The sequence below is a fragment of the Polaromonas sp. P1_F2 genome, from assembly GCF_056405735.1.
Genome location: NZ_JBFUBN010000002.1, coordinates 620,440 through 670,326 on the forward strand (window position 1 = coordinate 620,440; position 49,887 = coordinate 670,326).

Below are 49,887 nucleotides of genomic sequence, written 5' to 3' on the forward strand. Positions count from 1 at the left end.
GGGCGGCTGGGCCTGGGTGTTTGTCGCGCCCGAGGCGGACCTCTTCAACCAGAAAGACGAAAAAGTCGGCACGCATGGCGCCGGCCCCAACTGGACCGCGCTGGACGGCAGCAAGACCGTGGGCACGGTCAAAGCGCGCGCCGACGGCGAGCGTCCCGCCGACATCCCCTTGCTGCTGCTGACGGCAAAATCCGCCGGCACCCCAGGCAAGATGGCCGCCGTCACCAGCGTGCAGCGCCTGAACACCGAAGGCGGCAATGCACCGGCCAGAGGCTGTGCCACGTCGGCCGACGCCGGTAAACGCGTCAAGGAAGGCTATACCGCCGACTACGTGTTTTTCACCGCCAAAAACGCCTGAAAAAGCGAGGCCCGAGATGTCTGTGCTCAAGAACCTTTTCAGCGCCAGCAAGAGTCCCAAGCACGACGCCACGGGGCCTGAAACGGGGCCGGTCAAGATGAACCTTGACGAGCGCATGGCGTTCCGGCGCGAGATGCTCTTCGAGGCCATCAAGGTCACCATGCAGGCCCACGGCATCCTGTCGGCCAGCTACAAGTTCCGCGTGGTGCGCAACGACAAGCGAGGCCACCAGTACTTCGTCCTGGTGGACCTTTCCACCGACTTCCTGGACAACCGGGAGGGCGGGCCCGCCCGGCTAGCCGAGGTGGGGGCGGCCATCGCCAAAAATGCCGCCACGCGTTACGACCTGCTGGTCAGCGGCGTGTACTGGCAGGTCAATGAACAGATCCAGGGCTTCTCGGCCAGCCGGCCGGTCCCCCTGCCCGCGGGCCAGGACGCGGGCGATTCGCGGCCGCCGGTGCGGCGCCATGAGCGCGCCACGCTGGAAGAACTCGCGGCCTTTGAGGCCGCCTGGGAGAAGGGTCGGGCGCTGCAGATCGGCGACCGGGTTTATTCGTCCGACCTGGCGCCGCTGGAGGTGGATTCCCGGAAAGACGACAGCCGAAGCTAGCGATCCTTGTCAGGGCCTGCGCCGCCGCGGCACCACCGTGAGCTGCATGACGTTTTTGGCCAGCACCGTGCCCACCGTGACCTGTTGCGGCGCGATGTCTATCAGCTGGTCGGCTTGCCAGACCTTGACCTGGGCTGTGCCCTCGGGCAGGTCTTCAAAGGCCGCGATGCCTTCGGAACTGGTTTTCGCGGCCCAGGGTGATTCGCTGGCATAGAGGTAGCCGCGCATGGAGCCGTGGATAAAGCAGCCCAGCAGGGTCGCACCCAGCACCCCGGCCTTGTCCAGCGTCACCTCGTTGGTTTTTGCGGGCTTGCCGTCCGGCTTGCCTTCGAGCCGCATTTCAAAGCCCGCGTTCGTCGCGCTGAACTGGCCCATTCCCGCGGGCGAACTGCGCACATGGTGGTCCCAGGCGTCGTTGTTGACGAACTGAACCTTGGCTCCCACGGGCACTACCGTCACCGCCGGGACGAACTGCATCTTTTCCTGGTAGATGGTGGCTTGCGCGGGCAGCGGGTTTTTAGGGAGAGCACCCTTGCCGGCCGGCGTCACCACCACCACCGCGTCCTGCACCGGCTTGCCGTCCTTGTCGAGCACCGACACCACCAGCTTGCCGGCCTGCGCCGCCGCGCTGAAGGCCAGCAGTGCGGAAAGGGCCATGCCCCGCGTGGCGGCCTTCATGGCTTGGCCCCGCTTTCCGATGGCGTGATGATGTCGCGGTTCATGGGTGCCAGCAGCGCCAGCATTTCGTTCTGCTTGCGAAACGGGATGCCCTTGGCGTCCATGCTTTGCTGCAGCACTTCGACCAGCGCATGGAAGTCGGATTTTTTGATCTCCAGGTTGGCATGCGCGCTTTTCATGTCGGCGCCCTTGTAGACGCAGGGGCCGCCGCTCAGGGCGCAGAGCTGATCGACCAGTTGCTCCTTCACGCGCTGCTGGTTGGCAGGCTTGAAGTGTGGCCCGATGCGCGGATCGGCCAGCAGGCGGACCATGAAGTCGTCCATCAGCGCGACCAGGCCGGGCTTTTCGCCGAAGGCTTTGTAGAGCTGGTCGTTTTGCGGGGGCGCGGTTTGCGCGAACGCGCTGCCCGCGACAAGCGCCAGGCAGATCAGTGTTTTTTTCATGATGATGCTCCTTGATTGATTGGCGAGGCTCAGAAAGCGACCTGGGCCGAGAGGTAGTAACCGGACTGCTTGCGGCTGGCCGTGGTCGCGGGCACGATCACGCCCAGGTCCACGTAAGCCAGCGTCAGCGAGAGGTTTTTGGTCGGCGCCCAGGCGATGAAGATGTCCTTCCAGTCTTCCGAGCGCAGGCCGTTGCCCAGGCCCGCGGCGCGGCCGGCGCCTTCCAGCTTGTTTCGCATGAAGCGGTATTCGGCGCCCACGGCAATGTTCTTGCTGACCAGGTAGGCGACCGAAAACTCCGGCTGCAGGCTGTAGCGGTTTTCATTGCCACCCAGCGTCGCGCCATAGCCCAGCAGGCCGTTCTGGTTGGCCTTGGTCGCGCGCAGCGTGGCATTGACCAGCAGGCCCTGCGCCAGGAAAAGTTTGGTGGCGCTCACATACACGTCAACACCCGAACGTTTGGCGCCCAGAGCGGCCAGTGTGCCGTCCAGCCCGGTGGAGCCCAGCGTCTTGTACTGCACGCCAACCGCCACCTGCGGCACCAGGGTGTCGCTGTCGAGCACGGCATCACCCAGCACGCGAAGCTTGGCGCCCACGATGGTCTGCTTCAGGTGCAGCCCAGGCAGGCCCAGCGCCACACCGGTGTCTCGCGTGTTGAAGTCCTGCCGCGCGATGGACAGCTCATAGCGGTCATGGATGCCCGCCGCCGCGCCGTAGATGTTCAGGCCGTAGTCGCGGGTGCCCACATGGGTCAGGTAGGCCGAGCCGCCAATCTCGTCCGCCGTGGCGTTGCTGCCGATGACGGCCCAGGGCGTCAGGCCGCCGCCGGCCGGGCCTTCTATGGTGCTGACGCCGCCGGTGAGGAGGAGTTTTCCTGTGTCGGCTTGGGCGCCGGTGCAGAGGAAGAGGGTGGCTAGTAGAGGGAGGGTTTTCATGGGGTGGGGTGTGGTTGAGGGGGCTGGTGGTATGAAGTACGGGGGGAGGGGTGGGGTGGATTCAACTTTTTTTGTTGTTGTTCTTGGGGGGGGCTTTTTGTTGAGGGTTGCTGGCCGGGGGTAGCCCGGCGGCTACTCACTTTTCTTTTGCTTCGCCAAAAGAAAAGTAAGCAAAAGAAAAGGCGACCCTGGTTGCTGCGTCCCTCCGCTTCGCTGCGGGCAACCTGCGGTGCTCGGTCCAGACGGGGTCTCGCTAAACTCGCCTTCGGCTCAAACAACGCGATCCCTGATCCGTCTGGACCTGCGCTCCTCGGCGCATCCACAAGGGGTGGGGACGAGGAATACCAAATCCAATACCGAAAACCACAAGGACTCGCCTTGGCGAGTCCTTGTTTGTATTTGTCTTCTTATCTTCTTTGTATTTTTGTCCCCGCTCCCGATTGCCCCGTCCTGGCTGGGCCGAGGAGCGCAGACGTAGGCGGATCAGGGATCGCGCTTGTCTGAGCGAAGCGAGTTTGCGCGAGACCCCGCCGTAGTCGAGCACCGCAGGTTGCCCGAAGCGAAGCGTAGGGACCCAGACTGCGGGTCGCCTTTTCTTTGGTGACTTTCTTTTGGCGAAGCAAAAGAAAGTTACTTGCTGCCGGGCAACCCCCGGCCAGCCACCCTCAGCAGCGAGCGCCCCGCCGGAGCAAGACCGGCCTCAACAAAAGCCGTTTGTCGCCTGAGGCACACAAAAACAACCCCCCAACTGCTAGCATTCCGGCGATGAACCGCCGCCACTTCCTAACCACCACAGCGTTAGCCCTGACCGGAGACTTCGCAATGGCCGACCTCCCCAAAGTAGCCTCCCTGGACGACGCCCTCCGCTGGCTGGACACGCTGGACAAGGCGGCCGGCGTCAAAACCACGGGCCAGTGGCCCATGGTTTCGGTGCTGGAGCACATGGCGCAAAGCGTGGAGATGAGCCTGGACGGTTTCCCGCAGCCCAAAAGTGCTTTCTTCCAGAACACGGCCGGCGCGGCGGCCTTTGCTTTTTTCAAGTGGCGCGGGCAGATGAGCCACAGCCTCAGCGAGCCGATTCCCGGCGCGGCGGCCCTGCATCGCGAAGGCGACTGGAGGCCCGCCTCCACGCGGCTGCGCGCCGCCATCGAGCGTTTCAACCGCCACCAGGGCCCGCTCAAACCGCACTTTGCCTACGGCGCGCTCGACAAGGCCGACTTCTCGCGGGCCCATGCCTTCCACATCGCCAACCACCAGGATGAGATCGTTGTAGTGGCGCGCTAGCTTAATTGCCACGTCTTCATCAAGGGGCGAGACTGCCGTTTCGCGCGCCGCGTTTCTTCTTTGCCTGGTTTTTCTGCCGGCTCTCGAGCAAAGCCAGCAGCCGGTGTTCGGCGGCGTAAAGGCGGCGCAGTTTTTTGCCGGACTCGAGCTGCGGCCACAGCGCCGCCATCACGGGTTCGTCGTGGGCCAGGCGGCCGCCCAGCTCCAGCACGGCCGGGTGAATATAGGATTTTTTGCAGACCGCCGGCGTGTTACCCAGCAGCCGCGCCACTTCTTGCAGAACCGCTTTGGCACTGAAGCCACCTTTGGCCGCTCCGTCTCCCTTGCCGTCCTTCCCGCCGTTTTCACCGCAAGCCAGGCGTGTGAGTTCCAGCGCCTGCACCGTACCGTGCCAAGTGCGGAAATCCTTGGCGGTGAAATGTTGCCCCCACGGTTGCTCACTGCGTGTAGCGTCCTGCCCCCCGAGGGGGCCGCTGCGCCTGCGGCCTGGCAAAGCCAGTTCCGCGGCCCCTGTTTGATGGGGAGCTTGTGTCGACGCATGTCTGCTTCTTGTGGATGGAGCCGTTATCTCTGCAAGGTAGTCGTTGACGTCGCCCGAGCCCACCGCGCGCAGTTCGCCGGCCTCATCCTCGTACTGGAACAGCAACTGCCCCGGCAATTGCTGGCAGCGCCGCACCACGGCCGCCACCTTGGGGTCGTCCACTTTCAGGTCCTGCATCACGCCGCTTTTGCCGCGAAAGCGCAGCTGCAGGGTCTTGCCGCGCACGCCGGCATGCGGGTTGCGCAACGTGGTCAGACCGTAGGAGCCGTTGTCGCGCGTGTACTCGTCGTTGCCCACGCGCACAAAGGTGGTGTCCAGCAGGCGCACCAGCGTCGCCAGCACCAGGCTTCGGCTCACGGGTGCATTGCGGCGCGGCGCCAGGTCGCGCGCCACCCGGGCACGTATGCGCGGCAAGGCCTTGCCGAAGGCCAGCAGCCTTTCGAACTTGCTGTCACCGCGCAAGGCTTGCCAGTCGGCGTGGTAGCGGTACTGCTTGCGGCCGCGCGCGTCATAGCCCGTGGCCTGCAGATGGCCGTTGGGCCGAGGGCAGATCCAGACCCGCGTGTAGGCCGGCGGGATCGCCAGCTTGTGGATGCGGCGAATTTCTTCCGGGTCCTGGATCCATCGGCCGGCGGCGTCGCGGTAGCGGAAACCGCTGCCGCGTTTGACGCGGGTGAGGCCGGGCATGTCATCACTGACATACACCAGGCCCGAGCCTTTGAGTTCGGGCGCCGCAGCGGCTTTCGCAGCGGGTGGGCTGGCGGAAGGAGAGGGTGTTGGGCCGCGGGGCATAGGCCTGCATTGTGCGAAGCGCCGCGAGGCCGGGGCTGTAGGACCCAGCCGCTTTGCGCGGCGGGCCGGAAGCGGCTTAGAACAGCTGGTCGGTGGGGTTCGCTTCTGCGCCCTCAGAGGGGCTCGCAGGCTTTTTCTCGTCGGGCAACGGCACCTCGCCCACGCGCGCCAGGGTGGCCGCGCGCACACCCAGCAGGCGCAGTTTTTTCTCGAGCGGGACGCGCTTGAGGCATTGGCCGGCCAGGCGGCGGATGGTGGCGCCGTCGTCGGTGTAGCTGTCAGCGGTCTGGTCGCGCGTGGCGATCTTGAAGTCGTCGTAGCGCAGCTTGATGCCTATGGTCTTGGCCACATAGCCCTTGCGCTGCAGGTCTTCGCCCAGCCGCACGCAGAGGTCGGTGAAGATGGCGCCCAGCTCGGCCTTGTTGCGCACCGCGTGCAGGTCGCGGTCGAAGGTGGTTTCGCGGCTCATGCTGACCGGTTCGCTCTCGGTCACCACCGGCCTGTCGTCGCGGCCCCAGGCGGCCTCGTGCATCCAGGCGCCGGTGGCCTTGCCGAAGTTGTCCACCAGCCAGCCCGGATCCTGAGCGGCCAGCTCGCCGATCGTGTGCACATGCAGCTTTGCGAGTTTTTCACCGGCCTTGGGGCCTATGCCGTTGATCTTGCGCACATGCAGCGGCCAGATCTTTTCCTGCAGGTCGGATTCGTAGACGATGGAAATCCCGTTGGGCTTGTTGAACTCGCTGGCCATCTTGGCCAGCAGCTTGTTGGGCGCCACGCCGACCGAACAGGTCAGGCCGGTCTTTTCAAAGATCGCCTTCTGGATCAGCCGCGCCAGCACGCGCCCGCCTTCGCGCTGGCCGCCCGGCACGTCGGTGAAGTCGATGTAGACCTCGTCCACGCCGCGGTCCTGCATCAGCGGCGCGATGTCGGTGATGGTGCTCTTGAAGAGCTGCGAGTATTTGCGGATTTCCGAAAAATCCACCGGCAGCACAATGGCCTGCGGGCACAGCTTGGCGGCTTTCATCATGCCCATGGCGGATCCCACGCCGAACTGCCGCGCCGCATAGGTGGCCGTGGTGATCACGCCGCGGCCGACGTAGTCTTTGAGCAGCGGAAAGCTTTCAACCGGGATGAAACGCAGCGCGCGCTCACCCTGCGCGGCCCGCAGCTCTTCGTCGACCTTGCGCCAGCCGCCGCCTATGACCACCGGCAGGCCCTTGAGCTGCGGGTAGCGCAACAACTCGACGGACGCGAAAAACGCGTCCATGTCGAGGTGGGCTATGCGGCGGATCTTGGGTGCGGGGGAAGGGGACGGGGCGCTCACCCGGCAAGCATAGCAATTCGCAACAGCCTGGGCGCGGCCGCCCCGACACGATTTGGCCCTATTTGGCCCACATTGATCCCAGGCTTCTGGATCGGCCAAAAGAGCTTCATCGCGCAGGGTGACAAGTCGCTCAGTGGTCGTGGTGCAGGTAGCGCGCCTCGCGCGGCAGGCGGAAGGCCACAAGGAAGGCCAGCACCATCATGCCGGTCACGTACCAGTAAAACACCGTTTCATGGCCCAGCGATTTGAGGCCCAGCGCCACATACTCGGCCGAGCCGCCGAAGAGGGCGTTGGCCACCGCGTAGGCCAGGCCCACGCCCAGCGCGCGCACCTCGGGCGGGAACATCTCGGCCTTGACCAGGCCGCTGATGGAGGTGTAGAAGCTCACGATGGCCAGCGCCAGGATGATCAGCAAAAAGGCGATGAAGGGCCTGTTCACGCTCTGCAGCGCCGTCAGGATGGGCACGGTGCACAACGCGCCCAGCGCGCCGAACCACAGCATGGAGGCGCGCCGGCCAATGCGGTCCGACAACATGCCGAACAGCGGCTGCATCAGCATGTAGACAAACAAGGCGCCCGTCATCACCGCGCTGGCGGTTTTCACCGACATGCCGGCCGAGTTGACGAGGTACTTCTGCATATAGGTAGTGAAGGTGTAGAAAATCAGCGAACCGCCGGCCGTGTAGCCCAGCACCGTGAAGAAGGCCGCCTTGTGGTTTTTGAACAGGCCCGCCAGGCTGCCGGCCTCCTTGCTGGCGCGGGACTGGGCGCTGGAGGTTTCCTCCAGCGAGCGGCGCAGGTAGAGCGCGATCACTGCGGCCATGGCGCCTATCACGAAAGGAATGCGCCAGCCCCAGGCGCGCAGCTCGTCCTCGCTCAGCAGGAACTGCAAAACCACCACCACCAGCACGGCCAGCAGCTGGCCGCCGATCAGCGTCACGTACTGGAAGGATGAGAAAAAGCCACGCTGGCCCTTGAGCGCAACCTCGCTCATATAGGTGGCCGTGGTGCCGTATTCCCCGCCCACCGACAGGCCCTGGAAAAGCCGCGCCAGCAGCAGCAGCGCCGGCGCCAGCGCGCCTATGCTGGCATAGGTCGGCATGCAGGCGATGGCCAGCGAGCCGGCGCACATCATGGTCACCGAGATCACCATCGAGGTCTTGCGCCCGCGCTTGTCGGCGATGCGGCCGAACAGCCAGCCGCCGATCGGCCGCATCAAAAAGCCCGCGGCGAACACGCCGGCCGTGTTCAGCAGCTGCGTGGTCGGGTCGCTGGAGGGGAAGAAAGCCGGTGCGAAATAAATCGCGCAAAACGCGTAGACATAGAAGTCGAACCATTCGACCAGGTTGCCGGACGAGGCGCCGACGATGGCAAAGATGCGCTTGCGGCGCTCTTCAGCGCTGTAGGGATGGGGAGTGGTCATGAGGTCTGCCTTGTGTTTTGCAAAGGTGCACCGGCAACGCCGGTCGGCTTGTGAGGCTGCGGGCGCGCAGCTGTGCCGATGGAGCTTGGCGGTTCTCAGGCCTCCGGGTCTTCAGGCCACCGGCCTTGAAGACACCGCCTCGCGCTGAAAACACCGGCCCGGGGCTGGCGATCCGTGCACTGGAATGCTTAGTTGGATAAGGGTTTTCCATTATGCCCATGGGTCTTTCGCCGCGCTTCCAGGCAAATATTTCCCCTGTTATTTACTTAGAGGACTTCTAGAATTTCGCCTTTGCCCAAAAACAGCGCAAGCGTGCCAATGAAGCGACCCAGCCTGCACCCCACCACAAGACGAGGAAAAGACGCGATGAAGCGATGGATCAAATGGACCGCCGGCGTGGCCGGCGCCGTGGTGTTGCTGCTTGGCGGCACGGCCGTAGTGGGCAGCCAGATGGCCGAGCGCAAAAGCCAGCGGCAGGTCAAGGTCAGCGTGCAGCCGGTGGCCATCCCGGCCACCACCCAGGCGTTGGAGCGCGGCGCCTACCTGTACAACTCGCGCGGCTGCGCCGACTGCCACGGCGCCGGCGGCGCGGGCCGTGAATTCATGAACGACGGCAAGGGCATGCGCCTGGCCGGCCCCAACATTAGCCCGGGCGAAGGCAATGTGGTGGCGCGCTACACACCTGAAGACTGGGTGCGTACCCTGCGCCACGGCGTCAAGCCCGACGCCCGCCCGGTCTTCATCATGCCCAGCGAAGACTACAACCGCCTGACCGACGAGGACCTGGGCGCGCTGGTCGCTTACGTCAAGGCCCTGCCGCCCAAAATGGGCGGCGCCGCCGTGCTGGACCTGCCCCTGCCCGTCAGGGTGCTGTACGCCTTTGATGCCATCAAGGACGCCGCGCAAAAAATCAACCACACCCTGCCGCCTGCCAAACCCATCGCCGAAGGCGTGACCGCCGCGCACGGCGCTTACGTCGCCAATATGTGCATAGGCTGCCACGGCGCGACCCTGGCCGGCGGCAAGATTCCTGGTGGCCCGCCCGACTGGGCGCCCGCCGCCAACCTGACACCTGGCCAAGGCAGCGCCATGCCGCGCTACAAGGATGCGGGAGCCTTTGTCGCAATGCTGCGCAGTGGCAAGCGTCCCGACGGCATGCCAATCACCGTGATGCCTTTCGAGTCGCTGCGCGCGCTCAGCGACGTGGACGCGCAGGCGCTGTATGTGTATTTGCAGACGGTGCCGGCAAAGCCTTTCGGGCAGCGGTAAGTACGCGTAAACGGCCGCCGGACGCCGTCGCGCTCTGGCATCATGGCCGGCTTGCCAATCCCTCTTTTCGAAAGTCAACGCCATGCCCTCCCATGCCACCGGAAGTTTTGAAGTCAATCTTGTGCCGCAATCGCTGGCGAATGCCGATGCCGGCCCGCTGATGGGCCGGCTGTCCATCAACAAGATTTTCAGCGGCGACCTGCAGGCCACCAGCCAAGGTGAGATGCTGAGCGCCGGGACGGCCGTCAAAGGCTCGGCCGGTTATGTCGCGATGGAACGCGTCACCGGCACGCTGCACGGCAAGAGCGGCAGCTTTGTGCTGCAGCACAGCGGCACCATGAACCGCGGCGCGCCACAGCTGACGGTCAGCGTGGTGCCCGATTCAGGCATCGATGAACTCACAGGCCTGAGCGGCACGCTGAGGATCCAGATTGCCGACGGCAAGCATTCGTATGCGATGGACTATGAGATTGCGCCGCAGGCTTGAGATAACGGAACAGTCGTGGTCCATCTTCGCCGGTTCTGGTTTTCTTTCGAAGGCCTTCCGCCTTTTTCCGTATTGAACGTTGGTTGCGGCGTAACCGCCTATACCTATGACGATGCGATTCAAATGCTCAAAGACCGGGTGTTCGAACAATCCTTGCCGGCTTGCTCGATGATTGAAGATATTGACATCAGCACGCTGGACGAGAACCATGTCCGGCCCAATATGGGTGTGGTGACGCAGCGCGGCGTGTGGTTTCCGCTGGGTTACTGAGCGGCCTTGGAGGCCGCCGCCCAACTGACTGCCAAACCTGGAATTACAAACAACGACGCGAATTCTCGCGTATGCAGCTAATCCTATGAAACTGGCGTTATCACTTCTGCTTGGCGTTGCAGGGCTTGTCCTGTCCATTTACTCCGTAGACAAGACATTGATCCTCCTGCGATCCAACGAAGCTCATAGCGGCCAGGTCATTCTTTTTGGATTGACTGCGGTGTTAATGGCTGTTGCGGGAGCCGCTAATCTGCTCACGGCATGGGCCTTGTCTTTTGGTCGCCTGTCATCGGTGTTTGGATCGTTGGATTCACCCGTCCTGGTCGATGCCAACGGTGTTCGCCGTCATGCCACTCGTATCAGGATAAAGAAGAATCTCGGCGAAGACCAACGCCAGGTGCCCGAAAGCAAGCAGATGGTCATATTTATATGCGGCTGGAGACCTTGGAGCTGTCTTGCATCAAATTTTCTGAAACACAATGATCAGGTCGACTCCAGTTCGTAGTTTTCTTCGGCCATCAACCTGAACTATCTCGTCAGCGTCACCTGGGGCCGCGCGGCCATACAGGTACCTGCATCGCTATCAGCAACTGAACCGGGGGATGGGCTATGAGATCGTCCCCCTTGCCCGCCTGAAACACTCCCAGCCGCGCCTCGCAAAGCACCGAGTCGCAATACTCGCGCATCTCGACAATCCTGCAGTACTCGTTGTCATAAGTTTCCCCCGCCCGGGTCGTCATGGCGCCGCGCGCCTCCACGATGACGTGGTCGCCGCCCGCGAAGATGTTCAGCGGGAGGGTCCGCGAGCCTGACTTGACGAGGCTGCGGACATAGCTGTAGAGGTCGCGCATCACGGCCTCCTGCCCGTGAAGGTACGGGACCAACTGTAGTACCCCGTGACGCGCATGACGACGTCATCGGCCAGGGTGGCTGCAAACAGCGCACCCTTGCCGGTCTCAAGCTCGGCAAAACTCGCCTCCATCAAGCGCTTGTTGGCTTCGGCCGTCACAGTCACGCCCTCAGGCTTCGTCAGCCCACGGTGATCACGGTTTCCGCGTACTCGCTGGGCACGACCAGGCCGCGGCCCTTGCCGACGTCCAGCTCATTGAGCAGCGCCAGGATGTCGCGCTCCAGCGCCGCCTGCTTGCCCGCCTCCAGCGCGCCGAAGGCCTTGTGGGTCGGGCCGTAGAAGTCGCGGAACACCTGCACGAAGTGGGCGGCCGAGCGGTAGCGGAAGGAGAACATTTTTCGCGCAACCTGGATGTTGCTGGCGCGTGGGCCGAACAGCGAGACCAGGTGCGCCTCGGTGCCCCAGAGCGCCGGCGAGCGCACACCCGCGGGCGGCGCCACGTGGCTGCCGATGATCTTGAACAGCCGGCCGATAAAACCGTCGGGCGTCCAGTTGGCCATGCCGATGCGGCCGCCCGGGCGCACCACGCGCAGCATCTCGCGCGCGGCGCTGGCATGGTCGGGCGCGAACATCACGCCGAAAGTCGACAGCGCGATGTCAAAACTGCCGGCCTCATAGGGCAGGGCTTCCGCGTCGGCGACCTCGAAGCGCACGGCCAGGCCTTCGGCGGCGGCGCGGGCGCGGCCTTTGTCCAGCAGGGCCTGCACATAGTCGGTCGAGGTCACTTCGGCAAAGCGGCGCGCCGCGGCCAGCGTGGCGTTACCATTGCCTGCCGCGACGTCCAGCACACGTTCGCCGGCGCGCACGTCGACCGCTTCGGCGAGCGTCTCTCCGACGATTTGCAGCGTGGTGCCTACGATGGTGTAGTCGCCGCTGGCCCAGGTGGCTTGCTGGCGCTGCTTGATCGCGGCATAGTCCGGTGCGGCGGCCGGTTTTTCGGGGGTGGCGGTGATGGATGTCATGTTGGATACCTTTGGATGGGATGGATGCCGGCATAGGCGTTGCCGGTGTGCCCATGGTCGAAGCCGACCCCGTTTGGCGCTTGACCCGACGTCGCCCCGTCTTGACCGAAAGTCCGCCATTCAATCCTCCATGTCGGAGGCGCCAGCGCCATGAGCCAGCTCGACCCGCTTTCCGACGTGCTGCGCAGCGTGCGGCTGCGCGGCTCCGTCTTCTTTCACGTCAGCTGCCGCGACCAGTGGTCGGCGCAGGCACCGCATTCGAGCGAAATGGCGCCGGTGCTGATGCCGGGCGCCGAGCATGTCATTGAGTACCACCTGTTCTTCAAGGGCGAAGGCTGGGTGGCCGTCGACGGCGAGCCGCCGCTGCGCATGCGCGAAGGCGACATCGTAATGCTGCCCCACGGCGACGCGCACGTGGTGTCCAGCGCGCCCGGCCTGGCGCCGGCCGAGCAGGACGACTGGCTGTTCAGGATGCGCGACGACCCCAAGCCCATCCCCATCACCTACCGCGGCGGCATGTTCGAGGCCGGCAGGGGCCTGCCCCTGGAGGACGCCAGCACCGTCATCCTGTGCGGCTTCATCGCCTGCGACCTCAAGCCTTTCAACCCGCTGATCAACGCTTTGCCAAGGCTGCTGCACCTGCCCGCCGAAGGCGTCGGCGCCTGGGTGGCGCCCATGCTGGAACAGGCGGTATCCGAATCCGTCAACCGGCGCCCCGGTGGCGCGGCGCTGCTGCAGCGGGTCAGCGAGATGGTGTTTGTCGATGGCGCGCGGCGCTACCTGGACTCGCTGCCGGAACAAGCCAGAGGCTGGCTGGGCGCGCTGCGCGACCGCCAGGTCGGCCGCGCCATCACGCTGATGCACTGCGACCCGGCCGAGCCCTGGACACTGGAGGAGCTCGGCAACCGCGTGGGGCTGTCGCGCTCGGCCTTGCACGAACGCTTCGTCACGCTGACGGGCATGGCGCCCATGCAGTACCTGACCAGCTGGCGCATGCAGTGCGGTGCCCGCCTGCTGCGCGAAGGCCGCCTGAGCGCCGCGGCGATCGCGCTGGAAGTCGGTTATGACTCGGAGGCCGCGTTCTCACGCGCTTTCAAACGCGCGACGGGGCAGCCGCCGGGGGCCTGGCGGCGCGGGCAGTTGCAATCGGGGTGAGCAAGCACTGCGCCGTGACGAGGCTCTCCTTGGCCATGGTCAGTAGGTGCCGGGCACAAAGATGCTGGTATCCACCGCCTTGATGTCGGTGCGCCCGCAAAAGGCCATGGTCAGGTCCAGCTCCTTGTGGATGATCTGCAGCGCTTTGGTCACGCCTTCTTCACCCATGGCGCCCAGACCGTAGAGGAAGGCGCGGCCTATGTAGGTGCCCTTGGCGCCCAGGGCGACGGCCTTGAGCACGTCCTGGCCGGAGCGTATGCCGCCGTCCATGTGCACCTCGATCTGGTTGCCGACGGCTGTGACGATTTCGGGCAGGCAGGAGATAGAGGACATGGCGCCGTCCAACTGGCGGCCGCCGTGGTTGGAAACGATCAGCGCATCGGCGCCTGAATTGACGGCCAGCTTTGCGTCCTCGACGTCCTGGATGCCCTTGAGGATCAGCTTGCCGCCCCAGCGTTTCTTGATCCATTCGACGTCGCCCCAGTTGAGGGCGGGGTCGAACTGCTTGGCCGTCCACTCCGAAAGCGAGCCCATGTTCTCGACGCCCTTGACGTGGCCGACGATGTTGCCGAAGCCGTGGCGTTTGGTGCCCAGCATGCCCAGGCCCCAGCGCGGTTTGGTCATCAGGTTGAGGATGGTCGAAAGCGTGGGCTTGGGTGGCGCGCTCAGGCCGTTCTTCAAGTCCTTGTGGCGCTGGCCGAGGATCTGCAGATCCAGCGTCAGCACCAGTGCCGAGCAGTTGGCCGCCTTGGCGCGGTCTATCAGGCTTTCGATAAAGGCGCGGTCCTTCATCACATAGAGCTGGAACCAGAAGGGGTGGCGGTCCGTGCCGGCCGCGACGTCTTCGATGGAGCAGATGCTCATGGTCGACAGCGTGAAGGGGATGCCGAATTTTTTGGCGGCGCGGGCACCCAGGATTTCGCCGTCGGCGTGCTGCATGCCCGTCAGGCCCGTGGGCGCGATGGCGACCGGCATAGCAACCGGCTGGCCGATCATGGTGGTCGCCGTGCTGCGGTTTTCCATGTTGACGGCGACGCGCTGGCGCAGCTTGATCTTCTGGAAGTCGCTTTCGTTGGCGCGGTAGGTGCTCTCGGTCCATGAGCCGGAATCGGCGTAGTCGTAAAACATGCGGGGCACCCGCTTTTTGGCCAGGACGCGCAGGTCTTCAATATTGGTGATCACGGGCACAGTGTTGTCTCCTCAGTCGCCCAATGCTAAGGGTTTGGGCCGGCCGGCGATTGAATAAATTTTGGCGGGTCTTAAATTATTTCAATACGGGGCGCGGGCCCCGCCCCAGGCTGGCTTCTACCAACTGCCGGAGGCGCCGCCGCCGCTGCTGGAGCCGCCCGACGAACTCCGGCTGCTGGAGCTGGAGCTCGAACTGCTGCTGCTCGACGAGCTGCCGCTCCCGCTGCTGGTGCTGACGCTGCCCGGGAAGAAGCCGAACAGCAGGGCCAGACCCGCCGCGACCCCGGTGGGCAGCCAGGACTCCCAGTCCAGAAAGAGCAAGTCCGGCTGGTTCTGGAAGGCCACATAGCCCACAATGCCGGCCACCACGGCACAGCGCACGCCGAACTCCAGCAGGCTGCGCTTCCAGGCCATGTAAGCACCCGCGCCGACCAGGCCCAGCAGCAGGCAGCCGATAGCGCCCCCTCCCGCGTAGAGCAGGCCCAAGCCGAAGGTCTTGGCGCCCACCACAACGGCGGTGCCGACCATGAGGCACACCACCATCGCAAAACCGCCGGTAACCAGACGCACCGTGCGGGAGCGGCCGCAGCCGAAACCCAGCGCGAACGCCAGCGGCACCGGGAAAGTGAGCAGGATGGCCGCGATGCCGGGACTCTTCAGCAGAACCGCCGCCACCAGGGGCATCGCGGCGAGCACGCCGACCGTCATCTGCCACTTCCAGCGGTAGAGCGCGCGGGCCACACCCACGGCGAAACCCCACAGCAATGACGCAAAAAACGCCCAGCCAAAGGGTGTCACGCCGCTGTGCCTGTCCGGGGCCTGTACATCGCCGCGCACCAGTGCGCCTATGTGGTCAATGGCCGCCGCCAGCCCGCCCGCGTAGTCTCGCTCGCGAAAACGCGGCGCCATCAGCTGGTCGATGATGCGGCCCGCCAGCACGTCGGGCACGCTGCCTTCCAGGCCCTGGCCCACCTCGAGGCGCATGCGCCTGTCCTCGGTCGCCACCAGGATCAGGATGCCATCGTCGCGTGCGGCGTCGCCGGGTTTCCATTTCTCGAACACGCGCATGGCGTATTCCTCGATGGCTTCATCGCCCGTGGTCGGCAGCATGAACACGACCACCGCCGCCTGGGTGTCCGCCTCCAGCGCCAGGATCTGTTCGTTCAAGGCCGCGACCTGGGCGGTGTTCAGCGTGCCGGTGGTGTCGAGCACGCGCGCGCTGTAAGGCGGCACCTGCACCCGCACCTGTGCGGCATCAACCGGTGCGGCTACCTGCGCGGCATCGACTGGCGCGGCGATCTGCTGGCTACGGGCCGGCGCTGCGATGGCAGGACCGGCCGCCAGCACACACAGCGCCACCCACAGCACGGCCAGGGTCCGGGAGAGGCGCCGTGTGCCGGACGACGATGTGAACGGCAGGGCAGATTGGGGATCAGGCATACGGTCGCGATGATGTCGAATAGGGGAGGGTGAAGATCAGCGTGCCGCGGCTGTGCCGCTGCGCGCACTGGCTTCGCGCACACCGGCGCCGCGCACTTCGAACTTGATCTCGTCGGCGACCTTGCCGCCGGCGTCGACCAGCTGCACCACATGCCGGCCCGGCCAGGGCAGCCACTGGGCCTGCGGCCCGCGCGCGAACTCCTTGCCGTCCATCAGCCAGCGTGTGCCCCGGCCTTCGGCGCTGAAGCTGATGCGCTGGTGTTTGGGCGGGATGTCCGGGTCCAGCGCGATGATGGTGCCCGAGGCCGGCGCGGTGATGCGGGGCGGGGCGTCGGGCTCGGCTGCGGCTTTTTTGGCGGTCCTGGAGGCCTTGGCCGGGCGGACGTCGCCGGCCGCCGAATTCGAGGCGAACACCGCTTGCTCGGTGCCCTGTATAAACCATTCGCTGCGCGCCGCCTCCAGCGGCGTGCCGCCCTGGGGGCTGAACTGCGTGCGGCTTTGCACCAGGCCGGCGGGCGGTGCGGGTGCGCGGCTGCGCTCGGTTTTATGCAGGTAATTCATCAGCGCCGCCCAGATGGGCGCCGCGCCGCTGGTGCCGCTCACGTCCCACATGGGCGCGCCGCTGGCGTTGCCCACCCACACGCCCACGGTGTAGCGCTGAGAGAAGCCCATGGCCCAGTTGTCGCGCATGTCCTTGCTGGTGCCGGTTTTCACGGCCGTCCAGAAGCGCGTGGCGAGGATGCTGTCGGTGCCGAAGGTGCGCGCGCGCGCCAGCGGGTCGGCGATGATGTCGGTCGCGATAAAGGCCGCGCGCGGGTCGAGTGCCGGCCTGAACACCGGCTTGGGGTTCTTCGCGAGCGAGGGCGCGCTGTAGCGCCCGCCGTTGGCCAGCGTGCGGTAGGCGTTGGTCAAGGCCAGCAGCGAAACCTCGCTGCTGCCCAGCGCCAGGCTGTAGCCGTAGTAGTCGCCCGATTCCTTGATCGGCAGGCCTACGGCCTTGAGCTGCTTCTGGAAGGCGTCGGGCGAGACCATGACCAGCGTGCGCACAGCCGGCACATTGAGCGAGGCGCCCAGCGCCGTGCGCGCCGACACCAGGCCCTTGAACTGCCGGTCGTAGTTTTGCGGGATGTAGAGGCCGCCGGCCGTCTGGATCTGCGAGGACGAGTCCTCAAGCAGCGAGGCCGCCGTGATGCGCCGCTCGGCCATCGCCTGCGCGTACAAAAATGGCTTGAGCGTGGAGCCCGGCTGGCGCAAGGCCGTCACGCCGTCGACCTCGGCCGCGTCGCTCAGTTCGCCCGAGGAGCCCACCCAGGCCAGCACCTCGCCCGTGGCGTTGTCCAGCACCACAATGGCGCCGTCCTCGACATGGCGGCCGCGCAGTTCGCGCAGCTGCTGGGTCAGGGTTTGCACGGCGAAGCGTTGCAGCGGGGCGCGCAGGGTGGAGGTGAGGGTCTTCCTTGAATTCGGGGAGCCTTCACCCCCGCCCTCTGCCGGGGGGAGTGGGAGCAAGGCGGATTCGCCGCGTTCAAGGCTGTTGCTTCCTTTCCCTCGGGAGGAGGATTGGGCTGAGGCCGCGCGAAGCGCCAACAGCCTGCGCGCCAGGTGCGGCGCCACCCCTTCACTCGCATCAAAGGCCTTGCGCTGCAGCGCGGCCGCCGCAAACAAATCCAGCCCCTCGCAATCGACTTTGGCCGGGGCTTGCATGATTTTCAAGACGCCGCAAGCCCGCTGTGAGACCTGCGCGGCCTTGGCATTGGGGGCGCGCACCAGCGCAGCCGCGATCGCCGCCTCACGCTCATCCAGCCCGTGCGCTGCCTTGCCGAACAGCGTGCGGCTCAGCGCGTCTATGCCCACCATCTCGCCGCGAAAAGGCACGAGGTTCAGGTAGGCCTCCAGGATCTGGTCCTTGCGCCAGCGCGCTTCCAGGATGCGGGCCGACACGGTCTGCCCGACTTTCTGTGTGAGGCTGCGCCCGCCCGCGCCGGCACGCCAGTCCTCATCCATCAGCCCGGCCAGCTGCATGCTGATGGTGGAGGCGCCGCGCGTTTTGGTGTTCCATAAATTGCCCCATGCCGCGCTGGAGACCGCGCGCCAGTCGACACCGCTGTGCTCGTAAAAACGCTTGTCCTCGCTGAGCACCAGCGCCGTGCGCAGGGCCGGCGACACATCGGGCAGCGCCACCCACTGGCCGCGCCGCACGGCGCTGTCGGTGCGCAGGCGCTGGAGGACTTCGCCGTTGCGGTCCAGCACCACGGTATCGGAGGGCTTGAAGTCGCGTTTGACTTCGTCGAAGGTGGCGACGGCCCAGGCCGAATGCATGCAAACCGCCGTTAAAACCAGGGCGGCGGCACGGCGCATGGGTGACTGGATTTTCGGGGTCATTTGCTGTTTGGTTCGAGGACAAATCGCAGGGGAATATTGACCCAGGATTCCACGGCAACACCGCCTCGCGTCGCCGGTACATAGGTGCTGTTCATCGCATGCGACACGCCGATCTCATCAAATACCTCTGCCGTGCTTTTCGTGCCCGCGGGACCGGGTATGTCGCGTGAGTTAAACCACCGCCGAGTCACCCGCGCCTCCTTCGCCTGGCCGGACGCATCGATACGAACCCTTACCAGCATCGAGCCTTCAACGCCCGCTCTTCTTGCGGCCGTCGGGTAAACGGGCGGGGTGGATGTCTTCACGCTTGGGAGAATAAAAGATCTTTCGCACTCGCGAATCAGCTCGGTCGCGGCGCTCGAATAGTCCAGATTGTTCTGCGTCAGAGGCTTCATCATTTTGATGAAAAGCTCCGAATTGGCGACCCAGAGAGCGGAGTCCAAGTGCGCGGACGAAGCAGGGGATGGAAGAAGGAAGGACGCATACTCGCCCGTCTTCGGAATACCGGAGGTTTCAAGATGCCGTCCTAAAGTCATCCGGATGAGCTCATTTCCCGCCGGACTCGCATAAAACTCCAGCAGCCCGCGCATGTCTTCCTGTGTCAGATTTTCCGCAAACAGCTTCGCCAGAGGGGCTTCGAAGGGCGACGCATCTTTGTCGCGCAGGCATTCGTACAAATTGAAGTATTGATCCTTCTTGGTGCTCAGGCCGGGATCAACAGGCCCCTCGTTCACCCGAGTCCAGAGGTGGGCGCGCGTGGAAAGCATGGCGAGTTTTTTGAACTCCGCACGTTGAACCAGCTGCAGGGCCAGCTCCTGGGACTCCGCGGATGCTTCAGCGTGGGCGGGCGCGCTGACACCAATGACGCCAAGGGCCAGAAGAAAGGCCAGTGCGAGGTTCGCGTAGACACTTTTGGGTCGGGGATTCATCGCTTGGTGCAAAGTTTCAGGTTGGTCCGGGTGGCCCGCACCACCGGCAGGTACATGTCGGCATCGGTCGGCGGGTAGTTTCCTTTGATTTCCTCATCGGACAGCGCCGCATCCGGGGAAAGGCCCTGCAAGGTCCGGATACAGCCGGCGCGATCACCCAGCTTGAACTGCGTCAGCGCCAGGTCGTTCAATACCCGGCCCGAGTCAACCCAGTGGAGGAATTGTTTGCATTGCGTGGCGACGGGTTCAATCGTGGCCAGCGCAGCGCTGTAGTTCTTGGCGACGTATTCTTCCTTGAATTTTTTCCTCGAAGCCTGAATGCCCTTGCTCGCGCAAAGAGGCGGAGGCTTGCGGTAAAGCCCTTCAAACCAGGCCCGCATGCCGCAAAAATCCCTGCATGCATCGGACTCATTGGTCGCGACGTTGACGTTCTCGCCGTCGGCTTTGAAGCTGACCTGGCATGCGGATTTCTCCAGCTTCGATTTGCCGTTGGTGATCACGCCATTCAGTTCGCAGATGTGGCCGTTGGCGCCTATGGTTTCTATCCTGAACTTCCCGCGGGGCTGAACCTGCAGCGTTCCCCACGCCCCGTCGCTGATCACATATTCACCCTCGGCGGGCGTGCTGAACTGCGCCAAAGCCAGGTTGGCGCCCAGCAGCATGAAGGCGTGGACGGCATACGCGGCAAGCTTCACTTCGCCGCCTCCACCTTCACCCGCGCATTCGGCGCCTCGCCGAACATCTCGGGCGCATACATGGCTTCCACGCGGCTAGGCGGCAAGGCGAAATCGCCGACGTTGTTCAGGCGCACGGTGTATTCCATCTTGACCACGCCCTTGGGAAGGTATTCGTAGTAGCTGCGGAAGGCCTCGAAGCTGCGCTCTTCAAACGCGGGCCAGCCTGCGCCGGTCTTCTTCTCGCCGCCGGTCGCGATCTCGGAATCGCGGCCCAGGCCGCCGCCCAGAATCGTCGCACCGCCGGGCACCGGGTCGCTGATGACGACCCAGGTCATGTCCGCGCTGGCGTTGACTTCCAGCGAAATCCGGATCACGTCGCCGCGCGTGTAGATGCCTTTGACGGCCTGCTCCACGGGGGTGATGGTCTTCTTGATCTGGTAGCCGGCGTTGAAGGGCGCCTTGAGCTGCACGGCCGCGATCGATTGCAGCGTGAGCCAGGGCTTGCCCGGGCCCTGGTGCGTCACCGTCAGCGTGTCCTTGGGGGCCGTGCCCCAGGGCAGGAACATGCTGTTGTTGCGCAGGTTGCCGGGCGCGGCCGGCGCGCCGAAGAAGGTGGTCTGGTTGGGGGCGCCGGCCGCATCGGTGGGCTTGACGCGGTCGACCTTGGCCCAGTCCACGCTCGCCACACTGGCCGCGGCGGCCGCCAGAGTCGCCTTGGTCACGCCGGCCACCGGCGTGGCTTCAAACTTTGCCGAGAACTTGTCGAGTGCCAGGCCGCCCCAGAGGTTGGCCGTGGTGGTGTGCCAGGCGCCTTTTTGCTGGCGCGCGATAAAGCCGTTGGCCAGGCGGCCCATGTCGTCCTTCCACGTCGGGTCGTCCATCACGGCCAGCATCAGGCGCGCGGTGTTGACGTCGCCGTTGGTCATCAGCCACCACCAGTAGTCGTCCTTCTCGGTGCTGAAGACCAGCTTGGTGCCCTGGAAGGACAGGCGCGAGCGCAGCACCTGATTCGCTTCGGCGATGCGCTGCTCGCGTTGCGGCACGTCGGCCACGCGCTTGAGGATGTTGAGCCAGTCGATCACCGCATGGGTGGGCCACTGGTTGGGCGCGATGGTGATGCTGCCCAGCATGCGGCCCTGGGCCTTGCCGTAGCGCGACAGCGCCTCGAGCGCGGCCAGCTTGCGCACGTCCAGGTCCTTGCGCGGGCTCCAGAACTCGCGCTGGATGCGGCCTTCGACGAACGCGATGAGGCCGCGCTCCATGGGCGCGCGCGCATCGTCGGGCAGGGCAAAGGCCGGGTTGATGCCGGATGCCTCATGCGTGGCGGCCAGCAGGTAGGCCGTCAGCGCATCGCTGCCGCGACTCGCTTCGCCGTCGCGCGGCGGGAAGTAGTTGGCCAGGCCGTCGCTGTCGAGGTAGCTGGGCAACTGCGCCAGCACGGTCTGCCAGAGCTTTGCGTCGCGCAGGCCCACCGACTTGCTGGTTTTTTGCTCCAGGCAGATGAAGGGGTACATCGCAAAATAATCGCGCACGCCGTCCATGCCTTCGGCCAGCTTGGGTTGCAGCGACATCTTCAGGCCGCCGCGGCCGGGCAGGGCGTCGGCCGGCGGGTTCACGTCCAGCGTGAAGCTGCCGTCGACCTGTACCAGCGTGGCCTGCTGCACCGTCAGCGGCACGGCCGGGATGATGCGCTGGCGTGCCTTGAGGCCGTCGCGCGCGCCGGTGATCGTGTCTTTCGCCTCGATCTCCCACAGGATGGCTTCGGCGCGCGTGAACGCCAGCTGCGCGGGCGCGGTGACCATCCAGGCCACTTCGCGCGCTTCGCCGGCGGGGATGTCCACGGTCTGCGGTTTCAAATCGAGCAGTGTGGCGCGCGGGCTCACTTCGACCTTCATCGCGGCCTTGGTGGTGTTGCGCAGGGTCAGCTGCGCGCGGAACTGGTCGTCCTCGCGCACCAACGGCGGCAGGCCGCTGATGATCTGCAGGTCTTGTGTCGCGCGGATGGAGGTCTGGCCGGTGCCGAAGAGGCCGGTGCCGGCGTCGGCCACGGCGACGATCTTGAAGGTGGTCAGCGCGTCATTGAGCGGCACCGTCACCACTGCCTGGCCCTTGGCGTCCAGCACCACATTCGGGTTCCACAGCAGCAGGGTGTCCAGCAGCTCGCGTGTATTGCTGCGCCCGCCGCCGCCGCCGGCCGCAACGGCTTTGCGGCCGTAGTGCCTGCGGCCGATGATTTCCATCTGCGCGGTCGAGGTCTCCACGCCCCAGGAGCGGCGTTGCAGCATCGCACCCAGCAGATCCCAGCTGTCGTTGGGCATCAGCTCCAGCAACGCCTGGTCCACCGCGGCCAGCGCCACTTCGGCGTTGGCGGCCGGCTGGCCGTTGGGCAGCTTGGCGGTGATGGTGACCTTGGCCTGGCCGCGCACGGCGTAGCTTTCCTTGTCGGCCTTCACGCTCACGTCGAGCTGGTGGGCCTTGGTGCCCACGCGGATTTCGGCCACGCCCAGCCGGAAGGCCGGCTTGCTCAAGTCCACCAGCGCGGTGGGCGCCACGTATTCGCGGCCTTCGTACCAGAAGGAGGTCCACCATTCACGCGGGGCCTTGTAGCCCCAGGTGAAGAAGCTGTACCACGGCACTTCGCGCAGGCGGCCGCGCAGGGCCAGCACGCTGACGTAGACGTTCGGGCCCCAGCCTTCCTTGATCTGCAGGTTGACGGTCGGGTCCTGGCCGTTGAGCTGCACCACCTGCGTCTCGATGACGCCTTCGCGTTCAATCGCGACCAGCGCGGTGGCGAAGCGGAAGGGCATGCGCACCTGGAACTTGGCCATCTCGCCGGGCTGGTAGCTCTTCTTTTCGGGCAGCACGTCCATGCGGTCATGGTCTTCGCCGCCGAACCAGAGCTCGCCCTGGCGCGTGACGTAGACATTGCTGGCGGCCTGGATGGTGTTGCCGTCCTTGTCTTTCGCGGTCACGATGAGTTCGACCTCGCCGGGCTCGCCGAGCTTGGTCTCGCATAGCAGCAGGCCGCGCGAATCGCTCTTGCCGCTGCAGACGTTGCCGAGGTCTTTGGTCTCGGTCTTGTTGTCGTAGGTGTAGAAGCCGCCCACCATGCGTTTGCGGCTGGTGGTGGTGATGCGCGCCACGGCCCTCACCTCAAGCGATACGTCCGGTGCGACCTTGCCCGTCAGGTCCAGCGCCAGCGCCTGGAACTTGATCTTCTGGCTGGAAGAAACCCAGCCTTCGGTCTTGATGCCCGCCACCACAGCGGCCGGCCAGACGGTGGAAACGCTGCGTATGGTCTGCACCTCGCCGTTGGGGTCGGCGTAGGTGGCTTCCATCAGCAGCTCCTGCGGCTGCCGGTGCGTGGGGATGTCGTTGATGGTCAGCTTGCCCGCGCCGTTGCGGTCCAGCGTCAGCGGCAGCTTGTCGGCGATCACGCGCTGGTCCTGCGAGGAGGTGGCTTCTTCATCGTCCGCCCTGGCGGCCTGGTCGCGGTTGATGCGCGGCGGCATGAAGTTGAATTCTTCGTAGTCGCTGTAGCTCAGGGACTTGGCCCGGACCAGCGCCGACACGCGCACCGGCAGGTTGACGGCGCCGCCGCCCGAGACGTAGTTGATCTGCACGTCGGTCGGCACGGACTTCACGTTGATCAGGGCTTTTTTCTCGGACGGGTTGATACGGCCTTCGAGCACCGGCAGGCGGAACTCTTCGACGCGGAACTGCCCGCTGGTGAAGCTGCGGGCGCGGTTGCCCCGGCCGTTGCCGCTGTCATTCGGGGCCTTGAGCTGCACTTCATAGACGCCGAGCTTGGCGGCCGGCGGGACGGCGAAGGTGTTCTCGGCGCTCAGGCCGCCGGTGGCCGTCTTGCGCCAGGTGATGGGCTGGGTGTACTGCTGGCCGCTGCCCACATGGGTGACGACCAGTGTGGCCGGTGTGGCCTCGGGCAGGCCGAAGCCCTTGCTGGTTTCCGTGCGCAGCAAATGCTTCATCGACACGGTTTCGCCGGCGCGCAGCAAGGTGCGGTCAAAAATCGTGTGCGCGCGCTCGTCGGGCATGGCGCTGCGGCTGGTCGGCACGTTGAAGCGCCAGGGCTCTATGCCCTTGTGCCAGTCGCTCCAGGTAAAGGCAAGGTCTTCAACGCCGGCCACCGTGCTGCGGGCGCTGACGAAGTAGGCATTGCTGGAGTCATTGCCCGGGCAGCGCGGCGGCTCGGATGAAAGACCGGCAAAGTTGGCGATACCCTGGGCGTTGGTCACGGCCTTGGCGACTTCGGTGCCGTTGCAGCCCGACACGCGCACCGTGGCGCCCGCGACCGGCATACCCTTGTCCAGCGTGGTGACCCAGGCCAGCGAGTTCTCGCGGCCCAGCTTGAAGTGCACGCCCAGGTTGGTCACCAGGGCCGAAGTGCGCACATACATGGTCCGGCTTGCGCCGTGGCGCTCGTCCAGCAGCGAGGAGCCGAGTTTCTGCGAGGCGATTTCGACCACATGGAAGCCGGGCGCCAGCGGGATGCCGACGACCTCAAAGGGGCGCGGGTCGCCGCCCACGGGCTTGGGCAGGTCCAGCGTCTTCACGCCGGCCTGGCCGCCCAGCAGCGACAGCATGCGCGACTGCACATAGTCCTTGCCCTGAGAATCGAGCGCCTTGGGCAGCGGGCCCTTGACGTCGGCGGCGGCCGCCTTGCGCGAGACCTCGTACTCGTCGTAGCGCTGCACCTTGCGGAACCAGGCAATGATGTCGGCGTCGGTGCGCGGCTGCAGGTCGCTGACCTTGCCGGCCGGGGCGCCCGGCGCCAGGCCCTTGACTTGCAGGGCCGCTTCCACATTGCGCAGCGTGACGGGCAGCAGGGCCGGGTCGCCCGGTTTGGTATTGGGTTCGGCAAAACGTTCGACGATGCCGAAAGGCGAGGCGGCGAATTTCGCCAGCGGCGGCATCGCGCCCGTGGCCACCTTCAGCGGAAAGCTGTCGGCATTGCGCAGCGTGCGGCCCGAGGCGTCCTTGAAGTTGCTGGGCAGTTCCAATGAGAACTGGGCCTGTTCCGGAAAGATGGGCTTGAAGGTCAGGTTGGTGACCACGTTGTCGCCGTCGCTGTTGCCGTCTTCGAAAGAGGGTTTCAGCGTGTCCTTGTCGCCCTTGAGGCGAATGCCCTCGGCGATCTTGCGCGGCACCGGTGCGTTGAAGGACAGGCTCATGGGCCGCATCGGCAGGCAGGCCGACTGGGCGTTTTCGCGCTCGCAGCTGAAGGAAGCCGAGAAGGGCTCGCGCACCTGGAAGTTGTAGCGTTTTTCGACCGAATTGGGCACGCCGCTGGGCGTGCTCACGCCCTTGCCGTAGACCAGCTGCACCTTGGTGGCCGGCGTCAGGCGGCGGTTGCAGGCCAGCGTGACGTAGCGCAGCGGCTCTTTGGCCGCGGCCTTGTCCAGGCCTTGCGACTTGAGCAGCTCCTCGCGCTCCTTGCCGTCGATCAGCTTGACGGGCACACGCTCGCCCAGGCCTTCAGCGGCGCACCAGACGTTGTCGCGAATGCTTTGCAGCGTGGCTGGGCCATTGAGCTGCAGCAGGAAATACTGCTCTTCGTCGATGCGCTCATAGGTGCCGGGGCGCAGGTTCTGGACAAAGGGGCCGCCGGTGTTGAATTTGTAGGAAGCCGGGCCGGCCACGGGCTGGCTTTTGGGCGACTTGAAGGTGCCGACCACGCTCAGCGAGCAGCTCACGCCCGGCGGCAGGTCGTTCTCGAACTCAAAAGCCCATTCGCGTTCGCTGATCCAGCGGCCCGAGCCCTTGGTGGCCTGCGCGTCGCTGCAACTCAGCGACAGCGGCGCGGGCGCTTTCGGGTCGCCGAAATTGACGGCCCCCTCATCAAACTTGGCGACCACCTGCCGCACCCGCGCGATCTCGCCCTGGGGCGAAAGGCTGATGATTTGCAGGGCATGGGCATGCAGCGATACCGCCGCGATCAGTGCCAGGGCGGCTTTTTTCATTGTTTGGCTCACGGTTTCCTTCTCCTTCGGGAAGCCAGAGCGTAGCTGATTTGTATGTAACAAAATGCAGCAGTGACCGGGAAAAATGCACCCAGGCCGGAGCTTGGGTGCCGGCCGGCGCGCCGGCCCTGGAAAGCGCGCCAGCGCAAGGGATTGTTTTGGCCGCGGCTATAGTGGCCGCAAATACAACAGGGGAGGCCTCGATGCGGACACGTTCACAAATTGCAGGGCGCTGGGTGGCCGCCGGGATGGCGGTATGCGCATTTCTCGCCGCACCGGCTCGCGGCCAGATCAGGCAAACAGGCCCTGAGGCACAGCTTGCCTGCCAGGTGTTTGACCAGGCCAGCGAAATGCGGCCGGTGCTCGCATCTGCGCGGGCCGGCGACGCTGAAGCCTTTCCGAAACTCCGGCAGCACATGGACGCGCTGCGAACACTGATGGGTGGCAATCTGCCGCCGTCTCTCGACCGTCTTGCGCCTCTCGTGGGCGGTATGGAGTATTCGGCGAAAATTCTTCTTCAGAAGCCCCATGTGCTGCCGACGGTGCAGAACGGCCTGCACGACGTGATTCGCCAGTCACTGGTCCTGGTCAGCCAGGCCCAGGAGGTGGCGGCGAATGAACGCAAGGGTCGCCAGGCGACTGCGCGCGTCGCGGCAGCGCAGCAATTGCCAATACTGCTCGACAGCCTCGCCAGGAATGCCGGAAAGTTTGCCGCCACAGAAATGTCCCAGGATGCCGTTTTCGATTTCGGGCGCAACCTCAATGACATCAGGACATTGACGCATGCGCTGACAGTTGGAAACGCCGAACTCAAAATACCCGCGGTCAGCAATGCGCAGCAGCGCGTCCGGCTGCAGAAGCTCACGGAGGATTTCGCTCCGATCTGGGCAAGCGCAGGCCAAGCCCTGGGCAATTTGCAGGAGTACGTCACGGCGGACATTGCCATCAATCATCTCCAGAAGGCGTCGTCCGAGCTGGTAGCCGGTGTGCTGGGCGTTTGCTACGCGCCGGGAATTCGTGTGGAGCCGCGCGGTTAGGGGCCGCGGGAGCTGTGTTCGATTGTCTCCAACCTTTGTGAGAATTCCCATGCTTGAAGCCGCACACCCGGAAGGGATCACGAAGCCGCCAACCGCGCTTGTCATCGCAATCGCCGCGCGGGCATGGGTATAGTCCCGACAGGCTTCCTCCTTCCGGAGCTGCCGGCTGATTCTCACGAGATAGATCATGAATATCCTGCGTCATACCTTGAATACCATTGGCGGCCTGATCATGCTGGTCGCCGGTACGGCGCTTGTCGTTTTTCTGTCGACTGCACCGGGTCCCCAGACGGTGCCCGTGGCTTTCATCCTGAGCCTTGTTCTTGTTCCCGCGGTGGCGCATGTGGTCGCCGCGATGTCTGTCTGGCGCCTGGGGCGCGGCAGTTCGAACACGCAATCCGCGCTGGTGGGGCTGGTCGCCGCCACCATCGCGACCTTTGTCTGGCTGGCGTTTGTGTTGACCCTGTCGGAGCTTATAGTCCGGAGCGCTTCGGGTTTGCCAGTCTGGCAGCTCGCGGTTTCATTTCTCGTGGCCTGCGTCGTTCCGCTGGCTTCCGCACTTAATTTTCTGCAGTTGTGGCGTGTTCTCTCCTCTCACCTGAAACCCCGCGCAGCGGCTGAGTCATAAGCTGACACTGACATTGGGAGCGTAAACAAATGTCCAACATAACCCCTTCAGCAGGCCTTTCATCCCTCAAGTCCCTGTTCGCCTACAAGGCCTGGGCCAACACCGAGCTGTTCGCGGCGCTTGCCAGCGTGGATGCGGCGGCGTATCCCGCCCAGATCCACAAGGCGATCCGCATCCTGAACCACGTCTATGTGGCGGACCGGATCTTCAAGGCGCACCTCGAAGGCAGCGCCCACGGCTACACGGCGACCAATACCAAGGAGACTCCCCAACTGCAATCCCTGGCGGCGGCGGTTCAGGAACTCGATGCCTGGTATCTGGCCTACGCCAGCAAACTCTCGCCGGAAGCGTTGCAGGAGGAAGTCCGCTTTACCTTCACGGATGGTGATTCGGGCCTGATGCGGCGGGAGGAGATTCTGCTGCACATCATCACGCATGGCGGCTATCACCGGGGCGCCGCCGGCGAGGTTATCAGCAGCGCATCGGTCGCGCCTCCGCGTGACCTGTACACCCGGTTTTTGCATGCCAGTGAACCGGTGCGTCGCCAGTAAGCCGCGCCCACGGGTGATGGGCGGCACATAGACACAAGGAATCAGTGATGAAGAAACCTCATACCCTTGCCGGCGCCTGTTTGTCCCTTGTGCGCGGCGCTTGCGTGGCGTGCTTTCTGATGCCTGTGCTCTCCTGGGCCGGCGGTGCGGAATTCGCGCTGCGCTGGAGCAGCGGCGGGCCGGTTTCCGCGGAGGAGGCCGTGACCGTGATGGGCCTGGAGGGCAGCCGCAAAGTCACGGAGTATGAGGTCGAGTACTTCACGGTGCTTGCGCCTCCGGTGTCCGCAAACCCGCCGGCGATCGGCAGGCGGCGGACCCGGTCCGACGGCAAGGTCGAGCTGACACTGAAATACCGCAGTCCGCAGTCCTTCGACAGCGGCTTTGACACAAAGGCTGCCTGCGCCCTGGGAAAAGATACGAACGTCAAGGTGGAGACCGACATATCGGTGCTGCAGACGCTTCAACCCGGCCGGGCCTATTCGGTGTCCTGTGAGCGTGAAGCGAAGAAGAAGATGCTCGATTTTCCCGTGGCCATGCGTGCGACATCGATGGGATGCAAGAACCGCATGAAGCGCGTCACCGTCGGCGTGTTCAAGGTGGAGGAGTGGCAGCTTCCCCAGGGCCGGCTTCTCGAGGTGTCGATGCCTGGGAGCGACACGCCACAGGACTTGGGGCTCTTCATGGCAAAGGTCAAGCCTCTGCTCGACAAAGGCGTGGTGATCGTGGATGGCAGCAAGTCCCAAGCGGGAAGCGGCTGCGGCTAGGACCTGTCAACGCCGACGAGGTGATGGTCGGGCCCGACTACGCCTCATCACGTCCGGCCGCCCCCTAGAGCCTTCCCAGCGGCGCGCAGGTGTCGTGGTAAAGCCCATCGTGATAGGGGAAAACGCCTGGATCGCCGCCCGTGTGACCATCATCAGCGGCGTGACTGGGCCTGAGACGGCTACCATTGACCAAAAGGGCATTTCCGGGAGAACTCGATGAGACGAGAATCAGCCAATTGGGCTCGCAGGCTCCGGATGCTGTCACTAAGTTGGATTGCGCTAGTTTTTGTATTAACTGGCGTCGAATACCTAAAGGAGGACAACGGCGTCTTCGTCTATCGACGCGGGGCGATGGCCTCCCAGGGCTACCAATTTGGAATGCCCGACGGCAAAACTTACGTCATCACCCAGAAAGAGCGCGAGGAATGGGTGTCGCGTGAACGGGACATCATATTGAATGGCACTGGAACATTCTTCCGGCCAAAGTCAAGCTCCATGACGGCTCTCAACTCCATCCCTCCGTTTATGGGGTTTCATATCGAACGAATACTTGGCTTCATGCTCGCAGGTGCATTCATACTGAATTTTTTGGCTGTCCACCTGGAAGAATCACCCACTGCGGATGTCGATTCGTAGAAGGGACAAGATGCTCGTAGCTGTTTTGAGAGCCTGACAGTCAATTCATCTCGCCGTGAACCAATGCCTGGGCAAAGCAGGGTGACTTTCGTGCTGGTGCGGGCTGCGTATTGGCTGCGTAGGCACTACAACAATGCCTGAGGCCTTCCCGGCCAAGCCCTCGCGCTTCCTCACCAGCAATGCCTCCTGGTGCATGCGCCGGACGGAGTTTGCTTCTCGGCCCTTACCTCGGCCGGCTAAAGAATAATGTTGTTCTTGGGCTTCGGCAGGCCAGGCAGCTCCGTCTCCCCCAGCATCTGCTTCAACTCAATCTCCAGCAGCCGGCAGACCTGCGCCATGGGAACGTCATTGGCGCCACCCTCAAACGGGTTCTCGGTGCTTTCGCCGACCTGGTCCAGCGAGATGTACATCCAGGAAATCAGCAGACTGAAAGGGATGGCGAACCAGCCCATATTGCCCGCCAGAAAGCCGCCGACGTGCGTGTTGAGCTTGTCGAACTCGCCGACGATGCCGAAGGGCAGCAGCGCCGCGAAGCTCCAGACAAAAATCGTGTTGATGATGGCGTACTGCCGCGGATAGGGAAAGTTCTTGATGCGCTCGGCCCGGCTTTGCTGGTCGATGAAGTCCTTGAGCGTTTTCTGCATTTCAATGTGCTGGGCCACCACGACCTTCTGGCCGGCGTAGAGCGCGCGTATCGCTTCGCTTTGCTCGCCCATGAGCCGCGTGGCCTTGCCGCGCACGCTGGAAAGCCGGGCCAGTTCCTCCTCGTCGAGATATTTCCGCAACTCCTGGTCCAGCGGTATCTCCCTTTCGGGGATGGAAAAGAAGGTTTGCCGGTATTCGGCGTTCGACTGGGTGGCCGCGCTTTCCCAGACCCTTTCCGCGCGCAACTGGTAACGCAGCGCCGTCAGCCAGGCGAGGTGGCGGTAGACCAGGGATTTTGTTGTGTCGCGGTCAACCGGAAAGTCCCGGCAGATCAAACCCCAGTAGCGGCTGCTGGTCGCAATCGCCGTCCAGACCTGCTGGGCCTCCAGCGTGCGGCCGTAGGTCTGGGCGTTCTTGAAACCCACGATGAAGGAGGTGGCCGTCCCCAGCACGGCGACCACCACCCAGGGCAGGGCGATCCACTTCAGGCCCAGCGACTGGTACAGCACCACCGGCACCGCTGTGACCAGCAGCAGCACATAAATCCTGCGCCGCGTCCAGTGCAGGAATTCGGTGAGCCGGTAGGATTTTCCGATGTGCATGGAGGTCTCTGCTTGAAAAGGCGCTGGCCTGTGCGCCGGAGTGAAAGAATGGCTTTTCGGCCGAGGGAGAGCTTAACGTCAAGGGGGCGAGCGCACAACAGTCCGCCGGAACCGTGTAGCCTACGCCCATGGATTCCCTGATCAGCGCTTCCTCGCGCGCCCTGGCCGCGGGTGACGCGCTGGGCGCCCTCAAGCGGGTGGCCCTGCGCGACGACCCGCCGGCGCTGGCCTTGCGCGGCATTGCCATGGCCCAGCTGGGCGAGCACCCGCGCGCGCGTGAATTGCTGCGGCGCGCGGCCCGTGGCTTTGGCGCGCATGAAGAGCTTTCGCGGGCGCGCTGCGTGGTGGCCGAGGCCGAGGTGGCGCTGGCCATGCGCGACTTTGCCGGCTCACCGCGCGCGCTGGCGGCGGCCTCGGCCACGCTGGAGGCGCATGCCGACCATGCCAACGCGCTGCAGGCCTGGCTGATCACGGCGCGCCGGTATTTGTTGCTGGGCCGGCTCGATGAGGCCAGGGCCGCGCTGGCGCGGCTGGACGCGCGCGGCCTGCGGCCTTCGCTGAGGGCGGTGGCCGAAATGACCGCGGCCGAGCTGTCCTTGCGCTCGCTGCAGGTCGGCGAGGCGCGCATGGCGCTGGCACGCGCGCAGGCGGCGGCCGAACGTGCGCAGGTGCCTGCCCTGCAGGCCGAGGTGGCGGAGGCGCGGGCCGCGCTCGACAGGCCTGCGGCCCGGCGGCTCACGTCGGGCGGCGAGCAGGCGCTGCGCCTCGACGAGGTGTCGGCGCTGCTGGCCTCGGACGCGCTGGTGGTCGATGCCTGCCGACACGGGCTGGGCGCCGGCGGCGCGTGGCGGCCGCTGGCGCGCCGGCCTGTGCTGTTCGCGCTGGCCCGCGCGCTGGCCGAGGCCTGGCCCGGCGATGCCGACCGCGAGGCCTTGATCGCGCGCGTGTTCCGCACCCGGTACCCGGATGAAACCCACAGGGCGCGCCTCAGGGTCGAGATAGGCCGCTTGCGCGCGCTGGCCAAACCGCTTGCGGCCATCGAGGCCACCGGCCAGGGCTTTATCCTGAAGCCACTGGGCGGGCGCGACGTGGCCGTGCTGGCCCCGCCGCTGGATGGCGACCAGGCTTCGCTGCTGGCGTTGCTGTCCGACGGCGCGGCCTGGTCCACCTCGGCCCTGGCGCTGGCGCTGGGGGACAGCCAACGCACGGTGCAGCGCGCACTGGCCGAGCTGGAGGAGGAGGGTCGGGTGCGCTCCCTGGGCCGGGCGCGGGCGCAGCGATGGCTGGCACCGCCGCTGGCCGGATTCACGACGATCTTGTTACTCCCCGCTTCGCTGCCGATTGGATAGAGTTACCTCCATGGCGCCGATGGACGGTGCAACAGGAGCAACGATGACGAGCAAGACCCTCAAGCAAACCCCCGAGCCCAAGGCGCGCACCGCCGAGATCGTGCGCGAATACAGCTTCCCCGGCGTCGACGACGTCGCCGGCGTCACCCATGACGGCCAGCGCGTCTGGGCCGCCGCAGGCGCGAAACTGATCGCCTTCGACCCCGCCAGCGGTGAACAGACGCGCACGCTGGACTGCGCGGGCGACGCCGGCACCGCCTTCGACGGCAAACACCTGTACCAGATCGCCGAGTCGCGCATCGACAAGATAGACCCGGCCACCGGCAAGGTGGTGGCGACCATCCCGGCGCCCGGCAGCGGCAGCGACTCGGGCCTGACCTGGGCCGAAGGCAGCCTGTGGGTGGGCCAGTACCGCGACCGCCGTATCCACCAGGTCGACCCCAAGACCGGCGCCATCCAGCGCACGATTGAATCGAACCGCTTCGTCACCGGCGTGACCTGGGTCGACGGCGAACTCTGGCACGGCACCTGGGAAGGCGACGAGAGCGAGATCCGCCGCATAGACCCCCAGAGCGGCGCCGTGATGGAGCGGCTCCAGATGCCGCCAGGCGCGGGCGTCAGCGGGCTGGAGTCCGACGGCGCCGACCTGTTTTATGCGGGCGGCGGCAAGAGCGGCAAGGTCCGCGCCGTGCGGCGGCCCAAGAGGGCTTCGACCGCATAGGCCGCGGCCGCATTGAACGCAGCGCACAAGGCATAGGGCCGCCGCGCTGACAACTCCTTCGGTCCCTGGACCGATACCGAGCGCACCTGTTTCCAGCACGGGTCGGGCAGCGCTTTGACCCACGCAAACCAACCCTGCGAAAACGGCTCATCGAGCCAAGGAGAAAAAACCATGAAGCTGTACTACTCCCCCTCCGCCTGCTCGCTGTCGCCGCACATCGTGGCCACCGAGCTCGGCCTGCCCATTGAACTCGTGAAGGTCGACGTGGTCGCCAAGCGCACCGAACACGGTGAAGACTACCTCGCCATCAACCCCAAGGGCCTGGTGCCCGCCCTGCGGCTGGACGACGGCAGCGTGCTGACGGAAGGCCCGGCCGTCGTGCAATACCTGGCCGACCTGAAGCCCGATGCGCAGCTGGCGCCCGCCAACGGCAGCATGGCGCGCTACCGCCTGCAGGAAATGCTGGGCTACATCAATTCAGAGCTGCACCAGGCTTACATGCCGCTGTTCAACCCGGCTTGCAGCGATGAAGTCCGCACTGCACGCATGACCCATCTGCACAAACACTACGGCCTGCTGGACGCCGCGCTGGGCCGCACGCCCTTCCTGCTGGGCGAGCGTTTCATGGTGGCCGACGCCTACCTGTTTGTGGTCACGCGCTGGGCGGAATTCGTCAAGCTGGACCTGTCGGACTTTCCCCATCTGCAGGCCTTCCAGGCGCGGATGGCCGACCGGCCCTCCGTGCAGGCGGCGATGCGCCGCGAACAAGCCGCAAGCGCCTGATTGAAAACCTTCCCGCCACCTCAACCCAACTATCCAGGAGAACACCATGAACACCGCTATCACCGAACTGAACACCACCCACCACCCCGTCGTTTCCAGAGAAGCATGGCTGGCAGAGCGCAAGATGCTGCTGGCGCAGGAGAAGGAGCTCACACGCCTGCGCGACCGCATCGCCAGCGAGCGCCGCGCCTTGCCCTGGGTCCACGTCGAGAAAAACTATGTCTTCGACACACCCGAAGGCAAACGCTCGCTGGCCGACTTGTTTGAAGGCCGGCGCCAGCTCATGGTCCAGCACTTCATGTTCGGCCCCGGCTGGGAGCAGGGCTGCCCGAGCTGCTCCTTCATGGCCGACCATACCGACGGCATGAAGATCCACCTGGAGCACCGCGACATCAGCTTCGTGGCCGTCTCGCGCGCGACGCTGCCCGAGATAGCGCGCTTTCACAGTCGCATGGGCTGGAAGTTCAAGTGGGTGTCATCCAACGGCAGCGACTTCAACTACGACTTCCACGTGAGCTTCAAACCGGAGGACCGTGTCAACGGCACTGTCAACTACAACTACGGCATGGTGGAATTCCCGGCCGAGGAAGCGCCCGGCATCAGCCTGTTCTACAAGGACAGCGAAGGCCGGATTTTTCACACCTACTCGACCTATGGGCGCGGCGTGGAAGTCATGATCGGCACCTACCCCATGCTGGACCTTGCACCCAAGGGCCGCGACGAGCGCGACACCTTCTACAAGATGGAGTGGATGCGCCACCATGACCGCTACGAGACCCAGGCTGTGTTCACCCCCGCGCCTGAGGCCCATGCGTGCTGCAGCGACAAAGCCTGAGCGGCCCCAGGCAGGCGCGAGCATCATGTCAAACCTCTGGCCCTGGCTGGCGGTGGCGGGCGTCGGTGCCCTTCACGGGCTGAACCCCGCCAATGGCTGGGCCTGGGCCGCCGCCTGGGGCCTGCGCTCACGCGACCGCGCGCAGGCCTTGCGGGCCTTACTGCCGATCGCGGCCGGGCACGCCGCATCGGTCGCGCTGGTGGCCGGCACCGTGGTGTGGAGTCTGGCCATGGACCGCTTCACGCTGCAAGTGCTCGCGGGCGGCCTGCTGGCCGCCTGCGCCGTGCTTCACCTGTCGCGCCGTAGCCCCAGGGCGGCACGCGCACCCGCGGGCAAGGCCGGGCTGGCACTCGGTTCCTTCATGATGGCGAGTGCGCATGGCGCCGGCCTGATGCTGGTGCCGGCGCTGGTTCCGCTGTGTGCGGGAGATGCCTCGCTGATGGGAATGGAAGGGGCAGGGCCGTTGGCACTTGCCCTCGCGGCGGTCGGCGTTCACACCGCGGCCATGCTGACCGTCACCGGCCTGGTTGCCGCCGGGGTTTGCCGTGGTTTTGATGCAGGCGCCCGCTGGGTGGGCGGCCGCGGATGCCTAGCCGAGCAGGCGAAACAAGCCGTAGAGGGAAAGCAGGGCGGTCAACACCAGGAATCCGGTCTTGGCCCCGCGGGCCCCGACCAAGGTTCCGATGATGCTGCAGGCCAGGATGGCGCCGAAGATGTAAGTTGTTTTCATGCCCCGATGGTAAAGCCTGGGCTCACCTGAAAAAGCCCGCTGTGGTGTGAAACCTACGCGCAAAACTCAGGCGCGCGAAAGCCGCCGGGAAGGCTGCGACCCGCCGCGCGGCAGGCTGGCACTGACCAGCGCCGCGGCCAGCGTGACCAGCCACGAGTAGTAGACCCACAGCAGGAAAGCCAGCAGCGGCGCGAAGGCCCCGTAAATCGTGCGGTAGGTCGGCACATTGGCCAGGTAGATCGCGAAACCCTGCTTGCCCAGTTCAAACGCGACGCCGGCCAGCAGGCCACCCGCGATCGCATCACGCCAGCGCACCACGGTGTGTGGCACAAAGCGGAACAGGCAGGCAAATCCGGCGGCGCTCAAGGCCATGGGCCCGATGTTCAACGCATGCGGCAACCAGCCGGGCCGCGCCACCGGCAGCCCGCTGGAGGCCGCCGCAAGATAGGACGCGGCCCACAGGCTGGCGCCTATCAGCACCGGGCCGGTCAGCAGCATGCCGATATACAGTCCCAGCCGGCGCAGCAGCGGGCGCGGTTTTTTGACCTGCCATATCCGGTTCAGCGTGCCCTCCACACTCATGAGCAGCGCCAGCGCCGACACCAGCAGCAATGCAAAGCCGACCTGCGTCAGGCCGCCGGTATTACCCGCGAACTGCGCCAAATGCTTGAGCACCGTCCGCGCGATGCCATCGGGCAGCAGGCCGCGCAACAGGTGCTCACGGATCGCGTCCCCGGCCGCATGCAGAGCGGGGATGCGCGCGAACAGCGCAAAACTCAACGCCAGCAGCGGCACCATGGACATCACCATGGTGAAGGTCAACCCACCCGCCGACTGCGGGAGCCGCTCTTCGCGAGCGCGCCGCAGCAGCCGGCTGGGCAGGCTGCCCTGGTTTCGGCTGGTGCTGCTGCTGGAGGTTGTCGTCGTTGCCATGCAGGGAATATAGCGAGGCGAATGCGGTTTTACGCCGGGGTTTTGGGAAATGACCGGATTTGAGGGGGTAAACGCGGCGTCTGCGCGACAAAGTCGGGCTGGGCGTGGTGTTGCATCAAAATGCGGGCTCCATACACAGATTTAGAGAACGTCCTGACGGGCTCCGACTACATCCAACAATAGGCTTTAGAGTGACAGTTACCCCTGCCCAGCTGCATGCATTGGTCGAAAAAGAGCTTGAGGGCATTCGCGACGCGCGTGTCGTCAAACATATTCGAAGCCTGCTCGTGGAACCGCAGGTTCTTTTACGCGCATGGGACTACGGGACGGATGGTGAGGCGTATCCGTGCTGGTCTGTGCTGGACCATGCCAAGTCATCAACAGGTATCGGTTACTGTGAGTTCGGATTCGGGCCTGAATGCCCATGGGGCTTGGTTGGGCTGGCCGGCTCTGCCCATCAGTCATTGGGAATGGATTCCGGCTGGTTTTCCACGTTCGCCGAAGCATTCTTTGAATCCGCAGCCGCCACCGATCTTCCGATATGGCGCGTCTTCAAACAGGGAGCGGGCCCTTATCCGGGTGTGGCTCTTACGGCGGAGGCTGATTGGGATTCAACATGGGAGAAGGTCTACGCACTAAGAGCCGCTGATCCCGATGATCGCTACCATTGCGCTCAAGACATCCGGCACGGATGAGCTGCTCAACTCGCACCCTAGGCCGTGCAAGGAAACAACTTGGCGACAAAATCAGAAAAACTCCTTGCGGCGTACGCGCGATTCGCGCAAACAATTGTCGGCATCCCGGATGAAAAGGCATGGGAGCTGTGTCAGGTCGCAGCTGGAGTTCCGGCCTTCGTCGCCGAGGTCCGTTCACGCGACCCCAAGCAGACAAGCTCGCAGATCGTCACCGGCCTGGAGCAGGGTTTGAGGGAAATGCCCGGCCTTATCGGCGAGGTTGATATTCAGTGGCGCGGGGCGGTTTCAAAAGCGCTGCACGACGCGATGATGGCGGAGTACCCTGAATTCCTGCAACTCGAGGCGGCCCGTCTGGAGAAAGTCATGGCGCGAGGAAAAATAAGGACCGAGGCCGAGTTCCACCTGGTGAGGCACAGGATTGACGTTCTTGAGGGGGAGCCCGAGTTGCCTGAAGAGTTGAGCAATCTCTACGAATTGGTCGAGGCGTATGCAGCCCGTGCTTAGCTTGAAATGAGAGGGAGGAAATGGAAAAGGTCGAAATCTACTGCCCCAAGTGCGAATGGCGGCCCCGTGCCGAAGACCGGTGGTTTTGTGTACCCTCTTGCGGTACCGTCTGGAACACGTTCTGGACCAGGGCTGTCTGTCCCGGTTGCGGGGTCAAGTGGCCGAGCACCGCGTGCTTGGCGTGCGGCGTCTACTCGCCCCATGAAGCCTGGTACCACTACCGTGATCCGGTGGCCGGTGAAGGGGAGCCGGTGCGTGAGGAGGAGAAGCTTGTTGCATAACTGTCCAGTCAAGCCAAACGTCCAAGACGTTCTGCCGCTTCGGTGGAACTTGGCTGTTGCCAAAGGCCGATTCAAATTTGGAGACCTATGAGCATGGAAAAAACTCATGAACCCGCTGGACAATCCACAGCACGAAGCTACCGGGGCTACGGCTTGTTTGGCGGAGTCGCGGTAGGTCTCTTCGCTGGTGTCCTGATCAGTGGGCCTCATTTTGAAGAGTGGTCCGCAAGTGCATCGCTCGCGCTGGTCCTCGCTTGCGCAACCGGTGGCGCATTGATAGGCTGGCTGTTTCTTTCCATCGCCTCAGGGTCGGTGGCGGGTGGGGGCGCCTGGGGGGCGGGGGGCGGAGATGCTTCAGGTGTGGGCGGTCACGGCGGCGGTGGAGATGACGGTGGAGATGCCTGAAATGCAGCAGGTCGCCAAATCCCCAGGAACCCAAGGCTACGCCGAGCAAGCCGAGGCGCTGATTCCCCAGTACGAAGCCACTCCCTTTGTCAAACGCCACGAGGCCGAACTGCATCTTTTGCCGACGGCCCCCAGCCGCATCCTGGACATAGGCGCGGGCACTGGCGTCGATGCCGCCTGGTTCGCCGAACAGGGGCACAGCGTTCTGGCCGTGGAGCCGACCGCGGAGTTTCTGACGGCGGCCATGCGCCTTCACCCCTCGCCTTTGATCGAGTGGCTGGACGATACCCTGCCTGGATTGGAGCGTGTGCTATCGCGCGGGCAGCGCTTTGACGTCGTCATGCTGAGTGCGGTGTGGATGCACCTTGACGAGGCGGAACGCCGCATCGGCATGCCCAGGCTGGTGTCGCTGCTGGCGCCTGGCGGGCTGATCCTGCTGTCCCTCCGACATGGGCCTGTCCCCGCCGGGCGGCGGATGTTTGATGTTTCGGGCGAGGAGACGATAGAACTTGCGCGGCAGCACGGGCTTGAGGCCGTGCTGAATACGCTAACGGAGTCCTTGCAGCCGGGAAATCTTGCAGCGGACGTCACCTGGACCCGGCTCGCCTTCAGACAGGAAGGCTAGCGGCCCCGGCAACGCCAGGGGCCGCGCGCCTCACGCTTTCGCTTACCCCAGATTCACCGGCACAAAAATCTTGCTGTCACCGCGCTGTATCAGCAGGGCCACGGATTTCTCGGCCTTGGACACGGTGGCGCGTACCTGCTCGATGTTCTTCACGGGCACGCCGTTGATGGACAGCAACACGTCGCCGGGCTGCACACCGGCCAGGGCCGAGGGGCCGCTGGCCTGTTCGACGACCAGGCCGTTGTCGACGCCGGCTTCCTTCTTTTCATCGGGCTGCAGCGGGCGCAGGGCCAGGCCCAGCTTGCCGTGGTTGGGGTTGTCCTTCTTCGCCACGACCTGGCCGGGCTTTTCGTCGGCACTGCCGAGCTTGGCGGTGATCTCCTTGGACGATCCCTGGCGCCAGATGTCGAGCTTGAGGCTGTCGCCGGGGGCTGCGAGGCTGATGATGGCGGGCAGGTCGCCGGACGAGACGATGGGCTGGCCGTTGACGCTGCGGATCACGTCGCCGGTCTGCAGGCCGGCCTTCTCGGCGGGGCCGCCTTTTTCGACATTGGCGACCAGCGCGCCTTCAGGCTTGTCGAGCTTGAAGGAGTCGGCGAAGGACTGGTTGACTTCCTGCACCGCCACGCCCAGGCGCGCGTGCTCGACCTTGCCGGTGGCCACGATCTGGTTCTTGATGCGGGCCGCCACGTCGATAGGGATCGCGAAGGACACGCCCTGGTAGCCGCCGCTGCGGGTGTAGATCTGCGAGTTGATGCCGACCACCTCGCCGCGCGTGTTGAACAGCGGCCCGCCGGAGTTGCCGGGGTTGACGGCGACGTCGGTCTGGATGAAGGGCACGGCGCTGTCGTCGGGCAGCGAGCGGCCTTTGGCGCTCACGACGCCGGCGGTGACGGTGTTCTCAAAACCGAAGGGCGAACCGATGGCCAGCACCCATTCGCCGACCTTGAGTTCGCTGATCTTGCCCAGGGTGACCACGGGCAGGTTCTTGGCCTCGATGCGCAGCACGGCGACGTCGGTCTTGGGGTCGGCGCCCAGCACCTTGGCGCGGTATTCGCGGCGGTCGGTCAGCTTGACGGTGACCTCCTTGGCGTCGCGCACCACGTGGGCATTGGTCAGGATGATGCCGTCGGCGCTGACGATGAAGCCCGAGCCCTGGCCGCGCGTGGGGACTTCCTGCTGCGGGGCATTGCCGCGGGCGCCGGGGCGGCCCTGGCCCTGCTGGAAGCGCTTGAAGAACTCAAAGAAGGGGTCACCCGAAAAAGGCGAGTCATCGTCGTCGCCGTCACCCTGGGCGATTTCATTGCGGACCTTGGTGGTGCCGGTCACGCTGATGTTGACCACCGCGGGGCCGTAGCGTTCGGTGATTTGCGAGAAGTCGGGCAGGACCATGGGGACGCCGGCCGTGCTGGTGGTTGTTGCGGGCGCCGAGATCGCCGGCGTCGGGGCGGCCGTGGCGGCGGAATGCAGGATGTTGATGGCGCCGACGCCGGCGCCGCCAATGGCGCCCGCGGCCAGCAATGCGGCGACAAGCCGGGTGTTCTTCAATGCGGTGGATGACATGGCGTGCTTCCTTGGGTTGAGGTTGCGACACTCTGTGTGTCGATGCCCCAACTATGGAGACGCTGTCTTAGACGGGGCTTAAGGGGCGCTTGAAGCGGGCTCCGCCGGAAATCGGACATCGACCTTGAGCCCACCGAGGCGTTCCGAGCTTCCTAGCTGCAGCGTGGCGCCGTGCCGTCCGGCGATCGCCTTGACGATGGCCAGGCCCAGGCCGCTGCCGGTTTGCGGCGCTTCATCGGCCCGGCCTCCTTCGGCGCCCGCGCGGACGAAGCGGTCGTACACGCGCTCGCGGTCTTCGGGCGGGATGCCGGGACCGCTGTCTTCCACCGCAAGCTCGGGGTGGCCGTCCGCCAGGGCCAGCGAAACATCGACCCGGCCGCCGGGCGGCGTGTACTTGACGGCGTTGTCCAGCAGGTTGCGCAGCAGCACGCGCAGGGCGTCGGCCTGGCCCGTGACCCGCAGCGGCTGCGCCGGTGGGTTACCCGCCACCAGGCCCAGGTCTATCTGCTTGTGCAGGGCATGCGGCAGCACGTCGGCCACCGCGAGCTTGACGACTTCCTGCAGGTCGACGGGCACGGCCGCACCCGCGGCCGCGCCGGCTTCCTCGCGGGCCAGTACCAGCAGCTGCTCGACCAGGCGTATCGCGCGGTCTATGCCCTGGTTGAGCCGGGCGATGCCGGCCTCACGCTCGGCGGGCGTGTCGCCGTTGCGGCGCAGGGCCTGGGCCTGCAGCTTGAGCGCCGTCAGCGGCGAGCGCAGCTCGTGCGCCGCGTCGGCCACAAAATGTTTTTGCGCCTCAAAAGCGCCGCGCACGCGGCCGAACAGCAAGTTGAGCTCGTCGACCAGTGGACGCACTTCGTCGGGCAGCCCTTCGGCGGCCAGCGGCGACAAATCGTCGGCGCGGCGGCCCGCCACCTGGCGCCGGGCCCGTTCTATGGGCACCAGCGAGCGGCTGATGACCCACCAGACGGCCAGCATCAGCAGCGGCGTCAGCAGCACAAAAGGCATCACGGCGCGCACCGCCAGCGCGCGCGCGCGGGCCGAGCGCGCGTCCAGGTCCTGCGCGATCTGCACGGTCTGCAGCGCGGTCTGCAGGGTGTAGACGCGGTAGCGGTTGCCGTGGGCCTCCACGTCGGAAAAGCCCAGCACCGCGCGCGGCGGCAGCGCCGAACGGGTGGAGCGGAAGATCTGCGTGCCGTCCAGGCCCCAGATCTGCACATAGACCTCGAAACGGTCGTCGTCATCGGCTTCTTCAAGCGGCAGGTTCAGGGGCACGCCGCTGCGCAGCGAGCGCGCCATCTGCTGCAGGTGCTCGTCGAACATCGCATCGGCCTGCCGCAGCGCACCTTGGTAGGCGGTGCCGGCCTGTAGCACGGCTGCACCGAGGATGGCGGCGAGCACAAACCACAGCAAACGCTTTCGCAGGGAATGGGTTGCCGGCTTTGTCATTGCTTGGGCACCAGGTAGCCCAGGCCGCGCACGGTCTGAATAATGTCGTTGCCGAGTTTTTTGCGGACGCCGTGGATGTAGACCTCGACGGCGTTGCTGCTGACGTCGTCTTTCCAGCTGAAGAGTTTTTCCTCGAGCTGCGCGCGCGAGAGCACCACGCCGGGGCGCGCCAGCAGGGGCTCGAGCACCGCCCATTCGCGCGCCGACAGGGTCACGGGCTGGCCGTTGAGGCTGGCTTCGCGCGTGGCCGGGTTCAGGCTCACGCCCTTGTGTTCGAAGGCCGGTTCGGCCCGGCCGGCGCTGCGGCGTATCAGCGCGCGTATGCGGGCCAGCATCTCGTCGGTGTCATAGGGTTTGACGACGTAGTCGTCGGCGCCGGCGTCCAGGCCGGCGATGCGGTCGCCGACCGCGTCGCGCGCGGTGGCCACCAGCACCGGGGTGGTGTCGCGGCGGGCGCGCAGGGTGCGCAGCACTTCGAGGCCGTCGCGCTGCGGCAGGCCCAGGTCCAGCAGCACCAGGTCGTAGTGCTCGCTGCGCAGGGCCTCGTCGGCCATGCGGCCGTCGCGCACCCAGTCGACCGCGTAATGCTCGGCGCGCAGCACCTGCAAAACCGTCTCGCCGATCATGGTGTCGTCTTCAACCAGCAATAAACGCATTGGGGGACCCTACTCAGAAGGTACAAGTATGCATGCACTGACTTAGGTGGGGCTTAAAAACCGGCATCCAGTGTGCTTCCGGTTTTACTCCTTATCCCTCTGGGAGAAGGTTGGGATGAGGGCTGGCGGCGGTTGATGTTGCGCTGCATATTTGGAAGGCAACTGGCCCTCACCCCCTGCCCTCTCCCAAGGGGAGAGGGAGTGAATGCGGGGAGGGGGAGCGGAAGCCCTCAGCCCAGCCGCGCCCGGTGCCGCGCGATCTGCGCCTTCACCTGGGCCGGCGCGGTGCCGCCCAGGATGTTGCGGGCGTTCAGCGAGCCGCGCAGGCTTAAACAGTCGTAGACGTCTTTTTCGATGCTGGGATTGAACTCTTGCAGCACGGCCAGCGGCAGCTCGGACAGGTCGACGGCGTGCGTGGTGGCGGCTTTCACGGCGTGGGCCACGGTTTCGTGGGCGTCGCGGAAAGGCAGGCCCTTCTTGACCAGGTAGTCGGCCAGGTCGGTGGCGGTGGCATAGCCGCGCAGCGCGGCTTTTTCCATGGCCTCGGGCTTGACGGTGATGCCGGCCACCATCTCGGCAAAGATGCGCAGCGTGTCTTTCAGCGTGTCGACGGTGTCGAACAGCGGCTCCTTGTCTTCCTGGTTGTCCTTGTTGTAGGCCAGGGGCTGGCCCTTCATCAGGGTGATCAGGCCCATCAGGTGGCCGACCACGCGGCCGGTCTTGCCGCGCGCGAGTTCGGGCACGTCGGGGTTTTTCTTCTGCGGCATGATGGACGAGCCGGTGGTGAAGCGGTCGGGGATGTGGATGAAGCCGAAGTTCTGGCTCATCCACAAAATCAGTTCCTCGCTCATGCGGCTGATGTGCACCATGGCCAGCGAGGCGGCGGCCGTGAATTCGATGGCGAAGTCGCGGTCGCTCACCGCGTCCAGGCTGTTCTGGCAGACCTGCGGCTTGCCGCTTTCATCGACCATGCCCAGGGTTTTGGCCGCGCGCTCGCGGTCCAGCGGGTAGCTGGTGCCGGCCAGCGCGGCGGCGCCCAGCGGCAGGCGGTTCACGCGTTTGCGGATCTCCTGCATGCGCTCGGCGTCGCGGCTGAACATCTCGACATAGGCCAGCATGTGGTGGCCGAAGCTCACGGGCTGGGCCACCTGCAGATGAGTAAAGCCCGGCAATATGACCTCGGCGTTTTTCTCGGCGATGTCGACCAGGGCTTTTTGCAGGTCGGTCAACAGCCCGCCGATGAGGTCGATCTCGCCGCGCAGCCACAGGCGCACGTCGGTGGCGACCTGGTCGTTGCGGCTGCGGCCGGTGTGCAGGCGCTTGCCGGCATCGCCGACGAGCTGGGTCAGGCGGGCCTCGATGTTGAAGTGCACGTCTTCGAGGTCCAGCTTCCATTCAAAGGCGCCGGACTCGATTTCAGCGGTGATCTGCGCCATGCCCTTCTGGATGTCGGCATAGTCGGCCGCGGGAATGATTTTCTGCGCGGCCAGCATCTCGGCGTGGGCCAGCGAGCCGGCGATGTCGGCCTGCCACAGGCGCTTGTCGAAGAACACGCTGGACGTGTAGCGCTTGACCAGGTCGCTCATGGGCTCGGAAAACAGGGCAGACCAGGCTTGGGACTTTTTGTCGAATTGGTTCACGTCGGGCTTTCTAAGGGTAGCGGCCAGCTTGCCGGCGGTACCGGGCAGGCTGTGGATTCGGGGCGCCGGATGCGCTATTCTGGGCAAGCACGGGCCGGCGACGGCCTTGATTGTCTTTCAGGCCGCCGCCGCAGGGGGCGCGACCGGTGCAATACTCGGCATCACGGTGATTTTATCCATGTGCCCAGGAACCTGTTTCTCATCCGCCCGGGAGCCCGCTCCCGCCGTTTTGTCGATATCCAAGCACGCACGCCATGAAGCCTTCGCCTGATCCGCACAATTTCGGGGAATCCACGCTGCTGGGCAGCGTCATCTCCGGCGACGAGGAGCCCGCGCGGCGCAGCGGCGGCACGCGCGCCAGCATGTTCGACGCCTGCCAGGTCGGGGTGGTGCTGCGGGCCGTGCTGTTCGCGGAGGCGGTGGTGGGCGTGGCCGCGATGTTCGGCGCCGACACCCCCCTTCAATGGCTGCTGCGCTTTGCCCTGCTGACCGGCGGGGTGCTGCCGGCCACGCTGGCCTGGCTGATCGTGGCCTGCGCCCTCAAGTCGCGGCTGAACCGGCTCAGGAACTGGCAGCAATGGACGGCCGGGGTGCTGCTGGGCGCGGGCGCGGGCCTCTACGGCTGCGGCCTGCTGTCGGTGATGGGGTTGCTGATGCGGCCGCCCTGGCAGGCCAGCGCGGCGGCGGGCGCCCTGCTGTCGGCCGTGCTGCTGGCGGGCCTGTTCTGGCGCGCCAAGGCGCGCACGCCGGCGGCCACGGCGGCGCGCCTGGCCGAGCTGCAGTCGCGCATACGTCCCCATTTCCTGTTCAACACCCTCAACAGCGCCATCGCCCTGGTGCGCGCCGAGCCGGCCAAGGCCGAGGCCGTGCTGGAAGACCTGAGCGAATTGTTCCGCCACGCGCTGGCCGACCCGGCCGAATCCGTCACGCTGGGGCAGGAGATCCTGCTGGCCCAGCGCTACCTGGCCATCGAGCAGGTTCGCTTCGGCGAGCGCCTGCAGGTGCAGTGGAGCCTGGACGCCGACGCCGACCAGGCCAAGCTGCCGCCGCTGCTGCTGCAGCCGCTGGTGGAGAACGCCGTCAAGCACGGCGTGGAGCCCAGCGCCAGCGGCGCGCAGCTGCGGATTTCCACCCTCAAGCGCGGCAGCACCGTGGTGATCAAGGTCACCAACTCGACCCCGGCCGGCGCCGGCGAACGCGGCCACGGCCTGGCGCTGGCCAATGTGCGGGAGCGGCTCGCTTTGCTGCATGATGTCGAGGCGAAATTCAAGACAGTCTTCAAGGACGGCATATTTCAGGTACGCATGGAGATTCCGGCATGACACTCAAGGTACTGGTGGTGGACGACGAAGCGCTGGCCCGGTCCCGCCTGCGGACCCTGCTGGGCGATTGCAAGGCGCCGATGGCGGTGGCGGGTGGGGAAGCAGCCGACGCCGAACAGGCCATGAAGGCCTTGCAGCGCGAGCCTTTCGATGCGGTGCTGCTCGACATTCGCATGCCGGGCCCCGACGGCATCGCGCTGGCCCAGATGATCGCGGCGATGCCGCGGCGGCCGGCCGTGGTCTTCGTCACCGCGCATTCCGAGCATGCGGTGCAGGCCTTTGAACTCGAGGCCGTCGACTACCTGACCAAACCGGTGCGCCTGGAGCGCCTGCAGCAGGCGCTGCAGAAAGTCGAACGCCTGGCCCAGGCCGCGCGGCCCGCCCCCTCCCAGGCCGCCGCGGAAATGCTCATCATCCAGGACCGGGGCCGCACCGAGCGCGTGCCGCTGGCCGAGGTGATCTATTTCAAGGCCGAACTCAAGTACATCACCGTGCGCACGGCCAGCCGGAGCTACATCCTGGACGGCTCGCTGAGCGAGCTCGAGGAGCGCCACGCCCAGCGCTTCATGCGCATACACCGCAATGCGCTGATCGCGCGGCATGCGGTGCGCGCGCTTGAAAAACATTTCGACCCCGAAGAGGGCGAGGGCTGGGCGGTGCGGCTCAACGGCATCGACGAGCTGCTGGCGGTGTCGCGGCGCCAGCTCAGCGCGGTGCGCGAGGCCATCACGGCCTGAGGCCGGCTTCCCCGGCCCCGAAGTTCTTTTTTTGTTCCCGTTTCCCCACTCACACATGTCCCAATACGTCGACTTTACCCAGCGCCACGTGCACCGCTTCAGCAACCAGCCTGCCGTCGAGCAGCAGCTGGTGCGCGAATTTTTTGACGGCAAGCCCGGGTTTTATGTGGACGTGGGCGCGAACGATCCCGTGCTCGATTCGCAGTCCCAGCACCTGGAGGCCTTGGGCTGGACGGGCCTGCTGGTCGAGCCCGACCCGGATTGCTGCGCGCTGCTGCGCCAGAGCCGCAAGGGCACGGTGATCGAGATGGCCTGCTCCAGCGCCGAAAACGCCGGCAAGCTGCTGCAGCTGAACCGCGCCGGGCCGCATTCGACGCTGGAAGACCGGCCCATCGCCCTGGGCGCCGTGGTCCGCTCCACCGTGGCGGTGCGCTGCGAAACCCTGGACACCATGCTGCGCGAACACGGCGCGCCCGTCGGTTTCGATCTGCTGTCCATCGACATCGAGGGCCATGAGCTGGTCGCCCTGTCGGGCTTCGACTTCGGCCACTGGCAGCCCCGGCTGGTGCTGATCGAGGACCACGTCACTCACCACCACAAGCACGCGCTGATGCGCGCCAACGGCTACCAGCTGCTGCTGCGAACCGGCCTGAACAGCTGGTACGTTCCGGCGAAAGCGTCCTACACGTTTTCCTGGGCGGCCCGGTTTGAATATCTTCGTAAGTACTACCTGGGCCTTCCATCGCGGAAATTTCGCTATTCGCGCCCGGCGGCTTAAACGCATACGGGAGACACATGACACAAGAAGAAGCCGACTCGCCGCTGCCGGTCGAAGCGGCCCCGGCCGCCGAAGCGCAGCGCGTGCTTCTTCACATGCCGGTCGACATCCGCAATATGTCGCTGGTGGTGCTGGCGGGCCTGGGCTTCCTGTTTGTGCTGCACTGGGCCAAGGCTGTCTTTATCCCGGTGATGCTGGGCGTGCTGTTCAGCTACGCGTTTTCGCCGGTGGTCAACTGGTTTGAGGCCAGGCGAGTGCCGCGCTGGCTGAGCGCGGCCGTGCTCCTGCTGGCGATCCTGGGCGGCATAGGCACCACCGCCTGGTCGCTCGGCGACGAGGCCGCGCAGCTTGTGGAAGCCTTGCCCGCGGCAGCGCAGAAGTTCCGCCTGGCCGTGAAGGCGCGCACCGGCCGCTCCGACAGCGCGCTGGAAACCGTGCAGAAAGCCGCATCGCAGATCGAGCAGGCCGCGCAGGAAAGCTCGGCACCCGGCAACACGCGCGGCGCCATGCGTGTCGTGGTGGAGCCCGCGCGCTTTGACATCAGGCACTTCCTGTGGTCGGGCACGGTGGGCCTGATCGCGCTGGTGGGCCAGGCCACGGTGGTGGTCTTCCTCACTTATTTCCTGATGCTCTCTGGCGATACCTTCCGGCGCAAGCTGATCAAGCTGGCCGGCGACAGCCTGAGCAGCAAGAAAATCACGCTGCAGGCGCTCAATGAAATCACCGGCCAGATCCAGCGCTACCTGCAGGTGCAGCTGCTGACCAGCGCACTCGTGGGCCTGCTGACCTGGCTGGCCCTGCTGGCCCTCAGGCTGGACAACGCCGCCGTCTGGGGTGTTGCGGCGGCCGTGCTGAACATGGTGCCCTACGTCGGCTCGCTGGTCACGGCGGCGGGCTCCGCGCTGGTCGGGTTCTTGCAGTTCGGCTCGCTCAACATGGCCCTCGCCGTGGGCGGGGCCTCGCTGGTCATCCATACCCTGGTCGGCAACCTGCTCACGCCCTGGCTCACCAGCCGCGCCAGCCGCATGAACCCGGTGGCGGTGTTTGTCGGGCTGCTGGCCTGGGGCTGGCTGTGGGGCGTGTGGGGGCTGCTGCTGGGCATTCCGATTTTGATGATCGTCAAGTCGATTTGCGATAGGGTGGAAGATCTCAAACCCATTGGTGAATTTTTAGGCTCCTGATGAGCCCCCACGCCTGCTCACTGCGCCTGCGGTCTGGCAAAGCTGGTCCCGCGGCCCCTGCCAGTCTGGAAGTCCTGCTAACTGAATGAAAAGAAAGAGAACGCGCCATGATGGAACTGCTCACGGACCCGCAAGCCTGGGTTGCCTTTGCCACCCTGACCGCGCTGGAGCTGGTGCTGGGCATAGACAACATCATTTTTATTTCCATCCTGGTCGACAAGCTGCCCAAGGACAAACAGGAAGTGGCGCGCCGGCTCGGGCTGTTCATGGCCATGTTCATGCGCATCGGCCTGCTGCTGGTGCTGTCCTGGATCATCGGGCTGGTGGAGCCGCTGTTCACCGTGCTCAAGCAGGAGATCTCGGGGCGCGACCTGATCTTGATCGGCGGCGGCCTGTTCCTGATCTGGAAGAGCACCGGTGAAATCCACCAGTCCATGGAAGGCGAAGAGGGCCACACCTCCAGCACCGTCAAGGCCACCTTCGCCGCCGTGATCGTGCAGATCATGATTGTCGACATGATCTTCTCGCTGGACTCCATCATCACCGCGGTCGGCATGGTCGACAGCCTGGCCGTCATGATCGCCGCCGTCATCGCCTCGGTCGGCCTGATGATGCTGTTCGCGCCGGCCATAGGCCGCTTTGTGTCCACCCACCCGACCATCAAGATGCTGGCTTTGTCCTTCCTCGTCGTGGTCGGCGTGGTGCTGATCGCCGAAGGCCTGGACCACCACGTGCCCAAGGGTTATGTCTATTTCGCCATGGCCTTCTCGGTGGCGGTGGAAATGCTCAACATCCGCATGCGCCGCAAGACCGCCAAGCCTGTGCAGCTCAGGAACGCCTATTCGCCGGACGACAAGGCGGACAGCCCCCGCTCCCGTGACTGAGGCGGCCAGGCGCACCGGCTGCGCCATCTGCATGCGGCCGCAAAGCGCGTGCATCTGCCAATGGATCACGCCGGTTGCGCATGCGGCTGAGGTGCTGATCCTGCAGCATCCGATGGAAGTGGACCACGCCAAAAACACCGGCCGGCTGCTGCACCTGAGCCTGCCGCGCAGCCGGATGCTCACCGGTGAAACGTTTGAGGAAGCCGGCTTGCTTGCTGCGATCGGGGAGACGCCTGCCTATACGGTGCTGCTGTATCCGCCCACGCCGGAGGATGCCGAGGCGCCTGCCCTGGATGTTGGGCGGCTCCAGGACCCGGCGAGTGTGCGGTTGGTGGTGCTGGATGCTACCTGGCGCAAGAGCCGGAAGATGCTGCTCCTTAATCCTTTGCTTCGGAAGTTGCCGCGCTTGTCGCTGGACGAATCGTCGGCTTCGAACTACCGGATTCGGAAGGCGCAGAAGGTGGGGCAGCTTTCCACGCTGGAGGCGGTCTGTTCTGCGTTGGTTCGGCTTGAAGGGGATAGTGGGGATTGTCAGTCGCTGCTGCGGGCGTTTGAGGGGTTTGTTGCGCAGCAGATGGGGTACGCTGGTCGGGTCTTGCTCCGGCCTTAGCGCGCTCCCCCTCTGTTCTCTCTGCTGAGGGCGGCTGGCCGGGGTTGCCGGCAGCAACTCACTTTCTTTTGCTTCGCCAAAAGAAAGTAAGGGCGGATTCAAGGACCAAGTGCAACACTTCCAATCCAAGAGGAGTTGCATGACAAGAACATATCGACAATTGAGTGCCGAAGAGCGAGGCACGGTAATGGGCATGAAGCTGCACAATTGCAGCATCCGCAAGATTGCGAGAGTGCTGGGGCGATCACCGAGCACGATCTCGCGCGAACTGCGCCGCAATGGCTGGCAAGACGAAGCCGAGCAGT

The 49,887-nt window shown here is 65.2% G+C and carries 49 protein-coding genes (1 of these 49 only partly in view); 28 read left to right on the plus strand and 21 right to left on the minus strand.

Translation table 11 applies throughout. From position 1 onward, the window contains the following. Together AC1D0O_RS06735 and AC1D0O_RS06740 are read left to right on the plus strand one after the other, a co-directional pair. Window positions 1–358, plus strand: partial view of a DUF3455 domain-containing protein gene (locus AC1D0O_RS06735; RefSeq protein WP_477652754.1) — the 3' portion only. The gene continues 224 nt to the left of window position 1, outside the view; only the last 358 of its 582 coding nucleotides appear in the window; its start codon lies beyond the left edge, outside the window; the stop codon is at window positions 356–358. Between the two features lie 16 nt (window positions 359–374). After that, a complete protein-coding gene (locus tag AC1D0O_RS06740; RefSeq protein ID WP_477652755.1) occupies window positions 375–968 on the plus strand; it encodes a hypothetical protein in 594 nt (197 codons plus the stop codon). 9 nt (window positions 969–977) lie between these two features. Here AC1D0O_RS06740 and AC1D0O_RS06745 read toward each other — a convergent pair whose 3' ends face one another. From AC1D0O_RS06745 to AC1D0O_RS06755, 3 genes are read right to left on the minus strand one after another with little or no spacing between them, the layout of a single operon-like run. Next, window positions 978–1,625 (minus strand): cupredoxin domain-containing protein, encoded by a 648-nt coding sequence (locus tag AC1D0O_RS06745; RefSeq protein ID WP_477652756.1) that lies wholly within the window; start codon window positions 1,623–1,625, stop codon window positions 978–980. A gap of 17 nt (window positions 1,626–1,642) precedes the next feature. Further along, entirely contained in the window at window positions 1,643–2,089 is a 447-nt protein-coding gene (locus tag AC1D0O_RS06750; protein WP_477652757.1) for a group I truncated hemoglobin, read from the minus strand. Between the two features lie 29 nt (window positions 2,090–2,118). Further along, on the minus strand, window positions 2,119–3,024 hold the full coding sequence (locus AC1D0O_RS06755; RefSeq protein WP_477652758.1) for a DUF3034 family protein: 906 nt from the start codon (window positions 3,022–3,024) through the stop codon (window positions 2,119–2,121). Window positions 3,025–3,846: 822 nt separating this feature from the next. On the opposite strand from AC1D0O_RS06755, the gene AC1D0O_RS06760 reads away from it, so the two are divergent. Beyond that, window positions 3,847–4,308, plus strand: coding sequence for a DUF1569 domain-containing protein (locus AC1D0O_RS06760; protein ID WP_477652759.1), 462 nt, complete (start codon window positions 3,847–3,849; stop codon window positions 4,306–4,308). A gap of 19 nt (window positions 4,309–4,327) precedes the next feature. On the opposite strand, the gene AC1D0O_RS06765 is transcribed toward AC1D0O_RS06760, so the two are convergent. From AC1D0O_RS06765 to AC1D0O_RS06775, 3 genes are all read right to left on the minus strand, one after another. Continuing rightward, the gene (locus AC1D0O_RS06765; protein ID WP_477652760.1) at window positions 4,328–5,641 is read right to left on the minus strand and encodes a DNA topoisomerase IB; all 1,314 of its coding nucleotides are present in this window, start codon (window positions 5,639–5,641) and stop codon (window positions 4,328–4,330) included. Window positions 5,642–5,717: 76 nt separating this feature from the next. Beyond that, complete coding sequence (locus tag AC1D0O_RS06770; RefSeq protein WP_477652817.1) at window positions 5,718–6,908, minus strand: Y-family DNA polymerase; 1,191 nt, start codon at window positions 6,906–6,908, stop codon at window positions 5,718–5,720. 187 nt (window positions 6,909–7,095) lie between these two features. Continuing rightward, complete coding sequence (locus AC1D0O_RS06775; protein ID WP_477652761.1) at window positions 7,096–8,388, minus strand: MFS family transporter; 1,293 nt, start codon at window positions 8,386–8,388, stop codon at window positions 7,096–7,098. Window positions 8,389–8,754: 366 nt separating this feature from the next. On the opposite strand from AC1D0O_RS06775, the gene AC1D0O_RS06780 reads away from it, so the two are divergent. The 4 genes from AC1D0O_RS06780 to AC1D0O_RS06795 all read left to right on the plus strand — a co-directional run bounded on the left by AC1D0O_RS06780 (window position 8,755) and on the right by AC1D0O_RS06795 (window position 10,919). Next, complete coding sequence (locus AC1D0O_RS06780; RefSeq protein ID WP_477652762.1) at window positions 8,755–9,657, plus strand: c-type cytochrome; 903 nt, start codon at window positions 8,755–8,757, stop codon at window positions 9,655–9,657. A gap of 82 nt (window positions 9,658–9,739) precedes the next feature. Then, window positions 9,740–10,144, plus strand: a complete 405-nt coding sequence (locus AC1D0O_RS06785) for a DUF3224 domain-containing protein (protein ID WP_477652763.1) — start codon at window positions 9,740–9,742, stop codon at window positions 10,142–10,144. A 15-nt stretch (window positions 10,145–10,159) separates the two neighbouring features. After that, window positions 10,160–10,414 (plus strand): hypothetical protein, encoded by a 255-nt coding sequence (locus AC1D0O_RS06790; protein ID WP_477652764.1) that lies wholly within the window; start codon window positions 10,160–10,162, stop codon window positions 10,412–10,414. An 85-nt stretch (window positions 10,415–10,499) separates the two neighbouring features. Further along, on the plus strand, window positions 10,500–10,919 hold the full coding sequence (locus AC1D0O_RS06795) for a hypothetical protein (RefSeq protein WP_477652765.1): 420 nt from the start codon (window positions 10,500–10,502) through the stop codon (window positions 10,917–10,919). Between the two features lie 37 nt (window positions 10,920–10,956). Here AC1D0O_RS06795 and AC1D0O_RS06800 read toward each other — a convergent pair whose 3' ends face one another. The 3 genes from AC1D0O_RS06800 to AC1D0O_RS06810 are packed head-to-tail and all read right to left on the minus strand — an operon-like array spanning window position 10,957 to window position 12,286. Continuing rightward, window positions 10,957–11,265: a nuclear transport factor 2 family protein gene (locus AC1D0O_RS06800; protein ID WP_477652766.1), complete on the minus strand. Its 309-nt coding sequence runs from the start codon at window positions 11,263–11,265 to the stop codon at window positions 10,957–10,959. Then, window positions 11,265–11,429, minus strand: a complete 165-nt coding sequence (locus AC1D0O_RS06805; protein WP_477652767.1) for a hypothetical protein — start codon at window positions 11,427–11,429, stop codon at window positions 11,265–11,267. The genes AC1D0O_RS06800 and AC1D0O_RS06805 overlap by 1 nt, the downstream gene beginning before the upstream one ends. A 14-nt stretch (window positions 11,430–11,443) precedes the next feature. Further along, window positions 11,444–12,286, minus strand: coding sequence for a class I SAM-dependent methyltransferase (locus tag AC1D0O_RS06810; RefSeq protein ID WP_477652768.1), 843 nt, complete (start codon window positions 12,284–12,286; stop codon window positions 11,444–11,446). Window positions 12,287–12,436: 150 nt separating this feature from the next. Between AC1D0O_RS06810 and AC1D0O_RS06815 the strand changes: the two genes are divergently transcribed. After that, on the plus strand, window positions 12,437–13,441 hold the full coding sequence (locus AC1D0O_RS06815) for an AraC family transcriptional regulator (protein WP_477652769.1): 1,005 nt from the start codon (window positions 12,437–12,439) through the stop codon (window positions 13,439–13,441). A 39-nt stretch (window positions 13,442–13,480) separates the two neighbouring features. On the opposite strand, the gene AC1D0O_RS06820 is transcribed toward AC1D0O_RS06815, so the two are convergent. The 6 genes from AC1D0O_RS06820 to AC1D0O_RS06845 form a co-directional block, all read right to left on the minus strand. Further along, complete coding sequence (locus AC1D0O_RS06820) at window positions 13,481–14,629, minus strand: alpha-hydroxy acid oxidase (RefSeq protein ID WP_477652770.1); 1,149 nt, start codon at window positions 14,627–14,629, stop codon at window positions 13,481–13,483. 117 nt (window positions 14,630–14,746) lie between these two features. After that, on the minus strand, window positions 14,747–16,069 hold the full coding sequence (locus AC1D0O_RS06825) for a TPM domain-containing protein (protein ID WP_477652771.1): 1,323 nt from the start codon (window positions 16,067–16,069) through the stop codon (window positions 14,747–14,749). A gap of 36 nt (window positions 16,070–16,105) precedes the next feature. Next, window positions 16,106–18,451 carry a transglycosylase domain-containing protein gene (locus tag AC1D0O_RS06830; protein ID WP_477652772.1) on the minus strand — a complete coding sequence of 782 codons (2,346 nt, stop codon included), beginning with the start codon at window positions 18,449–18,451 and terminating at the stop codon, window positions 16,106–16,108. Next, window positions 18,448–19,380, minus strand: coding sequence for an energy transducer TonB (locus AC1D0O_RS06835; protein ID WP_477652773.1), 933 nt, complete (start codon window positions 19,378–19,380; stop codon window positions 18,448–18,450). The genes AC1D0O_RS06830 and AC1D0O_RS06835 overlap by 4 nt, the downstream gene beginning before the upstream one ends. Further along, complete coding sequence (locus tag AC1D0O_RS06840; RefSeq protein WP_477652774.1) at window positions 19,377–20,075, minus strand: hypothetical protein; 699 nt, start codon at window positions 20,073–20,075, stop codon at window positions 19,377–19,379. The genes AC1D0O_RS06835 and AC1D0O_RS06840 overlap by 4 nt, the downstream gene beginning before the upstream one ends. Beyond that, a complete protein-coding gene (locus tag AC1D0O_RS06845; RefSeq protein ID WP_477652775.1) occupies window positions 20,072–26,038 on the minus strand; it encodes an alpha-2-macroglobulin family protein in 5,967 nt (1,988 codons plus the stop codon). The genes AC1D0O_RS06840 and AC1D0O_RS06845 overlap by 4 nt, the downstream gene beginning before the upstream one ends. A gap of 203 nt (window positions 26,039–26,241) precedes the next feature. Between AC1D0O_RS06845 and AC1D0O_RS06850 the strand changes: the two genes are divergently transcribed. The 5 genes from AC1D0O_RS06850 (at window position 26,242) to AC1D0O_RS06870 (ending at window position 29,654) form a co-directional block, all read left to right on the plus strand. Next, complete coding sequence (locus tag AC1D0O_RS06850) at window positions 26,242–27,075, plus strand: hypothetical protein (protein WP_477652776.1); 834 nt, start codon at window positions 26,242–26,244, stop codon at window positions 27,073–27,075. Between the two features lie 187 nt (window positions 27,076–27,262). Then, complete coding sequence (locus AC1D0O_RS06855) at window positions 27,263–27,703, plus strand: hypothetical protein (RefSeq protein WP_477652777.1); 441 nt, start codon at window positions 27,263–27,265, stop codon at window positions 27,701–27,703. A gap of 29 nt (window positions 27,704–27,732) precedes the next feature. After that, on the plus strand, window positions 27,733–28,254 hold the full coding sequence (locus AC1D0O_RS06860; RefSeq protein WP_477652778.1) for a DinB family protein: 522 nt from the start codon (window positions 27,733–27,735) through the stop codon (window positions 28,252–28,254). A gap of 47 nt (window positions 28,255–28,301) precedes the next feature. Further along, the gene (locus AC1D0O_RS06865; protein WP_477652779.1) at window positions 28,302–29,018 is read left to right on the plus strand and encodes a hypothetical protein; all 717 of its coding nucleotides are present in this window, start codon (window positions 28,302–28,304) and stop codon (window positions 29,016–29,018) included. Between the two features lie 216 nt (window positions 29,019–29,234). Then, on the plus strand, window positions 29,235–29,654 hold the full coding sequence (locus AC1D0O_RS06870) for a hypothetical protein (protein WP_477652780.1): 420 nt from the start codon (window positions 29,235–29,237) through the stop codon (window positions 29,652–29,654). A gap of 236 nt (window positions 29,655–29,890) precedes the next feature. Here AC1D0O_RS06870 and AC1D0O_RS06875 read toward each other — a convergent pair whose 3' ends face one another. After that, entirely contained in the window at window positions 29,891–30,901 is a 1,011-nt protein-coding gene (locus AC1D0O_RS06875) for a bestrophin family protein (RefSeq protein WP_477652781.1), read from the minus strand. 128 nt (window positions 30,902–31,029) lie between these two features. On the opposite strand from AC1D0O_RS06875, the gene AC1D0O_RS06880 reads away from it, so the two are divergent. The 5 genes from AC1D0O_RS06880 (at window position 31,030) to AC1D0O_RS06900 (ending at window position 35,349) form a co-directional block, all read left to right on the plus strand. Continuing rightward, a complete protein-coding gene (locus AC1D0O_RS06880; protein WP_477652782.1) occupies window positions 31,030–32,250 on the plus strand; it encodes a helix-turn-helix domain-containing protein in 1,221 nt (406 codons plus the stop codon). Window positions 32,251–32,293: 43 nt separating this feature from the next. Beyond that, window positions 32,294–32,971, plus strand: coding sequence for a Vgb family protein (locus AC1D0O_RS06885; RefSeq protein WP_477652783.1), 678 nt, complete (start codon window positions 32,294–32,296; stop codon window positions 32,969–32,971). Window positions 32,972–33,142: 171 nt separating this feature from the next. Beyond that, window positions 33,143–33,754, plus strand: a complete 612-nt coding sequence (gene gstA / locus AC1D0O_RS06890) for a glutathione transferase GstA (protein ID WP_477652784.1) — start codon at window positions 33,143–33,145, stop codon at window positions 33,752–33,754. 46 nt (window positions 33,755–33,800) lie between these two features. Next, window positions 33,801–34,589, plus strand: coding sequence for a DUF899 domain-containing protein (locus tag AC1D0O_RS06895; protein WP_477652785.1), 789 nt, complete (start codon window positions 33,801–33,803; stop codon window positions 34,587–34,589). A 25-nt stretch (window positions 34,590–34,614) separates the two neighbouring features. Then, a complete protein-coding gene (locus AC1D0O_RS06900; protein ID WP_477652786.1) occupies window positions 34,615–35,349 on the plus strand; it encodes a hypothetical protein in 735 nt (244 codons plus the stop codon). Window positions 35,350–35,385: 36 nt separating this feature from the next. On the opposite strand, the gene AC1D0O_RS06905 is transcribed toward AC1D0O_RS06900, so the two are convergent. Beyond that, the gene (locus AC1D0O_RS06905) at window positions 35,386–36,252 is read right to left on the minus strand and encodes a YhjD/YihY/BrkB family envelope integrity protein (protein WP_477652787.1); all 867 of its coding nucleotides are present in this window, start codon (window positions 36,250–36,252) and stop codon (window positions 35,386–35,388) included. A 191-nt stretch (window positions 36,253–36,443) separates the two neighbouring features. Here AC1D0O_RS06905 and AC1D0O_RS06910 point away from each other — a divergent pair, with 191 nt between their 5' ends. From AC1D0O_RS06910 to AC1D0O_RS06920, 3 genes are all read left to right on the plus strand, one after another. Beyond that, on the plus strand, window positions 36,444–36,947 hold the full coding sequence (locus AC1D0O_RS06910; RefSeq protein ID WP_477652788.1) for a hypothetical protein: 504 nt from the start codon (window positions 36,444–36,446) through the stop codon (window positions 36,945–36,947). 39 nt (window positions 36,948–36,986) lie between these two features. Continuing rightward, window positions 36,987–37,451 carry a hypothetical protein gene (locus AC1D0O_RS06915; protein WP_477652789.1) on the plus strand — a complete coding sequence of 155 codons (465 nt, stop codon included), beginning with the start codon at window positions 36,987–36,989 and terminating at the stop codon, window positions 37,449–37,451. A gap of 687 nt (window positions 37,452–38,138) precedes the next feature. Continuing rightward, window positions 38,139–38,762 (plus strand): class I SAM-dependent methyltransferase, encoded by a 624-nt coding sequence (locus tag AC1D0O_RS06920; protein WP_477652818.1) that lies wholly within the window; start codon window positions 38,139–38,141, stop codon window positions 38,760–38,762. A gap of 42 nt (window positions 38,763–38,804) precedes the next feature. Here the strand turns inward: AC1D0O_RS06920 and AC1D0O_RS06925 are convergent, their stop codons facing one another. The 4 genes from AC1D0O_RS06925 to argH all read right to left on the minus strand — a co-directional run bounded on the left by AC1D0O_RS06925 (window position 38,805) and on the right by argH (window position 44,070). After that, the gene (locus AC1D0O_RS06925; protein WP_477652790.1) at window positions 38,805–40,325 is read right to left on the minus strand and encodes a DegQ family serine endoprotease; all 1,521 of its coding nucleotides are present in this window, start codon (window positions 40,323–40,325) and stop codon (window positions 38,805–38,807) included. 78 nt (window positions 40,326–40,403) lie between these two features. Next, window positions 40,404–41,774, minus strand: a complete 1,371-nt coding sequence (locus AC1D0O_RS06930; protein ID WP_477652791.1) for an ATP-binding protein — start codon at window positions 41,772–41,774, stop codon at window positions 40,404–40,406. Then, complete coding sequence (locus tag AC1D0O_RS06935; protein ID WP_436153556.1) at window positions 41,771–42,430, minus strand: response regulator; 660 nt, start codon at window positions 42,428–42,430, stop codon at window positions 41,771–41,773. Before AC1D0O_RS06935 ends, AC1D0O_RS06930 begins: the two co-directional genes overlap by 4 nt. A 230-nt stretch (window positions 42,431–42,660) precedes the next feature. Then, window positions 42,661–44,070 carry an argininosuccinate lyase gene (gene argH / locus AC1D0O_RS06940; protein ID WP_477652792.1) on the minus strand — a complete coding sequence of 470 codons (1,410 nt, stop codon included), beginning with the start codon at window positions 44,068–44,070 and terminating at the stop codon, window positions 42,661–42,663. Window positions 44,071–44,324: 254 nt separating this feature from the next. Here argH and AC1D0O_RS06945 point away from each other — a divergent pair, with 254 nt between their 5' ends. The 7 genes from AC1D0O_RS06945 to AC1D0O_RS06975 form a co-directional block, all read left to right on the plus strand. Then, complete coding sequence (locus AC1D0O_RS06945; protein ID WP_477652793.1) at window positions 44,325–45,392, plus strand: sensor histidine kinase; 1,068 nt, start codon at window positions 44,325–44,327, stop codon at window positions 45,390–45,392. After that, window positions 45,389–46,129: a LytR/AlgR family response regulator transcription factor gene (locus AC1D0O_RS06950; RefSeq protein ID WP_477652794.1), complete on the plus strand. Its 741-nt coding sequence runs from the start codon at window positions 45,389–45,391 to the stop codon at window positions 46,127–46,129. The genes AC1D0O_RS06945 and AC1D0O_RS06950 overlap by 4 nt, the downstream gene beginning before the upstream one ends. Window positions 46,130–46,184: 55 nt before the next feature. Continuing rightward, window positions 46,185–46,907 carry an FkbM family methyltransferase gene (locus tag AC1D0O_RS06955; protein WP_477652795.1) on the plus strand — a complete coding sequence of 241 codons (723 nt, stop codon included), beginning with the start codon at window positions 46,185–46,187 and terminating at the stop codon, window positions 46,905–46,907. Between the two features lie 17 nt (window positions 46,908–46,924). Beyond that, the gene (locus AC1D0O_RS06960; protein ID WP_477652796.1) at window positions 46,925–48,088 is read left to right on the plus strand and encodes an AI-2E family transporter; all 1,164 of its coding nucleotides are present in this window, start codon (window positions 46,925–46,927) and stop codon (window positions 48,086–48,088) included. Window positions 48,089–48,195: 107 nt separating this feature from the next. Further along, the gene (locus tag AC1D0O_RS06965) at window positions 48,196–48,972 is read left to right on the plus strand and encodes a TerC family protein (RefSeq protein ID WP_477652797.1); all 777 of its coding nucleotides are present in this window, start codon (window positions 48,196–48,198) and stop codon (window positions 48,970–48,972) included. Beyond that, complete coding sequence (locus AC1D0O_RS06970) at window positions 48,965–49,582, plus strand: tRNA-uridine aminocarboxypropyltransferase (protein WP_477652798.1); 618 nt, start codon at window positions 48,965–48,967, stop codon at window positions 49,580–49,582. Before AC1D0O_RS06965 ends, AC1D0O_RS06970 begins: the two co-directional genes overlap by 8 nt. A 139-nt stretch (window positions 49,583–49,721) precedes the next feature. Continuing rightward, on the plus strand, window positions 49,722–49,887 hold a 166-nt coding region (locus AC1D0O_RS06975), incomplete at its 3' end, for a helix-turn-helix domain-containing protein (protein ID WP_477652819.1).

Excerpts from the sequence above, each read along its gene's own strand:
- AC1D0O_RS06740 (WP_477652755.1), top strand. The coding sequence starts at position 375 with ATGTCTGTGCTCAAGAACCTTTTCAGCGCCAGCAAGAGTCCCAAGCAC.
- AC1D0O_RS06745 (WP_477652756.1), bottom strand. The coding sequence starts at position 1,625 with ATGGCCCTTTCCGCACTGCTGGCCTTCAGCGCGGCGGCGCAGGCCGGC.
- AC1D0O_RS06750 (WP_477652757.1), bottom strand. The coding sequence starts at position 2,089 with ATGAAAAAAACACTGATCTGCCTGGCGCTTGTCGCGGGCAGCGCGTTC.
- AC1D0O_RS06755 (WP_477652758.1), bottom strand. The coding sequence starts at position 3,024 with ATGAAAACCCTCCCTCTACTAGCCACCCTCTTCCTCTGCACCGGCGCC.
- AC1D0O_RS06760 (WP_477652759.1), top strand. The coding sequence starts at position 3,847 with ATGGCCGACCTCCCCAAAGTAGCCTCCCTGGACGACGCCCTCCGCTGG.
- AC1D0O_RS06765 (WP_477652760.1), bottom strand. The coding sequence starts at position 5,641 with ATGCCCCGCGGCCCAACACCCTCTCCTTCCGCCAGCCCACCCGCTGCG.
- AC1D0O_RS06770 (WP_477652817.1), bottom strand. The coding sequence starts at position 6,908 with ATGGACGCGTTTTTCGCGTCCGTCGAGTTGTTGCGCTACCCGCAGCTC.
- AC1D0O_RS06775 (WP_477652761.1), bottom strand. The coding sequence starts at position 8,388 with ATGACCACTCCCCATCCCTACAGCGCTGAAGAGCGCCGCAAGCGCATC.
- AC1D0O_RS06780 (WP_477652762.1), top strand. The coding sequence starts at position 8,755 with ATGAAGCGATGGATCAAATGGACCGCCGGCGTGGCCGGCGCCGTGGTG.
- AC1D0O_RS06785 (WP_477652763.1), top strand. The coding sequence starts at position 9,740 with ATGCCCTCCCATGCCACCGGAAGTTTTGAAGTCAATCTTGTGCCGCAA.
- AC1D0O_RS06795 (WP_477652765.1), top strand. The coding sequence starts at position 10,500 with ATGAAACTGGCGTTATCACTTCTGCTTGGCGTTGCAGGGCTTGTCCTG.
- AC1D0O_RS06800 (WP_477652766.1), bottom strand. The coding sequence starts at position 11,265 with ATGCGCGACCTCTACAGCTATGTCCGCAGCCTCGTCAAGTCAGGCTCG.
- AC1D0O_RS06810 (WP_477652768.1), bottom strand. The coding sequence starts at position 12,286 with ATGACATCCATCACCGCCACCCCCGAAAAACCGGCCGCCGCACCGGAC.
- AC1D0O_RS06815 (WP_477652769.1), top strand. The coding sequence starts at position 12,437 with ATGAGCCAGCTCGACCCGCTTTCCGACGTGCTGCGCAGCGTGCGGCTG.
- AC1D0O_RS06825 (WP_477652771.1), bottom strand. The coding sequence starts at position 16,069 with ATGCCTGATCCCCAATCTGCCCTGCCGTTCACATCGTCGTCCGGCACA.
- AC1D0O_RS06830 (WP_477652772.1), bottom strand. The coding sequence starts at position 18,451 with ATGACCCCGAAAATCCAGTCACCCATGCGCCGTGCCGCCGCCCTGGTT.
- AC1D0O_RS06835 (WP_477652773.1), bottom strand. The coding sequence starts at position 19,380 with ATGAATCCCCGACCCAAAAGTGTCTACGCGAACCTCGCACTGGCCTTT.
- AC1D0O_RS06845 (WP_477652775.1), bottom strand. The coding sequence starts at position 26,038 with ATGAAAAAAGCCGCCCTGGCACTGATCGCGGCGGTATCGCTGCATGCC.
- AC1D0O_RS06850 (WP_477652776.1), top strand. The coding sequence starts at position 26,242 with ATGCGGACACGTTCACAAATTGCAGGGCGCTGGGTGGCCGCCGGGATG.
- AC1D0O_RS06855 (WP_477652777.1), top strand. The coding sequence starts at position 27,263 with ATGAATATCCTGCGTCATACCTTGAATACCATTGGCGGCCTGATCATG.
- AC1D0O_RS06860 (WP_477652778.1), top strand. The coding sequence starts at position 27,733 with ATGTCCAACATAACCCCTTCAGCAGGCCTTTCATCCCTCAAGTCCCTG.
- AC1D0O_RS06865 (WP_477652779.1), top strand. The coding sequence starts at position 28,302 with ATGAAGAAACCTCATACCCTTGCCGGCGCCTGTTTGTCCCTTGTGCGC.
- AC1D0O_RS06870 (WP_477652780.1), top strand. The coding sequence starts at position 29,235 with ATGAGACGAGAATCAGCCAATTGGGCTCGCAGGCTCCGGATGCTGTCA.
- AC1D0O_RS06875 (WP_477652781.1), bottom strand. The coding sequence starts at position 30,901 with ATGCACATCGGAAAATCCTACCGGCTCACCGAATTCCTGCACTGGACG.
- AC1D0O_RS06880 (WP_477652782.1), top strand. The coding sequence starts at position 31,030 with ATGGATTCCCTGATCAGCGCTTCCTCGCGCGCCCTGGCCGCGGGTGAC.
- AC1D0O_RS06885 (WP_477652783.1), top strand. The coding sequence starts at position 32,294 with ATGACGAGCAAGACCCTCAAGCAAACCCCCGAGCCCAAGGCGCGCACC.
- gstA (WP_477652784.1), top strand. The coding sequence starts at position 33,143 with ATGAAGCTGTACTACTCCCCCTCCGCCTGCTCGCTGTCGCCGCACATC.
- AC1D0O_RS06895 (WP_477652785.1), top strand. The coding sequence starts at position 33,801 with ATGAACACCGCTATCACCGAACTGAACACCACCCACCACCCCGTCGTT.
- AC1D0O_RS06900 (WP_477652786.1), top strand. The coding sequence starts at position 34,615 with ATGTCAAACCTCTGGCCCTGGCTGGCGGTGGCGGGCGTCGGTGCCCTT.
- AC1D0O_RS06905 (WP_477652787.1), bottom strand. The coding sequence starts at position 36,252 with ATGGCAACGACGACAACCTCCAGCAGCAGCACCAGCCGAAACCAGGGC.
- AC1D0O_RS06920 (WP_477652818.1), top strand. The coding sequence starts at position 38,139 with ATGCAGCAGGTCGCCAAATCCCCAGGAACCCAAGGCTACGCCGAGCAA.
- AC1D0O_RS06925 (WP_477652790.1), bottom strand. The coding sequence starts at position 40,325 with ATGTCATCCACCGCATTGAAGAACACCCGGCTTGTCGCCGCATTGCTG.
- AC1D0O_RS06930 (WP_477652791.1), bottom strand. The coding sequence starts at position 41,774 with ATGACAAAGCCGGCAACCCATTCCCTGCGAAAGCGTTTGCTGTGGTTT.
- AC1D0O_RS06935 (WP_436153556.1), bottom strand. The coding sequence starts at position 42,430 with ATGCGTTTATTGCTGGTTGAAGACGACACCATGATCGGCGAGACGGTT.
- AC1D0O_RS06945 (WP_477652793.1), top strand. The coding sequence starts at position 44,325 with ATGAAGCCTTCGCCTGATCCGCACAATTTCGGGGAATCCACGCTGCTG.
- AC1D0O_RS06950 (WP_477652794.1), top strand. The coding sequence starts at position 45,389 with ATGACACTCAAGGTACTGGTGGTGGACGACGAAGCGCTGGCCCGGTCC.
- AC1D0O_RS06955 (WP_477652795.1), top strand. The coding sequence starts at position 46,185 with ATGTCCCAATACGTCGACTTTACCCAGCGCCACGTGCACCGCTTCAGC.
- AC1D0O_RS06960 (WP_477652796.1), top strand. The coding sequence starts at position 46,925 with ATGACACAAGAAGAAGCCGACTCGCCGCTGCCGGTCGAAGCGGCCCCG.
- AC1D0O_RS06965 (WP_477652797.1), top strand. The coding sequence starts at position 48,196 with ATGATGGAACTGCTCACGGACCCGCAAGCCTGGGTTGCCTTTGCCACC.